Annotated in this window: 50 protein-coding genes and 1 riboswitch (1 of these 51 cut by a window edge); of the genes, 22 read left to right on the top strand and 28 right to left on the bottom strand. The window is 72.6% G+C overall.

The window, feature by feature from the left end; genetic code table 11:
* From HOO61_RS00260 to HOO61_RS00235, 6 genes are all read left to right on the top strand, one after another.
* Positions 1-533: the 3' portion of a NeuD/PglB/VioB family sugar acetyltransferase gene (locus HOO61_RS00260; RefSeq protein WP_172255838.1), read on the top strand. It extends 112 nt beyond the left edge of the window; 533 of the gene's 645 nt are visible here — the last part of the coding sequence; its start codon lies off the left edge, out of view; the stop codon is at positions 531-533.
* Positions 530-1,660, top strand: a complete 1,131-nt coding sequence (locus HOO61_RS00255; RefSeq protein ID WP_172255836.1) for a DegT/DnrJ/EryC1/StrS aminotransferase family protein — start codon at positions 530-532, stop codon at positions 1,658-1,660. The genes HOO61_RS00260 and HOO61_RS00255 overlap by 4 nt, the downstream gene beginning before the upstream one ends.
* A complete protein-coding gene (locus HOO61_RS24705) occupies positions 1,657-2,667 on the top strand; it encodes a glycosyltransferase (protein WP_172255834.1) in 1,011 nt (336 codons plus the stop codon). Before HOO61_RS00255 ends, HOO61_RS24705 begins: the two co-directional genes overlap by 4 nt.
* Before the next feature lie 111 nt (positions 2,668-2,778).
* Positions 2,779-7,545, top strand: coding sequence for a DUF4082 domain-containing protein (locus HOO61_RS00245; RefSeq protein ID WP_172255831.1), 4,767 nt, complete (start codon positions 2,779-2,781; stop codon positions 7,543-7,545).
* Positions 7,546-7,611: 66 nt separating this feature from the next.
* Positions 7,612-9,126 (top strand): oligosaccharide flippase family protein, encoded by a 1,515-nt coding sequence (locus tag HOO61_RS00240; RefSeq protein ID WP_172255829.1) that lies wholly within the window; start codon positions 7,612-7,614, stop codon positions 9,124-9,126.
* Entirely contained in the window at positions 9,123-10,709 is a 1,587-nt protein-coding gene (locus HOO61_RS00235; RefSeq protein ID WP_172255827.1) for a hypothetical protein, read from the top strand. The genes HOO61_RS00240 and HOO61_RS00235 overlap by 4 nt, the downstream gene beginning before the upstream one ends.
* On the opposite strand, the gene HOO61_RS24700 is transcribed toward HOO61_RS00235, so the two are convergent.
* The 11 genes from HOO61_RS24700 to HOO61_RS00180 all read right to left on the bottom strand — a co-directional run bounded on the left by HOO61_RS24700 (position 10,706) and on the right by HOO61_RS00180 (position 21,977).
* The gene (locus HOO61_RS24700) at positions 10,706-12,070 is read right to left on the bottom strand and encodes an O-antigen ligase family protein (RefSeq protein WP_172255825.1); all 1,365 of its coding nucleotides are present in this window, start codon (positions 12,068-12,070) and stop codon (positions 10,706-10,708) included. The genes HOO61_RS00235 and HOO61_RS24700 overlap by 4 nt on opposite strands.
* Positions 12,067-12,882 (bottom strand): hypothetical protein, encoded by an 816-nt coding sequence (locus tag HOO61_RS00225; RefSeq protein WP_172255822.1) that lies wholly within the window; start codon positions 12,880-12,882, stop codon positions 12,067-12,069. The genes HOO61_RS24700 and HOO61_RS00225 overlap by 4 nt, the downstream gene beginning before the upstream one ends.
* Before the next feature lie 31 nt (positions 12,883-12,913).
* On the bottom strand, positions 12,914-13,204 hold the full coding sequence (locus HOO61_RS00220) for an acyl carrier protein (protein WP_172255819.1): 291 nt from the start codon (positions 13,202-13,204) through the stop codon (positions 12,914-12,916).
* On the bottom strand, positions 13,201-14,427 hold the full coding sequence (locus HOO61_RS00215; RefSeq protein ID WP_172255816.1) for a pyridoxal-dependent decarboxylase, exosortase A system-associated: 1,227 nt from the start codon (positions 14,425-14,427) through the stop codon (positions 13,201-13,203). The genes HOO61_RS00220 and HOO61_RS00215 overlap by 4 nt, the downstream gene beginning before the upstream one ends.
* A complete protein-coding gene (locus HOO61_RS00210) occupies positions 14,424-16,001 on the bottom strand; it encodes an acyl-CoA ligase (AMP-forming), exosortase A system-associated (RefSeq protein WP_216658494.1) in 1,578 nt (525 codons plus the stop codon). The genes HOO61_RS00215 and HOO61_RS00210 overlap by 4 nt, the downstream gene beginning before the upstream one ends.
* Before the next feature lie 84 nt (positions 16,002-16,085).
* Entirely contained in the window at positions 16,086-17,060 is a 975-nt protein-coding gene (locus HOO61_RS00205; protein ID WP_172255813.1) for a glycosyltransferase, read from the bottom strand.
* Positions 17,057-17,779 carry a hypothetical protein gene (locus tag HOO61_RS00200; RefSeq protein ID WP_172255810.1) on the bottom strand — a complete coding sequence of 241 codons (723 nt, stop codon included), beginning with the start codon at positions 17,777-17,779 and terminating at the stop codon, positions 17,057-17,059. Before HOO61_RS00200 ends, HOO61_RS00205 begins: the two co-directional genes overlap by 4 nt.
* Entirely contained in the window at positions 17,776-18,774 is a 999-nt protein-coding gene (gene nadE / locus HOO61_RS00195; protein WP_172255807.1) for an NAD(+) synthase, read from the bottom strand. Before nadE ends, HOO61_RS00200 begins: the two co-directional genes overlap by 4 nt.
* Complete coding sequence (gene asnB, locus HOO61_RS00190; protein WP_172255804.1) at positions 18,771-20,762, bottom strand: asparagine synthase (glutamine-hydrolyzing); 1,992 nt, start codon at positions 20,760-20,762, stop codon at positions 18,771-18,773. Before asnB ends, nadE begins: the two co-directional genes overlap by 4 nt.
* On the bottom strand, positions 20,762-21,682 hold the full coding sequence (locus HOO61_RS24395; protein ID WP_301538936.1) for a serine O-acetyltransferase: 921 nt from the start codon (positions 21,680-21,682) through the stop codon (positions 20,762-20,764). The genes asnB and HOO61_RS24395 overlap by 1 nt, the downstream gene beginning before the upstream one ends.
* 25 nt (positions 21,683-21,707) lie before the next feature.
* Positions 21,708-21,977, bottom strand: a complete 270-nt coding sequence (locus tag HOO61_RS00180) for an acyl carrier protein (protein ID WP_172255801.1) — start codon at positions 21,975-21,977, stop codon at positions 21,708-21,710.
* Positions 21,978-22,180: 203 nt separating this feature from the next.
* Here HOO61_RS00180 and acpS point away from each other — a divergent pair, with 203 nt between their 5' ends.
* Complete coding sequence (acpS, locus tag HOO61_RS00175; RefSeq protein WP_172255798.1) at positions 22,181-22,591, top strand: holo-ACP synthase; 411 nt, start codon at positions 22,181-22,183, stop codon at positions 22,589-22,591.
* 31 nt (positions 22,592-22,622) lie between these two features.
* Here acpS and HOO61_RS00170 read toward each other — a convergent pair whose 3' ends face one another.
* Entirely contained in the window at positions 22,623-23,762 is a 1,140-nt protein-coding gene (locus HOO61_RS00170) for a glycosyltransferase (protein ID WP_172255795.1), read from the bottom strand.
* 164 nt (positions 23,763-23,926) lie between these two features.
* On the opposite strand from HOO61_RS00170, the gene HOO61_RS00165 reads away from it, so the two are divergent.
* Positions 23,927-24,895, top strand: coding sequence for a hypothetical protein (locus tag HOO61_RS00165; protein WP_172255792.1), 969 nt, complete (start codon positions 23,927-23,929; stop codon positions 24,893-24,895).
* A gap of 274 nt (positions 24,896-25,169) precedes the next feature.
* The gene (locus HOO61_RS00160; RefSeq protein ID WP_172255789.1) at positions 25,170-26,570 is read left to right on the top strand and encodes an HNH endonuclease signature motif containing protein; all 1,401 of its coding nucleotides are present in this window, start codon (positions 25,170-25,172) and stop codon (positions 26,568-26,570) included.
* A 283-nt stretch (positions 26,571-26,853) separates the two neighbouring features.
* On the opposite strand, the gene HOO61_RS00155 is transcribed toward HOO61_RS00160, so the two are convergent.
* The gene (locus tag HOO61_RS00155) at positions 26,854-28,059 is read right to left on the bottom strand and encodes a hypothetical protein (protein WP_172255786.1); all 1,206 of its coding nucleotides are present in this window, start codon (positions 28,057-28,059) and stop codon (positions 26,854-26,856) included.
* A gap of 209 nt (positions 28,060-28,268) precedes the next feature.
* Entirely contained in the window at positions 28,269-28,928 is a 660-nt protein-coding gene (locus HOO61_RS00150; protein ID WP_172255782.1) for a polysaccharide deacetylase family protein, read from the bottom strand.
* A 121-nt stretch (positions 28,929-29,049) separates the two neighbouring features.
* On the opposite strand from HOO61_RS00150, the gene HOO61_RS00145 reads away from it, so the two are divergent.
* Together HOO61_RS00145 and HOO61_RS00140 are read left to right on the top strand one after the other, a co-directional pair.
* Positions 29,050-29,919, top strand: a complete 870-nt coding sequence (locus tag HOO61_RS00145) for a hypothetical protein (protein WP_216658493.1) — start codon at positions 29,050-29,052, stop codon at positions 29,917-29,919.
* A 104-nt stretch (positions 29,920-30,023) separates the two neighbouring features.
* Entirely contained in the window at positions 30,024-30,641 is a 618-nt protein-coding gene (locus HOO61_RS00140; RefSeq protein WP_216658492.1) for a hypothetical protein, read from the top strand.
* Here the strand turns inward: HOO61_RS00140 and HOO61_RS24390 are convergent.
* The 7 genes from HOO61_RS24390 to HOO61_RS24695 form a co-directional block, all read right to left on the bottom strand.
* A complete protein-coding gene (locus tag HOO61_RS24390; protein WP_301538935.1) occupies positions 30,638-32,125 on the bottom strand; it encodes a DUF4082 domain-containing protein in 1,488 nt (495 codons plus the stop codon). The two genes, HOO61_RS00140 and HOO61_RS24390, sit on opposite strands and share 4 nt — an antisense overlap.
* A gap of 144 nt (positions 32,126-32,269) precedes the next feature.
* Positions 32,270-33,286: a hypothetical protein gene (locus tag HOO61_RS00120; protein ID WP_172255773.1), complete on the bottom strand. Its 1,017-nt coding sequence runs from the start codon at positions 33,284-33,286 to the stop codon at positions 32,270-32,272.
* Positions 33,283-34,545, bottom strand: a complete 1,263-nt coding sequence (locus HOO61_RS00115) for an MFS transporter (protein ID WP_172255770.1) — start codon at positions 34,543-34,545, stop codon at positions 33,283-33,285. The genes HOO61_RS00120 and HOO61_RS00115 overlap by 4 nt, the downstream gene beginning before the upstream one ends.
* 5 nt (positions 34,546-34,550) lie before the next feature.
* Complete coding sequence (locus HOO61_RS00110; RefSeq protein ID WP_172255767.1) at positions 34,551-35,093, bottom strand: hypothetical protein; 543 nt, start codon at positions 35,091-35,093, stop codon at positions 34,551-34,553.
* Between the two features lie 311 nt (positions 35,094-35,404).
* Entirely contained in the window at positions 35,405-36,982 is a 1,578-nt protein-coding gene (locus HOO61_RS00105; protein ID WP_172255763.1) for an exopolysaccharide biosynthesis polyprenyl glycosylphosphotransferase, read from the bottom strand.
* A 392-nt stretch (positions 36,983-37,374) separates the two neighbouring features.
* The gene (locus HOO61_RS00100) at positions 37,375-38,058 is read right to left on the bottom strand and encodes a response regulator transcription factor (protein WP_172255760.1); all 684 of its coding nucleotides are present in this window, start codon (positions 38,056-38,058) and stop codon (positions 37,375-37,377) included.
* Positions 38,036-39,409, bottom strand: coding sequence for a HAMP domain-containing sensor histidine kinase (locus tag HOO61_RS24695; protein ID WP_172255757.1), 1,374 nt, complete (start codon positions 39,407-39,409; stop codon positions 38,036-38,038). Before HOO61_RS24695 ends, HOO61_RS00100 begins: the two co-directional genes overlap by 23 nt.
* A gap of 616 nt (positions 39,410-40,025) precedes the next feature.
* Here HOO61_RS24695 and HOO61_RS00090 point away from each other — a divergent pair.
* Together HOO61_RS00090 and HOO61_RS00085 are read left to right on the top strand one after the other, a co-directional pair.
* The gene (locus HOO61_RS00090) at positions 40,026-40,802 is read left to right on the top strand and encodes a LuxR C-terminal-related transcriptional regulator (RefSeq protein WP_172255754.1); all 777 of its coding nucleotides are present in this window, start codon (positions 40,026-40,028) and stop codon (positions 40,800-40,802) included.
* A gap of 9 nt (positions 40,803-40,811) precedes the next feature.
* Positions 40,812-41,582, top strand: coding sequence for a 3'(2'),5'-bisphosphate nucleotidase CysQ (locus HOO61_RS00085; protein WP_216658491.1), 771 nt, complete (start codon positions 40,812-40,814; stop codon positions 41,580-41,582).
* Positions 41,583-41,594: 12 nt separating this feature from the next.
* On the opposite strand, the gene HOO61_RS00080 is transcribed toward HOO61_RS00085, so the two are convergent.
* Positions 41,595-41,909 (bottom strand): multidrug efflux SMR transporter, encoded by a 315-nt coding sequence (locus tag HOO61_RS00080; protein WP_172255752.1) that lies wholly within the window; start codon positions 41,907-41,909, stop codon positions 41,595-41,597.
* Positions 41,910-41,921: 12 nt separating this feature from the next.
* A riboswitch (guanidine-III (ykkC-III) riboswitch) is annotated at positions 41,922-41,988 on the bottom strand.
* Between the two features lie 52 nt (positions 41,989-42,040).
* Between HOO61_RS00080 and HOO61_RS00075 the strand changes: the two genes are divergently transcribed.
* Positions 42,041-42,454 carry a VOC family protein gene (locus tag HOO61_RS00075; protein WP_172255749.1) on the top strand — a complete coding sequence of 138 codons (414 nt, stop codon included), beginning with the start codon at positions 42,041-42,043 and terminating at the stop codon, positions 42,452-42,454.
* Between the two features lie 8 nt (positions 42,455-42,462).
* Here the strand turns inward: HOO61_RS00075 and HOO61_RS00070 are convergent, their stop codons facing one another.
* The 3 genes from HOO61_RS00070 to HOO61_RS00060 form a co-directional block, all read right to left on the bottom strand.
* The gene (locus tag HOO61_RS00070) at positions 42,463-43,935 is read right to left on the bottom strand and encodes a M20/M25/M40 family metallo-hydrolase (RefSeq protein WP_172255746.1); all 1,473 of its coding nucleotides are present in this window, start codon (positions 43,933-43,935) and stop codon (positions 42,463-42,465) included.
* An 80-nt stretch (positions 43,936-44,015) separates the two neighbouring features.
* The gene (locus tag HOO61_RS00065; protein ID WP_172255743.1) at positions 44,016-44,690 is read right to left on the bottom strand and encodes a hypothetical protein; all 675 of its coding nucleotides are present in this window, start codon (positions 44,688-44,690) and stop codon (positions 44,016-44,018) included.
* A gap of 101 nt (positions 44,691-44,791) precedes the next feature.
* Positions 44,792-45,505: a hypothetical protein gene (locus HOO61_RS00060; protein ID WP_172255740.1), complete on the bottom strand. Its 714-nt coding sequence runs from the start codon at positions 45,503-45,505 to the stop codon at positions 44,792-44,794.
* Between the two features lie 157 nt (positions 45,506-45,662).
* Here HOO61_RS00060 and mfd point away from each other — a divergent pair, with 157 nt between their 5' ends.
* The 5 genes from mfd (at position 45,663) to HOO61_RS00035 (ending at position 51,088) form a co-directional block, all read left to right on the top strand.
* Positions 45,663-49,277, top strand: a complete 3,615-nt coding sequence (mfd, locus tag HOO61_RS00055) for a transcription-repair coupling factor (RefSeq protein ID WP_172255737.1) — start codon at positions 45,663-45,665, stop codon at positions 49,275-49,277.
* A 4-nt stretch (positions 49,278-49,281) separates the two neighbouring features.
* Complete coding sequence (locus HOO61_RS00050) at positions 49,282-49,962, top strand: hypothetical protein (RefSeq protein WP_172255734.1); 681 nt, start codon at positions 49,282-49,284, stop codon at positions 49,960-49,962.
* A 4-nt stretch (positions 49,963-49,966) separates the two neighbouring features.
* Positions 49,967-50,401: a MazG nucleotide pyrophosphohydrolase domain-containing protein gene (locus HOO61_RS00045; protein WP_367649959.1), complete on the top strand. Its 435-nt coding sequence runs from the start codon at positions 49,967-49,969 to the stop codon at positions 50,399-50,401.
* A gap of 20 nt (positions 50,402-50,421) precedes the next feature.
* Complete coding sequence (locus tag HOO61_RS00040; protein WP_172255731.1) at positions 50,422-50,709, top strand: hypothetical protein; 288 nt, start codon at positions 50,422-50,424, stop codon at positions 50,707-50,709.
* A 91-nt stretch (positions 50,710-50,800) separates the two neighbouring features.
* The gene (locus HOO61_RS00035) at positions 50,801-51,088 is read left to right on the top strand and encodes a hypothetical protein (RefSeq protein ID WP_172255728.1); all 288 of its coding nucleotides are present in this window, start codon (positions 50,801-50,803) and stop codon (positions 51,086-51,088) included.
* Positions 51,089-51,230: 142 nt separating this feature from the next.
* On the opposite strand, the gene HOO61_RS00030 is transcribed toward HOO61_RS00035, so the two are convergent.
* The 3 genes from HOO61_RS00030 to HOO61_RS00020 all read right to left on the bottom strand — a co-directional run bounded on the left by HOO61_RS00030 (position 51,231) and on the right by HOO61_RS00020 (position 55,030).
* On the bottom strand, positions 51,231-52,667 hold the full coding sequence (locus tag HOO61_RS00030; protein WP_172255724.1) for an HNH endonuclease signature motif containing protein: 1,437 nt from the start codon (positions 52,665-52,667) through the stop codon (positions 51,231-51,233).
* 318 nt (positions 52,668-52,985) lie between these two features.
* Positions 52,986-54,218 (bottom strand): APC family permease, encoded by a 1,233-nt coding sequence (locus HOO61_RS00025; protein ID WP_172255721.1) that lies wholly within the window; start codon positions 54,216-54,218, stop codon positions 52,986-52,988.
* Positions 54,215-55,030 carry a helix-turn-helix domain-containing protein gene (locus tag HOO61_RS00020; RefSeq protein ID WP_172255718.1) on the bottom strand — a complete coding sequence of 272 codons (816 nt, stop codon included), beginning with the start codon at positions 55,028-55,030 and terminating at the stop codon, positions 54,215-54,217. Before HOO61_RS00020 ends, HOO61_RS00025 begins: the two co-directional genes overlap by 4 nt.
* Positions 55,031-55,132: 102 nt before the next feature.
* Between HOO61_RS00020 and eno the strand changes: the two genes are divergently transcribed.
* The 3 genes from eno to HOO61_RS00005 form a co-directional block, all read left to right on the top strand.
* Positions 55,133-56,410, top strand: coding sequence for a phosphopyruvate hydratase (gene eno, locus HOO61_RS00015; protein ID WP_172255715.1), 1,278 nt, complete (start codon positions 55,133-55,135; stop codon positions 56,408-56,410).
* A gap of 19 nt (positions 56,411-56,429) precedes the next feature.
* Entirely contained in the window at positions 56,430-57,053 is a 624-nt protein-coding gene (locus HOO61_RS00010; RefSeq protein WP_172255712.1) for a septum formation initiator family protein, read from the top strand.
* 35 nt (positions 57,054-57,088) lie between these two features.
* The coding region (locus HOO61_RS00005) for a DUF501 domain-containing protein (protein WP_172258057.1) at positions 57,089-57,514 on the top strand (426 nt) is incomplete at its 3' end.

The raw sequence follows: 57,514 nt of genomic DNA, 5'->3' as shown, positions 1-57,514 counted from the left end.
GGTGGGGCACCCTGCACGGCCTCGCGCCGGTGCTCGGCGGCGTCGACCTGGTGACCGGGCTGGTCGACCACGAGGTCGTCCTCACCCTCGGCAAGGGCAGGCTCCGCCGCCGGGTCGCCACCCGGCTCGCCATGGTGGGCCTCGACCCGTCGCGCTACGCCTCGCTGCTCCACCCGCGCCTCGTGCTGCCCGGCAGCTGCCACGTCGGCCGCGGCTCGATCGCCCTCGACGGCGTGGTGCTGACCGCCGACGTGGAGGTCGGCGAGCACGTCGTGCTGATGCCGCACGTGACGCTCACGCACGGCTGCACCGTCGCCGACTACGCCACCCTCTGCGCCGGGGTGTCCCTCGGCGGCGACGTCGAGGTCGGCGAGGCCGCCTACCTCGGCATGAACGCCTCCGTGCGCGAGGGCGTGCGCATCGGGGCCGACGCCACCGTCGGGATGGGCTCGGTGGTCCTCGACGACGTACCCGCAGGAGAGACCTGGGTGGGAGTCCCCGCCCGACCGATCCGGACAGGAGTCCATGCATGAGCAGCAACAGCAGCACCGTCCCCTTCGTCGACCTCGCCTCGCAGCACGCGGAGATCGCGGCCGAGGTGGAGGCGGGGATCGGCGCGGTCTTCGCCGCGACCGCGTTCGTCGACGGGCCGCCCGTCGCCGACTTCGAGCACCAGTACGCCGCGTTCGTCGACGTCGGCCACTGCGTCGGCGTCGCCAACGGCACGGACGCGCTGGAGCTCGCGCTGCGGGCCGCGGGGGTCGGGCCGGAGGGCGAGGTCGTCATCCCGGCCAACACGTTCATCGCCACCGCCGAGGCAGTCTCGCGCATCGGCGCGGTGCCGGTGCTCGTGGACTGCGACGACGAGCGCCTGCTCATCGACCCCGACCAGGTCGAGGACGCGATCTCCGACCGCACGCAGGCCGTCGTGGCCGTGCACCTCTTCGGCCAGCTCGCGCCGATGGAGCGGCTCGCGCAGATCTGCGGCGACGCAGGCGTGCCGCTCGTGGAGGACGCCGCCCAGTCGCAGGGTGCCCGGCTCGCCGGGCGCGGCGCCGGCGCGCTCGGCACGGTCGCGGCGACCAGCTTCTACCCCGGCAAGAACCTCGGCGCCGCCGGCGACGCCGGCGCGGTCACCACCGACGACGCGACGATCGCGGCCGAGGTGCGGCGCCTGCGCAACCACGGCTCCTCGACGCGCTACGTGCACGACGTGATCGGCATGAACTCCCGGCTCGACACCGTGCAGGCGGTCTACCTGCGCGCCAAGCTCGATCGGCTCGAGAAGTGGAACGAGCTGCGCGTGCGCGCCGCCGCCCGCTACGACAGCCTCCTGGCCGACGTGGACGGCGTACGACGCCCGCTTCCCGGCGCGGAGGGGCAGCACGTGTGGCACCTCTACGTCGTCCGGGTCGCCGAGCGCGACCGGGTGCTGGCCGAGCTCGGCCGGGCCGGCGTCGGTGCGGGCATCCACTACCCCTACCCGGTGCACCGGACCGGTGCCTACGCCCACCTCGGTCTCGGACCGGGGACGGCTCCCGTCGCCGAGGCCGCCGCCGGGGAGATCCTGTCGCTGCCGATGCACCCGCACCTCACCGAGGCGCAGCAGGACCGGGTCGTCGAGGTGCTGGCCGACGCCGTGGCGGGTGGCCGGCCGTGACCACGCTCCTCGTCGCCAACGACGGCGGCCACCTGATGCAGCTGCACACCCTGCGGCCGCGGCTCGGCGTGGGCGACGACGTGGTGTGGGTGACGCCCCGCACCCCGCAGACCGAGTCCCTGCTGGCGGGGGAGAGGGTCCACTGGGCCCTGCCGTGCCCGCCCCGCGACACCCGCGCCCTGGCCCGCAACGCGATGGCCTGCCGGGCACTCTTCAACGACCACGACGTGTCGCTGGTCGTGAGCACCGGCGCGGCGCTGGCGCTCGCGGTGCTGCCCCAGGCGCGCCTGCGCGGCATCGAGACGGTCTACATCGAGAGTGCCACCCGGCTCGACGCGCCGTCCCTGTCCGGCCGCGCGCTCGCGATGGTGCCGGGCATCACCACCTTCAGCCAGTCCAGCGCGCTGGCGCGCGGGCACTGGCAGTTCCTCGCCTCGCCGTGGGAGCTCTACGAGACGGCCCCGGCCGCCGAGCGTCCGGTGCGGTCGATCGTGGTGAGCCTCGGCACGCAGGACGGCTACGGGTTCCGCCGGCTCCTCGACCGGCTGGTGCCCCTGGTCCCGGCCGACGCCGAGGTGCTGTGGCAGACCGGCGGCACCGACGTCACGGGCCTCGGCATCGACGGCCGGGAGCGGGTGCCGTCGGAGGAGATGGCGGCCGCGATCCGGGCCGCGGACGTCGTCGTCGCGCACGCCGGCACCGGCATCGCGCTGATGGCCCTGGAGAACGGCAAGTGCCCGATCCTGGTGCCCCGCCGCGCGATGCACGGCGAGCACGTCGACGACCACCAGCTCACGATCGCGCTCGAGCTCGCGCTCCGTGACCTGTGCATCTCCCGCGACGCCGACAGCCTCAAGGCGCGCGACCTCGTGGCCGCGGCCGGCCGCACGGTCACCAAGGTGAGCGACCCGCCACCCCTGCACATCAGCGGGCTGCGGATCCCGCGCCAGCGTTCGCGAGCAGCCGTGGCCTCCGTGGCTCCAGCGGCCTCGGTGGCCGAGCTCTGACGCCGTATTCCATATGGGGGATATCGGCCCCCTCGCTGCCCGCTCGGGATGCCGCGGCAACAGGATCAGGACGGTGGTGCGCAGTGGCGTGCCGTGAAGGGTGGGGTGGAGATGGCCAGCACTGCTGGGAATCGCAAGTGGGGTCTCGGGCGTGCTTGGACGTTGAAGGTCGTGGTGCTGGCGCTCGTCGCGGCACTCAACGCGCTGGTGGGACCGGCGCTGCTGGGCGGGCCGTCACCGGCCAACGCCGCGGACCCGTGCGGTCCGTCGGGCAACAAGGTGGCGTGCGAGAACTCCAAGCCCGGCACCGATCCGGAGATCTGGGACATCAACGCTGCGGGTGACTCCTCCATCCAGGGATTCGCCACCGACATCTCGGTCAACATCGGCCAGCGCGTCGACTTCAAGATCAAGACCGATGCCTCGGCCTACACGATCGACATCTACCGCACCGGGTGGTACCAGGGCCTCGGCGCCCGCAAGATCACGTCGGTGACGCCGAGTGCGTCGCTGCCGCAGAACCAGCCCAACTGCATCACCGACGCCACCACCGAGCTCTACGACTGCGGCAACTGGGGCGTCTCGGCGTCGTGGAACGTGCCGACGACCGCCGTGTCGGGCGTCTACGTCGCCCACCTCAAGCGCAGCAACGGCGACTCGAGCCACATCACCTTCATCGTCCGCGACGACGCCAGCACCTCCGACATCGTCTTCCAGACCGCCGACACCACGTGGCACGCCTACAACACCTACGGCGGCTCCAGCTTCTACCAGGGCGGTGCCCACGGGCGTGCCTACAAGCTGAGCTACAACCGTCCGTTCCTGACCCGCGGCACTGCGGCCGGGCGCGACTTCTACTTCGGTCCCGAGTACGCCGCCGTGCGCTTCCTCGAGCGCAACGGCTACGACGTCTCCTACATGGCCGGCGTCGACACCGACCGCCGGGGCAACCTCCTCACCAACCACAAGGTCTACCTCTCCGTCGGCCACGACGAGTACTGGAGCGGCCGTCAGCGCGCCAACGTCCAGGCGGCCCGGGACGCGGGGGTCAACCTCCAGTTCCTCGCCGGCAACGAGATGTACTGGCGCACCCGCTACGAGCCCTCCGCCGACTCCTCGCGCACCCCCTACCGCACGCTCGTGTCCTACAAGGAGACCTGGGGCAACGCGAAGATCGACCCCAGCAGCGAGTGGACCGGCACGTGGCGCGACCCGCGCTTCGCCTCGCCCGCCAACGGCGGCGGGTCGCCCGAGAACGGGCTGATCGGCACCGCCTACATGGTCAACTTCAGCGACCTCGCCATGACCGTGCGGCAGGACGAGGGCAAGCTGCGGCTCTGGCGCAACACGGGCCTCGCCAGCATGACCGGCTCGTCGACGACCCTCGCGCCGCACACGGTCGGGTACGAGTCCAACGAGCCGCTGGACAACGGCTTCGGTCCACCGGGCCTGGTCAAGCTCTCCACCACCACCGGTGCGGTGCCGGAGTACCTGCGCGACTTCGGCAACACGGTGAACCCCGGCTCGACCAAGCACCACCTGACGCTCTACAAGGCTCCGAGCGGGGCACTGGTCTTCAGCGCGGGCACCGTGCAGTGGAGCTACGGGCTCGACGCCGAGCACGACTCGGAGTACCCCGACAACGTCGCCGACTCCCGCATGCAGCAGGCCCAGGTCAACCTGCTCGCCGACATGGGTGTGCAGCCGACGACGCTGATGGCCGGGCTCGCCGCAGCCACGAAGTCGACGGACACCGCCGGTCCCACCGTCACGATCTCCACGCCGGCAGCCGACGCGGCGCAGAAGAACGGTGACGTCGTCACCGTCACGGGCACCGCCGCCGACGCAGCGGGCCGGGTGGCCGGGGTGGAGGTCTCCTCCGACGGCGGCGCCACCTGGAAGGCCGCGACCGGCACCACGTCCTGGACCGCGAGCTTCGTGCAGAAGGGACGCGGCAACAGCGCCGTGATGGTGCGCGCCATCGACGACAGCGCCAACATCGGCACCCCGGCCACCCGCAGCTTCTCGGTGACGTGCCCCTGCAGCATCCTGGGCAACGTCACGCCGCCCGTCCCCGACACCGACGACAACGTCGGCGTGGAGCTGGGCCTGCGCTTCACGCCGGTCGTCGACGGCTTCGCGACGGGCGTGCGGTTCTACAAGGGTGCGGGCAACACCGGCACGCACGTCGGCTCGCTGTGGGGTCCCAACGGGCAGCGCCTGGCCCAGGTGACCTTCGCCAACGAGACCGCGACCGGCTGGCAGACGGCCACCTTCGCGGAGGCCGTCCCGCTGACCGCCGGCGCCAACTACACGGTCTCCTACACCGCTCCGCGGGGTCACTACGCCTCGGAGTCGTGGGCGTTCGTCTACCGCGGCATCGACACCGGCGCCATGCAGGTCGCGGGTGGGTGGGGCGCCCAGCCCCCCGGGGTGTTCGGCGGTGCCGGGACGATGCCGTCCTCGAGCTACCAGTGGGCCAACTACTTCGTCGACGTGACCTTCTCGGCCACCGACGACTCACCGCTCATCGGCATGAGCCACTCGCCCGCGCCCGGGTCGAGCGCCATCCCGGCCACGACGACGGTCTCGGCCCGCTTCTCCAAGCCGATGGCGGCCGGCACGCCCGGCATCACCCTGGTCGACTCCAACGGCGCCACCATCGCCGGCACGCGGTCCTACGACGCGACCACGCGCACGATCACCTTCACGCCGAGCGCGCCGCTGGCGTCGTACGTCCGCCACACCGCGACGCTGTCGGGCACGGACACGCTGGGCAACCCGATCGCCTCAGGTGCTACCTGGTCGTTCACGACCGCGAAGCCGCCGAACCCGCCCGGGGTCTGCCCCTGCTCGCTGTTCAGCGACGAGACCACGCCCACGATCCTCGAGATCAACGACGGCGTGCCATTGACGCTGGGCACGAGGTTCAGCTCCGACGTGAAGGGCGTCGTCACCGGCGTCCGCTTCTACAAGTCGCCGGGCAACACCGGTGCCCACGTGGGGTCGCTGTGGAACCAGAACGGCGTCGAGCTGGCGTCCGGGACGTTCACCAACGAGTCGGCCAGCGGATGGCAGCAGCTGAACTTCTCCACCCCGGTCCCGATCGCGAAGAACACGCCCTACACGGTGGCCTACCGCTCCACGACGGGGCGCTACTCGGCGACGCTCAACGCGTTCTCCGAGCGTGACCTGTCCTGGGCCCCGCTGCGGGTGGGCTCGACGGCGGGCGCCTACACCTATGCCCCCGGCTTCCCTGCCGGCCAGTCCAGCACCAACTACATGGTCGACGTGGTCTTCGAGAAGACGCCGCCGAGCATCGCGATCACGTCGCAGTCGCCCGCCCCGGGCGCCCTCGACGTCCCGCGGGGCAGCAAGGTCGTCGTCGACCTGTCCGACCAGGTCGAGCCCGGCTGGTCGCTGGCGGTCGACGCGGGCGGCGCCGTCGCGGGCAACGCGGTCCTGTCCGCCGACCGGCAGCGGATCACCTGGACGCCGTCGGCGCTGATGCCGGCCGGGGCGGACGTCACCGTCACCCTCGCCGGGGTGACCACGGCGGACGGCGCCGTCCTCGGCACGCAGACCTGGACGTTCCGCACCAGGTCGGCCGAGACGCTGCAGAACCAGACGCTGCTCGGTGACGTCGTGCCCGACACGGCCGCCGCCGACGACGGCGCGCCGCTGGAGCTCGGCATGGCCTTCACCCCGTCGCGCAACGGCACGATCAAGGCGATCCGGTTCTTCAAGGGCGTCGGCAACAACGGCACCCACACCGGCTCGATCTGGTCGGCCGGCGGATCCCGCCTGGCGACCGTCACCTTCACCAACGAGACGGCCACCGGCTGGCAGTCCGCGACGCTCGCGCAACCGCTCGAGGTCACGGCTGGCACGACCTACGTCGTCTCCTACTTCGCGCCGCAGGGCCACTACTCGGTGACGTCGGGCTTCTTCAGCAGCCCGCTGACCCGGGGTGACCTGACGGCGCCGGCGACCAACAACGGCCGCTACGGCTACTCCTCCACGGGTGGCTTCCCGGCCTACACCTTCGGTGCGGCCAACTACTTCGTCGACGTGCTGTTCGAGCGTGCTGCTCCCTCCCTCACGGTCGAGGGCAGGACACCGCAGTCCGGAGCCGGCCAGGTCTCGGTCACGGCCAAGCCGTCGCTGACCGTGTCCGCCCCGCTCGCCACGGGCTGGTCGATGAGCCTCTCCCACGGCAGCACGCCGGTCGCCGGCACGGCCGCGCTGTCGGGCGACGGACGCACTGTCACCTTCACGCCCGCCTCGCCGCTGGCGGCCGACACCGGCTACACCGTGGAGGTCTCGGGGCTGGCCTCCACCGAGGGGGCGAGCCTGGCGACGCAGACGTGGTCGTTCACCACGGGCTTCGACGACGCGGGCACCACGTCGCTCTTCGCGGACGTCACCCCAAACACCGCGGCGGCGGACGACACGTCCCCGATCGAGCTCGGGACCCGGTTCACGCCCTCGCAGGACGGCACCGTCACGGCGGTCCGGTTCTACAAAGGGGCCGGCAACACCGGCACGCACGTCGGATCGCTGTGGACCGCGGGCGGCAGCCGGCTCGGTCAGGTCACCTTCTCCAACGAGACGGCGACCGGCTGGCAGACCGCGACGTTCGCGACGCCGATCGCGGTGACGGCAGGAACGACGTACGTCGTCTCCTACTACGCACCCGTCGGTCGCTACGCGGCCTCGCCCGGCTACTTCGCGACGCCCCGGACCGTCGGTCCGCTCACGGCTCCGTCCGGGAGCAACGGCGTCTACCGCTACGGCGCCGGGGGCGGCTTCCCGGCCGGTTCCTACAACTCGACCAACTACTTCGTCGACGTGGTCTTCCGCTCGGCCTCGCCGTGATCCGGGCCCGGGGCGGCTGACGGGTTGGACAAGGGGGCAGACATCGACGCAGCAGGGGGTGCGGGCGTGGGGACGCAGCACGGAGACGAGACCGACCACGGAGGACTGGCGCGCACCGCGGCCGGGGCCTTCGGCTGGAGCTTCCTCAACGCGGCGCTGTCCCGGCTGGGCACGCTCCTCGTCGGTGTGCTCATGGCCCGGATCCTGGGGCCGGGAGAGTTCGGCACCTTCGCCGTGGCGATGGTGGCACTGCTCGCCGTCCTGAGCTTCAACGAGCTCGGCGTCAGCCTCGCCGTCGTGCGCTGGGAGCGCGACCCGGAGTCGGTGCTGGGCACGGTCAACGCGATCTCGACCGCCGGCAGCGTCCTGCTCTTCTGCGCGATGTACGCCACCGCCGAGCCCGTGGCCAGCCTGCTCGGGGCCCCCGACGCGGCCGGGATCATCCGGCTGATGTCGGTGTCGGTGGTGTTCAGCGGCATGGTCGCGGGTCCGGCCGCGCTCCTGCAGCGCCGCTTCCAGCAGCGGCGGCGCCTGGTGATCGACCAGGCCGTCACCTGGTCGGGCACCGCGTTGTCCCTGGGTCTGGCCCTCGGCGGGTTCGGGGCCTGGAGCCTGGCGTGGGGTCGGGTCGCGGCGACGCTGATCGGGGTCGCCCTCTTCGTCCACGCCACCCGGCCCTACCGACTGCACGTCGACCGGGCGCTGGTGGTGCCGCTGCTGCGCTTCGGACTCCCGCTGGCGGGCGCCAGCATCGTCGTCTTCGCGGTCGCCTACGTCGAGCAGGTCGCGGTCGGTGCCACCCTCGGCGCCACCGCGCTCGGCTACTTCGTGCTGGCCTTCAACCTCGCCTCGTGGCCGCTCAACATGTTCTCCCAGCCGCTGCGCAGCGTCGCCCCGGCCGTGTTCTCACGGCTGCAGGGTGACCCCCGGCGCCTCGGCGACTCGTTCACGACCCTGCTCCGGGTCGTCGCCGTGGTGACCCTGCCGGTCTGCCTGGTCGGCGCCGCGGTGGCCGACGACGTCATCCGCTTCGTCTACGGCGCGGAGTGGGCACCGGCGGCGGACGTCTTCGCCGTCCTGGTGCTGGTCACGGCCGCGCGCATCTTCGTCGAGCTGTCCTACGACCTCCTGGTCGTGCTGAGGCGCACGGGCCGCCTGCTCGCGGTGCAGCTGCTCTGGCTCGCGGTCCTGGCCCCGACGGTCCTGCTCGCCGCCCGCGAGCGCGGCGTGGTCGGCGTCGCCGTCGCGGAGCTCGTCGTCGTGGCCGTCGTGGTCGTGCCGTGCTACCTCGTCATGCTCCGCGGCTGCGGGCTGCGCATCGCACCCCTGGGTGCCGCGGTCGTGGTCCCGCTCCTCGTCGCCGCGGTCGGCGCGGGCGCAGCGGCGCTCGTCGCGCGGGAGCTGTCCTCGCCCCTGCTGGCGACCCTCGCCGGTGGCCTCATCTGCCTGGCAGCCATCGGGTGCATCCTGGCGCTGCGCCCCCACCAGCTGCGCCAGCTGCGAGACCTGCGGTCGGGGGCCGCGGTCGCCGACGCACCGTCGTCCCCGCAGGACCCCGTCATCGAGGCGGCCCAGGCATGAACGAGATGAACGACCCGAGCGACGTCCAGCGCCTCGACGACAACTGGGCGGTCCTCGACCGGCTCGTCAAGCGCGCGGAGGCCCTCGCCCGCCGCGGCCGCAGCGAGCGGGCGGCCGTGGCCGCGACGACGGCCGCGACCTTCGCGTGGTGCAACCCGAGCGGGGTCTTCGCGAGCGGCCCTCTCGAGGACGTGCTCGGGCGGCTCGGCTCCTCCCTGCCCGGCCCGGGCGGTCCCGCGCCGGCGCGTCCCGCGGCTGCCCGTCCCCGGGTGCTCCATGTGGCGAGCCAGCTCTACGGCACCGGGGGCCACACGCAGATGCTGGCCAGCTGGCTGCGGCTCGACGGGGCCCGCGAGCACCACGTCTGCGTCACCGGGCAGGAGGGACGCGACGTCCCCGACAAGATCAGCCGGGTGCTCGACGGCCCCGGCGGCCTGACCCTCCTCGACGACGGCCGCCCGCACCTTCTCGACCGGGCCGCCCGGCTGCGCGAGCTGGCCCTCGAGCACGACCAGGTGGTGCTCCACGTCCACCCCAACGACGTCGTCCCGGCCATCGCGCTAGCGCTGCCGCCGGGGGAGCGCCCCGAGGTGGTGCTGGTCAACCACGCCGACCACGTGTTCTGGCTCGGCGTCCACGTCGCCGACCGCGTGGTCAACCTGCGCAGCAGCGGGGCCAGGCTCAACGTCGAGCGCCGCGGCATCCCCGAGGCGCGCAACACCCTGCTCGTGCGGCCCCTCGTGATGCGGGACCGCCGGCTGACCCGGGCCGCGGCCCGCGCCGAGCTCGGCATGCCGGCGGACGCCCTCGTGGTGGCCAGCGCGGCCGACACCTACAAGTACGGCGCCGCCACCGGCGAGTCGCTCCTCGACGTGCTGCTCCCGGTCGTGCGCGAGCACCCCGAGGCGCGGCTGCACGTCGCCGGGCCGGCCCCCGACGGCGACTGGTCGGTCCTGGCCGAGGAGGACCTGGGGCGCGCCTGGGGCCTGCTGCCGGACGTCCACACGCTGCTCGAGGCCGCCGACGTCTACGTCGACTCCTACCCCTTCTCGTCCCTCACCTCCATGCTCGAGGCGGCGTGGCTGGACACGCCCGTGCTGACCCTGCGGTCCCCGGACGAGCGCCTGGGGGTGCTGGGTGCGGACACCCCCGAGCTCGACGACGACCTGGTGGTCGCCGGATCGGGACCGGAGCTGGCGGCCGAGGTGGGTCGGCTCCTGGCCGACGACGACGCGCGGCACCGGCTTGGTGCCAGCACCGGCGCGGCCGTGCGTCGCTTCCACGCCGACGGGGCGTGGGCCGAGCAGGTCGGCAAGGTGCTCGACGCACCGCCGGCCTCCGGTCCGGCGTCGGACCCCAACACTGCCGTGCGCGCGACCGGGCCGCTCGACCAGCGGCTGCTGCAGGTGATGGGCAACGGCGTCGGGCAGGGCCTCGCCGGCACGTTGGACGTCGTGTCGCCGCTCCTGTCGTGGCCGCGGCGGGTCGAGACCGCGGCGCGGCTGCTGCGCGCGGGACGGGTGCGTCCGGCCCTGCTGCTGCCCGGAGGCGTCGTACGCCGGCTCCGGCGGTCGCGCGCCTAGCCCCGCCCGCTCGACGGCACCGCGGCGCTCGCACGGGTGAGGCGACGCATCGCGCCGGCGATGCCGATGAAGAGGAAGAAGCACCCGGCCGTCTGCGGGAAGGCGAACGCGTCGAAGAACGCCAGGCCGCACGCCCCGGCCGCGACCGACGCGAGCACCGCCTGGGTGTACTGCACGTGCTCCTCCCGCCCGGCGTCGTGCCCGGCGGCCCGGCCGGCGTCCTGCTCGGCCTGGAGGACCCCGCGCGCACCACGGGCGCTGACCAGGCCCGCGACAATCAGGGTGAGCAGCGCCAGGAGGCCCAGGAGGCCGGACTCGATCGTCATGCCGAGATAGGCGTTGTCGAGGATCCAGTACTTCGGGAGGAACGTGCCGAAGCCCTTGCCGACCCAGGGCGAGCTGGAGATGAAGGCGCCGGCGATGTCGTAGCTGCCGGTGCGCGAGGCGATGCTGGGGTCCTCGCCGGCGTTGGAGAACAGCCCCTGGATCGAGCCGAGCAGGCCCGGCACCATCACGTACATCACCGCGCTGACGACGCTGAGGAAGGCGAGCGCCCGCAGGCGCCGGCGCAGGTCCCACGACATGGCGAGCACGATCATGCCGGCCAGCGCGCAGAGGTAGGCCGAGCGGGACATGGAGAAGAAGATCGAGGCGATCATCGCGACGAGCATCGCGCGGAAGAGCCACCGGTAGCGCGACTGCACCGACGCGCACACGGTGACGAGCGGGAGGGTCATGCCGAGCACGACGCCGTACTCGATCGGGCTCATCGACGTCCCGCTCGGTCTGATGCGCCCGGACCGGGTGCCGAGGGTCCACCCCTCGGTGCCCGCGGTGAGCCCGGGGATACGGATCCGGTCGACGAAGAGCTCGCCGGTGACGTACTGCGCCAGGCCGAGCAGCGCGACGAGTCCCGCCGCGAAGGCGAGGCGCCGCAGGACGACCACGAGCCGGTCGTAGCCGCTGATGCCGTCGCAGGCGAGCAGCACGACCCCGGCGAGGCTCAGCAGGCGCAGCAGGCCCGAGTCGGCGGTGCTGATCTCGTCACCGGGCAGGGGGCCTGCCATGGCGTGCGCGTAGACGACCAGCATGGCCACGACCAGCCCGAGCATCGCCGCCCGCACCGGGTGGGATCGGCCGTCGGAGCGCTCGGACCGTCGCACGGTGTGCCACGCCCAGTAGAGGAAGATCCCGATGCCGAACAGGGTGGCCGGGCTGCCGGCGCTGCCCAGGGCGCTGACGACCATCGGGGAGGGGATGAACCACAGCAGGCACACGTAGGCGGTCAGGAGCGCCGCGGCGTCGACCCCGCCGCTGCGGGCGATGCCGGTCCCGGCCTCCTCCTGGACCGCGAGGGTCACGACGCCTCGCCGCGCTGGTCCCGTCGCCCGCGGCGCTTCAGCAGTCGTGCCGTCACCTCGACCGGCGCACCCCGGTCGGGGTCAGGGTCGGGGTCGCGTCCGCCGGGGGCCGGGTCGTCGGCGTGCACCGGGTGCAGGGACACCGGGGCGGGCGGCCCGGCGGCGTCCTCGACGACGAGGTCCTCCGGGTCGGGGTCGCGGCGGCCGGCGAGCCACCCGTCGACCAGGGCGATCAGGAGCAGGCCCATGCCGCCGAGCGCGGCCATCGTCATCAGTGCCGCCCGGATCATCGCCTTCGTCGTCGCGGCCGGGGCCTCGTCGCGGGTCAGCACGACGGACGTGACGCGCTGCGCTGCCGGCAGGTCCAGTCCGGACTGCAGCTTCTCGAGCTCGACCGGGACCCGGTCGATCAGCGAGGACAGCGCCTCGGTGGCCACGTCGGGCGCGGCGGCCTCGACGGTGAACAGGATGATCGGCGCGCTGTTGGTGTAGTCCGGGACGATCTCGAACGTCGTGCCGGCCGGGTAGGCCTCACCGAACTCGTCGCCCACCTTCTTCGACGTCAGGGCTCGTACGACGACGTCGCGGGCCTGTCCGACCCCACCGAGCGAGAGGTAGGGGTTCTCCTCCGACATCTCGCCGGTGGGTCCCTCGACCTGCGAGGGCGGGAAGACCAGGACGGTGCCCGTCGCCTCGTAGGTCTCGCCGGTGCGTTGCGCGACCAGGAACGTCGCGCCGACGGTCAGCACCGCCAGCGCGAGCACGAGGTACCAGCGGCGGCGCAGCGACCGCCACATGACCCGCATCTCCACGACAGCTCTCCTTCCGGTGCTCGGGGCGTTCTCAACCGCCGGTGCGGCGGGAGTCGATGAAGTCGGTGAGCGTGCCCACGCTCTCGAACACCTCGCCGGTGAAGTCCTCGTCCTCGATGACGATGTCGAAGCGGTCCTCGAGGGCGGCCGCGAGCTCCACGACGCCCAGCGAGTCGAGCTCGGGCAGCTCGCCGAAGAGCCGGGTTTCGCGGGTGATCGCTCCCGCCCGGTCCTCGATGCCGAGGGTGCGGGTGAGCACCTCGACCACTCCGGGGAGGGAGTCGGCGTGCGTGCCGGTGAGGATCTCTGCGGGCTGGGTCATACGAGGACCTCCGATGGTGAGGGGTGGCCGAGGAATGCGGTGGGACTGGCGGTGAGGCCGTAGGCGCCCGCCTGGAAGACGACGACGAGGTCCCCGACCTCGGTGTCGGGCAGGGCGACCTCGTCGCCGAGCAGGTCGAGCGGCGTGCACAGGCAGCCGACGACGGTGACCGGCCCGGTGGGCTCGTCCAGGGCCCGGGTGGCGAGGGCCAGCGGGTAGTTGCGCCGGATGACCTGGCCGAAGTTGCCCGAGGCGGCCAGCTGGTGGTGCATGCCACCGTCGACCACGGCGTAGCTGCGCCCGCGCGACTCCTTCACGTCGACGACGCGGGTGACGTAGACACCCGCCTCGCCCACCAGGAACCGCCCGAGCTCCACGACGACGGTCGCGTCCGGCAGCGCCGGGGAGAGCCGACCGTCGACGAGCTCGGTGAGCCGCCGGCCGACGGCGTCGAGGTCGAGGCGCTCGTCCTTCTCGAAGTAGGGGATGCCGAAGCCGCCGCCCAGGTTGACGTACTCCACGGTGCCGGGCACGTGCTCGGCCAGCTCGAGGACGAGGTCGACGGTGCGCTCCTGCGCCTCGCCGAGGATCGCCGCGCTGAGGTTCTGTGACCCCGCGAAGACGTGGAAGCCGACGACGTCGACGTCGTGCTCGCTCACCTCGCCGAGCAGTGACGGGACGGCCTCGGCATCGATGCCGAACTGCTGCGGCCCACCGCCCATCCGCATGCCCGAGCCCTTGACCGCGAACGGCGGGTTCACGCGTACGGCGGCGCGCGGCCGCAGGGCGAGCTCCTTGCCGGTGCGCACGAGGCGTTGCAGCTCGGTGCGCGACTCGACCTCGACCGTCACGCCCGCGGCCACCGCCCGACGCAGCTCGGCGTCGGTCTTGCCGGGTCCGGCGAAGCTGATCGCGGCCGGGTCCTGCCCCGTGTCGAGCGCGACGGCGAGCTCGCCGGCGGAGGCGACGTCGAGGTGGTCCACGAGTCCTGCGAGGTGCTGGACGACGGCGGGCATCGGGTTGGCCTTCACGGCGTAGCCGAGCTTCATCCGATCCGGCAGCGCGGCCTTCACCGCTGCCACCCGTGCGGAGATCATCGCGCGGTCGTAGGCGAAGAACGGCGTCGCCCCGACGCGCTCGGCGAGGCGGTCGACCGGTACGCCACCCACCAGGAGCGTCCCGCCGGCCGTGCCGTGGGCGTCCACGTGATCACTGGTCCTCATGCGGTCAGCTCCTCGCGCAGCAGGACGCGGTCGAACTTTCCGTTGGGGGAGCGGGGCAGCTCGGAGCGGACCACGATCTCCGCCGGCACCATGTAGCGGGGCAGCTGCCGGCGGAAGACCGCGAGCAGCGCCTCGGGCTCGAAGTCGTCCGCGGCAGGGCTGACCACGACCACGACGCGGTGACCGAGGGCCTCGTCGGGCAGACCGAGGGCCGCGGCGTCGCGGACCAGGCCGCTGTCGTAGGCGACCTCCTCGATCTCGGTCGGGCTCACCCGGTAGCCCGACGTCTTGATCATGTCGTCGGTGCGGCCGACGAAGTAGAGGAATCCCTCCTCGTCGGCGACGACCCGGTCGCCCGACCACACGGCCAGCTCGGGTGCCCGCCAGTCGTGGCCACCCGGGATCGGGCGGAACCGCTCGGCGGTGCGCTCGGCATCGCCCCAGTAGCCCTGGGCGACGAGCGCTCCTCGGTGGACGAGCTCGCCCTCCTCACCGGGCGCGCACGGCGTGCCGTCGGGCTGCAGGACCAGGATCTCGGCGTTGGGGATGGCCTTGCCGATCGAGTCGGGCCGCCGGTCGACCTGTGCCGGGTCGAGGTAGGTCGAGCGGAACGCCTCGGTCAGGCCGTACATCAGGAACGGGCTCGCCTGCGGGAAGATCTCGCGCAGCCGGGTGAGGGTCGAGCGGGGCATCCGGCCGCCGGTGTTGGCGAAGTAGCGCAATGACGCCGTGGCCTCGGGCGGCCAGTCGGCGGCGGCGAGCTGGATCCAGAGCGGCGGCACGCAGGTGAGCCCGGTGACGCCGTGGCGCGCGCACAGACGTACGACGTCGCGGGCCAGGAGGTAGTTCACGAGCACGACGTGGGCCCCCGAGGCGAACGCGGTCGTCACCTGGCTCAGCCCGGCGTCGAAGCTGAGCGGCAGCGCGGCCAGGATGACGTCGTCCCCGTCGTTGGCGAGGTAGCTCGAGACGCTCTCGGCGCCGACGAGCAGGTTGCGGTGGGACAGCACGACGCCCTTCGGGCGGCCGGTGCTGCCGGAGGTGTAGAGGATCGCAGCGGTGTCGACGTCGACCGCCCGGCTCGGGGGCGGTGGCTCGGTGACGTCGCCCAGGAGGGTCGGCAGGTCGTGGACGCGCACCTCGTCCTCGTCGGGCACCTCGTCCGGGTCGGCGTCGACGAGCAGCACGTGCGCTAGCTCGCGACAGCCCTTGGCGTCGTCGCGGACCGACTCCCAGCGCTGGCGGGTCGTGATGAGCACCCGCACGTCGCAGTCGCCGAGGATGTAGGCCACCTGGGACCCCTTGAGCGCGGGGTTGACCGGCACGAACACGGCGGCGGCCACCGAGGCGCCGAAGATCCCGCCGACGGTCTCGGGTCGCTTGTCGAGGTAGACCGCCACGCGGTCCCCGCGCCCGACGCCCAGGCCGGCCAGCACGGCGCCCGTGCGCCAGGCCTGGTCCCAGGCCGAGGCGTAGTCGAGCGTCGTCTCCTGGTGGCTCAGGGCCGGGCGGTCGCCGAAGCGGACGGCGCCCTCCTCGAGCAGGTGGTGCAGGTGCGTCCGCATCGTCGTCATTGCCCCCTCGTTCCGGTGCCGGAGCCGCCCCCCGGCGACCGGCTGGGGCGACGTCCTACCCACGCGTCGTCCCCGGGCACCACGCTACGGACGGGCCGCCCCGGCTTGGGCCGCGTCGGGGCGGAGTACCGGATTTGGGGTAGCGAGGTCGAGCCACGCCGGTCCGCGGGGGGCACGCAGCAGGTCGGGACGCACCAGCACGCGCACGGCGGCGCGCGCGATCGCGTCCCCCCGGACCGCCCGGCTCGACTCGCGCAGGACGAGGGCCACCCAGTAGGCAGCGGTCCGCGGCCGCGAGGACAACCGTGAGAAGAGCCGCAAGCGGTTGGCCGTGAGCAGCGCCCACAGGCGCGGCGAGGTGCCCGAGTCGCCCTCGAGGTGGACGGCGCCCGCGTCCGCGACGTAGCGGACGCCGAAGCCGAGCGCCCCGGCTCGCAGGTGGAACTCCGTCTCCTCGGAGTAGAGGAAGTAGGACTCGTCCCACGGCCCGCAGGCGTCCAGGCAGGCGCGGCTGACCAGCTGCGTCGAGCCCTCGGCCCAGTCCGGGGACGCGTCGCCCGCGTAGGGCGCGGGGTCGCTCACGACCTCCCCCGTCAGGGACCAGCGGCCGGCCAGGGTGGCACCGACGAGCGCGTCGGCGAAGGCCCGCAGGAGGGTCGGCCGGCGCCGCATCGAGTGGATGAGCGCACCGTCGCCGTCGGTGAGCCGCGGCACCGCGATCCCGGTACCCGGCTGGTCCAGCGCGGCCAGCAGCGTGGGCAGGCAGCCCGGGCTCAGCCGTACGTCGGGGTTGAGCACCAGCACCGCCGGCGCGTCCGGGGTGGCCGCCAGGGCGGCGTTGACCCCGGCCGCGTAGCCCGCGTTGCGGCCGGTCTGCACGACCATGGCGTCGGGGCACAGGCGCCGCGCCACGGCGACCGTGTCGTCGCTCGAGTCGTTGTCCACCACGACGAGGTGCCAGGGCACGTCACCGGCGCCGGCGGGCAGCGACTCCACCAGTCCGGGGAGCACGTCGGCGCTGTTCCAGGTCACCACCGCGACCGTCACCGGGGTGGTCATGCGAGCACCTCCGTGCGCGTACGACGGCGCACGAGGGCCCGCCTGCCAGCCGCGGCAACCGGAGCGGCGCCGGGGGCCGGGGCCGGACGGCGCCGCGGACGCCAGCGCTCGAGCCAGAAGACGAGGGCCGCGGTGAGCATGACACCCGTGAGCCCGGTGGCCGCGAGGGCCCGGGACCGGCTGCCGGCCATGGGGTAGACGATGGGGTCCTCCGACGACGGGACGGCGAGGGCACGCAGGTTGGTCGGCACGCCCAGCTCGTCCTGTCGCTGCTCGAGCAGCTCCGCGACGCGGGCCGACGTCTCCGTCGCCAGCGCCTGCACCTCCTCGGGCGTCGCTGCCGCCACCTGCACGTCGAGGTAGTTGGCCGAGAACAGGGGTCGCCACTGCGTGCCCAGGTTGGGCACCCGGACCTGGACGCCTGCCCGTTCGCCCATGCCGACCATCGTGGCGTCCACGTCGCCGGTCAGCAGCGGCGGATGACCCTCGTTGAGGTCGGTGGAGATGACCCCGACGAGGGGCTGCAGCCCGTAGCGCGGGTGCTCGAGCACGTTGCTGTGCTCCTCGCCCGACGGCCCGACGATCACGATGTTGTACTGCGTGAAGAACACCGGGGCCTGCCGCTGCACGACGGCGAACGCCCCGACCGTGAGCGCGGCGCCGAGCACCACGACGTACCAGCGGCGCAGTGCGGCAGCGAGGAGGTCCCGGGCGGTCAACCGATCTCCTGGACCGGCTCGACCAGCTGCGGCGGCAGGTGGAGGTAGGCCGTGGTCTTGCGCTTCTGGTCGATGTCGCCGTAGACCCGCTCGACCTGGGCCGTCGTCAGGCCGGTGGCCTCCGCGACCTGCTCGATCGGGGCGCCGGTGTTCTTGCCGTGCAGGCACAGGTCCATCAGGTTCCAGGGCAGCGAGAAGTAGAACTCCTCCTGCGACTGCGGCAGTGAGTAGGTGTCGGTCGTCGACGGACGGGTCCGGATCTCCTCGGGTACGCCGAGGAACTCCGCCAGGGCGTAGACCTGGGTCTTGTAGAGGTGGGCGATCGGCTTCACGTCGGCCGCCCCGTCACCGAGCTTCACGAAGAACCCCTGGTCGTACTCCAGGCGGTTGGGCGTGCCCGTGACGACGTAGTTGAGCCGGTCGGCGTGGTAGTACTCCATCATCCGGCGGGCCCGCTGCTTGAAGTTCGTCGCCGCCACGATGCCGAGGTAGGACTCGGTCGTCAGCCGGTGGCGGGTCGTGGTCCCGTCGGGCGCCTGCACGACGACGGAGTAGAGCCGCAGGCTCTCCGACTCCACGACGCTCGGCAGCACGATCTTGGACTTGTGGTCGGGACCGTAGTCGGGGCACACCATGCGGATCGCGTCGTCGCGGCGCTCGTAGCAGCGGGCGGCCTCGAGCACCGGGGTGATGTCCTCCACGACCGAGTCGATGCCCAGCGAGTCGGAGACGAGCGTGCTGAACGCCAGCGTGTCCTCGGCGGAGTCCCGCTCGGGCATGTGGAGGCCGAAGACCCGGTCCTTGCCGATCGCGGCGACGCACAGCGCGGCGACCACGCTGGAGTCGATCCCACCCGACAGCGCGACGGTCGCTCCCTTGCGGCGGGCACGGGTCAGGTAGCCGCGGAGCGAGGCGCTGATCCGGGCGACCTCCGCCTCCACGTCGATCGCGAGCACGTCGGTGTGGCTCGGGCTGGCGCTCTGGACGGTGGTCATGCCGTGCTCCTCACGTGCTGGACCCGGTCGATGACGGTCATCGGCGCGGGTGGTGCGGCGTCGCTCGCGGTGCCCCCGTCGACGACCAGCTGCTGGTGCAGCAGCTGGGTCGAGAGGACCGCGAGCAGGCGCATGTTGTCGGTGTTGCCGGCCCGTACGCCGCCGGTGCGGGCTGCCTTCGCGAGCAGTCCGGCCACCGGGCGTGGGGCGAAGACGCCGGCGTCGGCGAGGGCCGCGGGCGAGGTGACGTCGGTGAGCCACTCCGGCGGCGGGCCGCTGAAGAAGCTGGCGGTGTCGGGGGAGCGGTAGGGCTGCTTGGGCCTGGCGCGGATCTGCTCGGGGACCAGGTCCGCGAAGGCGATCTTGAGCAGGTGCTTCTCGTCGAGGCCGCACAGCTTGTGGCGTGCGGGCAGGCGGTTGGCGAGCTCGATGACGTCCTTGTCGAGGAACGGGAACCGTCCCTCCACCGAGCTGGCCATCAGCATCCGGTCGCCCTGGCTGGACAGGATGTAGCCCGGCAGCAGGGTGGTCATCTCGAGCCACTGGGCGCGCGACAGCGGGTCCCAGGCGTCGCTGCCGGCCGGCATCCGGGTGACCACGTCCGGGCCGCGGTCGAGCTCGGCCCTCACGTCGGGGGACAGCAGCGCCTTGACGGCGCTCGTGGAGGCCCACCGCGGGCGGTGCGAGATCGCAGGGTCCCCGGCGTCGAGGTCCTGGCCGAAGAAGCTGCGTGCGAACGCCGGGGCGGTGCCGGGGTTGCGCTCCATCCACGGGTAGAGCAGCTCGACGGCGCGGTCGCGGGTGGCCGAGCCCGGGTCGCGGGCCCAGAACGCGCGGACCCGGCCCTCGCGGAAGATGTCGTAGCCACCGAGCACCTCGTCCGCGCCCTCGCCCGTCACGACGACCTTGTAGCCGTTGTCGCGCACGAGCCGCGACAGGAGGAGGAGCGGCGCCGGCGCGGTCCGCAGCACCGGCGTCTCGGTGTGCCGCACCACCTCGGGGAAGACCTCGGCGACGTCGGCGGGGGAGACCATCACCTCCTCGTGCCGGGCGCCGAGCTCGGCCACCATCTTGTGCTGGTGGACGCCCTCGTCGTACTCGGCGTCGGTGAACCGCAGCGAGAAGGTGTGCAGTGGTGCGTCGGTGTACCTCGCGATCACGGCCGCGGTGATCGAGGAGTCGATGCCACCGGAGAGGTAGGCGCCGACGGGCACGTCGCTGCGCACGAAGCGCAGCCGGGCCGCCTCGACGAGGCGCTCGCGCAGCTCGGCGGCGTTGGCCTCGATGTCCTGCTCCGGCTCGGCGCCCCGGTCGGGGAAGTCGACGCTGAAGTAGGGGTGGCGTCGGAAGCCGTCGCGGTCCAGCACGGCGACGTACCCCGGCTCGAGCTGCTCGATGCCGCGGAAGATCGTGCGCGGCGCCACCGTCGACCAGTAGGTCAGCACCTCGTCGAGCCCGGTGGGGTCGAGGGCGCGCGGGACCGCGGGGTCGGCCATCAGTGCCTTGACCTCGGAGGCGAAGGCGAGCCGTCGGCTGTCACGGGTGTAGAAGAGCGGACGCACGCCCATCCGGTCGCGCGACAGCACGAGCCGCCGCTCGCGGGAGTCCCACAGGGCCACCGCCCACTGCCCGTTGAATCGGGTGAAGCACTGCTCGCCCCACTCCTCCCAGGCGTGCACGATGACCTCGGTGTCGCTGGCGGTGCGGAAGCGGTGCCCGCAGCGGCGCAGCTCCTCCCCGAGCTCGACGTAGTTGAAGATCTCGCCGTTGAAGGAGATCCACACCGTCTCGTCCTCGTTGCACAGCGGCTGGGCGCCGCCCTCGGTGTCGATGATGGCCAGCCGGGTGTGCCCGAGCGCGGCGTGGTTGTCGCGGTAGAGGCCGCTGCCGTCCGGACCGCGGTGGCGCAGCCTCCCGATCATCCGGGTCACGAGCTCCCGGTCCGGCGGCGGGCCGTCGATGACCACGACGCCGCAGATGCCGCACATCAGGCGGTCCCGCCGGCCTGGGCGAGGACCGCACGCATGCCCTCGGCGGTGCCGAGCAGGTCGGGATCGATCTGCTCCTCGCGCAGCACGACGTGGAAGACGTCCTCGAGGAAGATCGCGGCCTTGACCGCCTCCAGGTGCCGGTCGCCGTGCGGGTCGCGCAGGCGCGCGTACTCCGCGAGGGCGCGGTCCACGTGGGCGTCGTCGGCCCGCGCGGGCGTGTCGTCGGGTTCTGGTCCTGGCTCGGGGACTGGCTCGGGGACTGGCTCGGGCGCGACCGCCTCGGGCGTCCGCGCCGGGCGCCGTACGCGGTAGTTGAGCATCGAGGAGTTGTCGTAGTCGGAGGCGATCACGCGGCCCGGGTTGCCGGCCACGAGGGAACGAGGGGGGACGTCGCGCGAGACGACGCTGCCTGCGGAGATGGTCGCACCGTCCCCGATCGTCACGTCGCCGGTGATCGTCGCCCCGGGCCCGATCCACACGTCGTCGCCGAGCCGGGGCACGCCGTGGTCGCCCGAGGCGACCCGCTGCCCGATCGTGACGTTGTGGTGCAGCACGCAGTTGTCACCGATGGTGACCGGCCCGATGAACACCCCCGTGTGGTGCATCAGGAACAGCCCCGGGCCGATCTCCGCGCGGTGGTCGATGTCGGCGTGGTGGACGTTCATCACGCGCCTGCGCCAGACGGCGGCGAAGACGCGGGCCGGCAGGCCGGCCACCCGGTGCTCCGCCTGGTAGCGCCGCGCGGCGCGGTCGAAGCGGTAGCAGGCGACGACCCGGAAGTCGGCGTTCCAGAACCACAGGCGCAGGCGCTGCGCCGGCCCTCGCCGGCCCTCGGCCGCGATCGTGTAGTACTTGTCGACGTCCGTCCGGAATGGACGGAGGTCCGGGTCCTCGACCCGGTCGCGCATGTCCCCCATGAATGGTCCCCCGAAGCGCAGGGCCTCAGCCCACGGGCTGGCCGGCCAGGGTCTTGCCGGCGACGAACCGGGTGAGGCCTCCGATGCTCCCGAGGTTGTCGAAGACCGTCTCGGACTCGCCGACGACGATCCCGAAGTGGTCCTCGAGGAACTCGATGAGCTCGAGGACGCCCGTGGAGTCCACGATGCCCTCCTCGAGCAGTGACGCCTCGTCCCCGGGCAACCGGTCGTGGTCGCCGAAGAGGTAGTTGTCGCCGATGAACTCGCGCAGCTCGTTCCTGATCTGGTCGTGCATGTGTGCCTCCCCTGGCCGATTCGCGGGCCGCACACCCCCGTCGACCCACCCCTGAGTGTGAGAGAGGCCCGGGCCCTCGGAGACGCGCGGCGGGCACGCTCCCCAATAGTGGTGACGGGCCCGGCCAGGCAGCCTCGGAGCGTGCGCGGTCCCTAGTGTCGGAGCCTGGCCGTGGGGACGGCCCTGACGGAGGAGTCGTGAGGATGGGCGGCAGCGCGTACGTGTCGGGCACGGTCGGCACGGGCACCGACATCGTGTCGGTGTCCCGGATCGCCGCCCTGGTGCGGACCGCCGGCGACCGGTTCCTCCAGCGCTGGTTCACCGAGGACGAGATCGCCTACTGCACCTCGCGCGCCCGCCCGGAGCTGCACCTCGCCGCGCGCATGGCCGCCAAGGAGGCGGTGCTCAAGGCCCTGCGCCCCACGGGCGACGCCCCGCTGGCGTGGCGCTCGATCGAGATCGGCCGTGACGCCGACGGGGCACCCAGCGTGCGGCTCGACGGCGGCGTGCGTGCCCTGGCCCAGCGGCGCGGCGCTGGGCCGATCCACGTGTCGCTGTCCCACTGCGACGAGTACGCGGTGGCGGTGGCGGTCGCCGACGCCCTACGTAGCTGAGCGCAGGGACGCCTCGCCCCGTCGCCTCGGTTCAGCCGCGGGACAGGCTCGCGCCCAGCGGGACCGCCTGCGGGCGCGTCCACTCCGCGGGCCGCTGCCGGGCGGACTGCCCGCGCACGAGCCAGACCTCGTCCCACTGCACGCCGGCGAGCCAGTCGCGACCGCTGACCTCCGGGCCGAGGTCGGCGAGGTCACCCACTGCCAGCCCGGTGACCAGGACGTGCGGGGCCCGATCGAGCGAGCGCAACGCCTCGCGCAGGTGCTGCGGCGCGACGGCGGACATCACCACCGGGCGGCCGTCGCGCTCGATCGTGACGGAGGCGCCCGCCTCGGCTGCGAAGCCGCCGCGGCGGTCGGCGTTGAGGAGGTAGAGCGGTTCCGCTGGCGAGTAGCCGAGGAGGTCCACCTCGTGGGCGATGTCGGCGAGCACGACCTGGACGCCGATCTCCGACCGCACGCGGGCCGCGATCCGCGACTGCTGCAGCCACCGGCGCCGCCAGCCGTGGTCGCGGATGAGCGGGAGGTTGCCCCAGTCCCGGGCGCCGGGGTCGACCGTTCCGCACGTGGTGTGGATCGGGACCAGTGCCGGGTAGAGGTCGCCGACGTGGCGATGCGCCTCGTCGAGGCGCGCCAGGTTGGTCGTCATGCTGTTGTGGGTGATGGCGGTGTCGACGGCACCCGCGAGGCGCCCCGCCGCCCGGACCCGCAACGAGTACTCCACGGCGTACGCGTGCCAGGCGAGCTCAGGGTCCTCGCTGAGGGGCTCGCGGAGCAGGTCGTCGCGGCGGGCGATGAGCAGCACCTCGTCGAGGGTGTCGACGGCCGCAGGCTCGGGCGCGGACTCCCCGATGAGGATGACGCGATCGCGCAGCCGGCCCACGGACCTGCCGTCGGCGTCGACGCCGTTGGCGCCGAGGATGCCCCACCGCTCGTCCTCGAGCGCAGCGGCGCAGGCGGCCAGCCGGTCCAGGTCGTGCAGGTAGACGTCCTGGTGCACGAGGACCACGACGTCGTGGCTGGCCTGCCTGACCGCGTGGTTGAGCGCCGCACCCGCGGACGTGTGGGCGTGCTCGGTGTTGTCCACCGGCAGGTACTCCACCTCCACCGGGCCGTCGTACGCCGCGATCGAGCGGTCGAGGCAGTGCCGCCTGACGGCAGGGTCGTTGTACACGCATGCGATCGTCATCCCCACGGCGCGAGTCGACCACGCGTCTGCTGCCCGCGCCGGACCGTGCGCCGCGACATCCCCCGGTTGGGGTACGCGCCTGCTCGGCACGCGGCGCGATGATGGGGGTCGCCGAGAGTCGACGGTGGTCGACGGGGGAAGGGGCGCCGATGGCACGCACGTGGTCGCGCACGGCACTGGTTGCTGCCGTCGTCCTGCTCGTGGGCGTCCTCGCCGTGGTCGCCGTACGGCTGCTCGACGAGGAACCCTCCGCCGCGGACGCGGGCGACGACGCCACGACGAGCGACGCGCCGGAACCGGTCGGCAAGAACCGCTCCACGCCCGACGCCCATCCCGACGCGGACAGCACCGGCGTCCCGTCCGGCACCGAGCTCGTCCCCTACGCAGGGCCCTGCACGCTCGTCGAGACCGCAGTGCTGTCGGGGGTCGACGCGACCGGGGTGTGCCCGGCGATCGTGGTGCAGGCACCGGGGGTGCGGATCGAGGCGTCGCGCGTGCCGCGGGTGGAGTCCACGGCCACCCAGGTCGACCCTACGTACTCGGTCGAGGTGGTCGACTCAGAGGTCGTCGCCGGGAAGTGGATCGGCGGCGCGGTGTGGGGCAGCAACCTCACGGTCCGGCGCAGCGAGGTCACCGGCGGGCAGCACAGCGTGCACTGCGGCAGCCGCTGCCTGGTCGAGGACTCGTGGCTGCACGACCAGTTCAACCCGAAGGGCGAAGCCGCCCACAACAACGCCTTCATCTCCAACGGCGGCACCGACATGGTCGTGCGGCACAACACGCTGCACTGCACCGCCGAGCTCAACGCCACGGGCGGTGGCTGCACCGCCGACCTCTCGCTCTTCGGCGACTTCGAGCCGATCCGCGACGTGCGGGTCGAGGACAACCTCCTCAAGGCCAACGACTCCTCGGCCTCCTACTGCGCCTACGGCGGCCACGCCCCGGGCAAGCCGTTCCCCGACGCCACGGGCGTCGTCTTCAACGGCAACGTGTTCGAGCGCGGTGCCAACGGGACGTGCGGCGTCTACGGCCCGATCACCTCCTTCGACGCGACGGCCTCGGGCAACGCCTGGCGTGACAACACCTGGGACGACGGCAGCGAGCTCGTGCCCGAGTGAGGGCGGCTCGCCCGTCGCCCACCAGTGGTCGAGGTTCGATGAAGTCGCGTCACGGCGTCCATCGACACATCGCTTCGACGGTCGGGTTCACCTCGCTCGTGCCAGGTACGAGCGAGGTCCAACCTAGGCGCAGGCGGCTGCTGGTCGGGGAGGGACGGTGTCCCGTCACGAGACCCCGTCCGGGAGTGTCGCTTCGAGCACCGTCCCTTCGAGGTCCGTCCACAGCCGCTGGGAACGGGTGCCGTTGTCGGCGACCAGCAGTATAATCGAACACATGAGCGAAGCGCTGGTTGACCGGGTAGCAGGTGAGGTGGACGACCTCACCGCCGCCGGCCTGCTCGCGCTCGCGCGAAACCGCAAGGCGGCCGAGGAGCGGGCTGCCGCAGACCTGCTGGAGGTCGCGGCCCGGTGGGCTGACCTGCACCCGCCGGAGTCGATCCACGACGCCGCGTCGTTCAGTGCGGCGGGGTGGGAGCACGAGGAGCCCATCGCGGGTGAGGGATGCCCGTTGGTGGCGGAGTTCTGTGTTGCGGAGCTCGGCGGCGTCCTCGGGATGTCGTCGACCGGGGCGAAGAGGCTCATCGGTCACGCGTTGGAGCTGCGTCACCGCCTGCCCCGGCTGTGGGCCCAGGTCCAGGCCGGGCGGGTTCCGGCGTGGAAGGCGCGGGCGGTGGCCGAGACCACGATCCACTCCTCACCCGCCCTGACGCGCGAGGCCGCTGGCTTTGTGGACGCGCAGGTCGCCGCGGTCGCCGGTCGGGTCGGGCCGGCGCAGCTCGACCGGCTGGTCGCGGAGGCGATCAAGCGCTACGACCTCGCCACCGTGGACCCGGCTGCGGATCCGGAGGACGGCTACCTCCACGTCGACCCCCGTCACGTCACGATCGACACCCAGGACGTGCACTTCGCCGGCACGATGCGCATCGAGGCCGATGTCGACATCGCTGACGCCCTCGACCTCGACCGTGCGGTGGCGCGCGGCGCCGAGATGCAGAAGGTCCTCGGGTCCGCACTGCCCCTTGATGCTCGACGGGCCAAGGCCCTCGGCGACCTCGCCAGGACGCAGACCGCCCTCGACCTCGCCGGAACCGGAACCGACCCCCAGCGGCTGCCCGCGGCGCGGGAGGTCGTGCTCCACGCGCACTTCGATGCCGGCTTCTCCGGCGACACCACCGTCTTCGGGCCCACCGGCCGGTTGGAGGAGGGCCAGCGGCTCGTCCTGCTCGAGCAGGTGCAGGAATGGTGCGGCGACTCCGGCACCAAGGTCACGATCAAGCCGGTCATTGACCTCAACACCCAGCTGGCCACCGATGCCTATGCCGTGCCGGACCGGATCCGCGAGCAGGTCGTCCTCCGCGATCGCACCTGCGTGTTCCCGTGGTGCACCCGCCCCGCCCGACGCTGCGACATCGACCACGTCATCCCGTACGACCCCGACGCCGCAGCCGAGGGCAGAACCCAGCCCGGGCCCACCCGGAGCGACAACCTCGCCTGCCTGTGCAGGTTCCACCACCGGCTCAAGACGCACTCGCCCTGGCGCTACGAGATGGTCGCGCCCGGGGCGTTCGAGTGGACCAGTCCCCACGGGCACCGCTACCGCCGCGACCACACCGGCACCAGCGCGATCGACCCACCAGATGACCCGCCCGGCATCCCGCGTCCACGCCGACGATGACCCCGCCCCGCACCCCGCCCCCACCAGGTGGCGGGGCCACACGCGCGTTCTGGCTGGGTGTGGCCGGCGACGACCCGAGGCTCGAGGGGAGCCGGGTACGGCGCGCACTCAGCGGATCGGTAACTCAGACCGCCCGCGAACGGGCAGCTGGCAAGACGCGGCCGCAGGAGGGGTAGTCGACGCACCCAGGCCCCCTGCCGTCGTCGCTGGCCGAAGGTCCTGCACGCAACGAGGGCCCCGACCGCTGCCGGTCGGGGCCCTTCATTGCGCGGATGGGGCTACGTCAGAGGCGACGCTCGCACCGCACACGGCGCTCGCCCTGGCAGGCGTCGCGCCCGGCGCGGCCGTCTGTGGCGTCGCGGCCACGGTTGCCCAGCAGGCGGTCGTTCCCCGGGGAGCCCTTGATCGTGTCGTGGCCCCGGCCGCCGTTCACGACCGCGCGGTACTTGCCACACTTCGGGGTGCCCAGCTCGTCGCCGTCGCCGTACTCGACGTTGGCAATGATGAGGTCCTTGCCGGGTCCGGCGTTCACCCACGCCTTGCACGTCACGACCGTGATCCGCTCGCCGCGGTTGGTCCCGCGGATCCTCGCCGTCTTGGCGGACACCACGTAGTCCTCGAAGTTGCGGATGCGGGTCGCGGCCCCGCTGTTCTTGTCATCCACCCGGCGGTCCAGGTCGGCCTTGAGCCGCAGGGTCGGAACGTCGAGCATCAGGCGGTCCTCGCCCTTGTTGCCCTTCACCATCGATGACCTCCCGCCGAGGCCGTTGGTCCGGTAGATGTCGTCCCCACTGCCGAGCTGCACGTTGCGGTTGAATGTCGCCGGGGCGTCGACCGTGAGGTGCTCGACTGCGTCGGTGCCGCGGAAGTCGAGGAGCCCGCGCTCGGTCTCTGTGGCGAACGAGAACTCGTCAAAGTGACCGGTCCACGTCAGCGACGTGTCGGCCCCGGTGACTGACCCGTTGGCCTCCACACGCATGTTGTAGGCGGACCGAAGGAACAGGCCACCGCCCTTCCCGACGGTGACCGCGCCCGGGGCGGTCTGGACGCCGTTCCAGTGGAGGTAGCCGGTCTCGACGAGGTCGATGGTGTCGGCGTTCGGCGTGCCTGCCATGCCGGAGGTGACGCGCCCAGATGTGGCGAGGCGGATGACGTCGGCCTCGGTGTCGGTGCCGTCGAGGGTGCCCGCGAGGACCTGGTGCGAGCCTCCGTTCTCGTCGGTGAACGTGTCGGCCCCTGCGCCGAGGATGGCGACGACGCCGCCCTCGCCCGTGGCGCACACGCGGTCATCGCCGCCGACCGCGTCGACTCTCGTGGCGCCGTTGGTGACGATGACGTCCGCGCCTTCCGTCCCGGCGATCTGGCCCCCCGGTGTGCCGACGATGGTCGCCGGTTGTCCCTGACACGTCTCGGCCGCTGCGGTTGCCGTGCCCATGGGCACGAGCAGGGCCGAGCCCAGGAGCGCGGCGGCGGTGAGTGAGAGTCGCATGATTCCCCCTGCGGTTGCGGATGATGCCGAATCTGTGTGACGAGGCCGCGACCCAGAATGTTGCGACCTGTCCGTGCGCCGCCCGCGCGGTGCTCAGATCCTCGAGTGCCGCGACGCCCGCGTGGATGTCGCGTGCCCAGCCGATCGACACGAGCACGCCGTCCGGCGCGCCGGGAGCGACGTCGTTCCGGTCGACGGCCCAGCACCTCTCAGCGCAGGCGCTTGACCGTGCCGACGAGTGCGCCGCGTGCGCGGGAGGCGACCGGGGGAAGGCGGAGCACGTCCCGCTCCACCGAGTCGACCGTGTCGCCGCTGCGGATGCTGTAGCGGGGCTGGAGCCAGCGGTCGGAGTGGGCCCAGCGGCGGTCGCTGGTCTGCACGGTGCGGTAGCCGAGGGGGCGCAGCTCGTGCAGGACGGCGCGGTCGTAGCGACCCAGCGGCAGGGCGGCGTCGTGCACGCGGCTGCCGGTGACGTCCTGCAGCACCGTGCGGGCGGTCACGAGCTCCTCGCGTCGGCGGGCCGGGTCGAGCCCCCGCCAGGGCCGGTGCGACATGCCGTGGTTGCCGATCGTCATGCCGGACGCGTGCAGCAGGCGTACGTCGTCGCGGCTGAGGCTGCCCGGTAGGTCCAGCCGCCCGGCCACGACGAAGAAGCTCGCACGCAGGCCGCGCTCGAGGAGTGCCGGGAGCGCGATCTCCACGTCCGAGGAGTTCCCGTCGTCGAAGCTCAGGCGCACGTCGTGCCGTCCGACCACCCGGTCCAGCACACCGAGGAAGACGTCCTTGCTGATCCAGTAGACGTCCTCGCCGGGCTCGAGTCGGCGCTGCGGCGCGCCGATGCCATGGAAGCAGACATTCACCACGCGCATGCGTCGAACCGTAGGGTCGCTTCCTGCCACGCCTCCGGGCGTCCGGCGGAGGCTCACAAAATATGGGTATGTGCCTCGGTGCCGCCCGCTCGGCGCCGACCCGTCTTCCTACGGTGGGGGCATGTCAGGGGAGTCCGTGGGGGTGGACCTGGCACCGATCACCGACGACGACATCGGTGCGGTCGCCGCGTTCCTGCACCAGCACCTCAACGCCAGGTTGAGTGCCGACGAGTGGGCGCGGTGTGCCGTGCCGCCGTGGAGCGTGGACGCCCCCAACCACGGCTTCCTGCTGCGCCAGGGCGACGAGGTGGTCGGGGCCTACCTCGCCTTCTACTCCGAGCGCGTGGTCGACGGCGAGCCCCGCCGGCGCTGCAACCTGGCCGCCTGGTGCGTGCTGGAGGAGCACCGCGCGCACGGCGTACGCCTGGCGCGGGCGATGCTGCGCCAGCGCGACTACGACTTCGTCGACCTCTCGCCCAGCGGCAACGTAGTTAGCCTCAACGAGCGCCTGGGGTTCACCAGCCTCGACACCGCCACCGCGCTGGTGCCGAACCTTCCGCTGCCGTCGCGCCGCGGCGTGCGGGTGCTCACCGCGCCACATGACATCGAGGCGGCGCTGACGGGGGACGACCTGCGCGTCTACCGCGACCACCGCGCGGCCGCGGCCGCGCTGCACTTCGTGGTGCGCGTCGGCCCGGACAGCTGCTACGTGATCGCCCGCCGCGACCGGCGCAAGGGCCTGCCGCTCTTCGCCTCGCTGGTCCACGTCTCGGACCCGGCGGTCCTGGCGCGGGCGGGGCACGCGCCCTACCGTCACCTGCTGCTGCGCCACCGCGCGCTCGTCACGCTCGCCGAGCGGCGCGTGGCGGGCCGACCGCCGCGGCTGTCCCGGATGCAGTCCTCGCCTCGCCCGCGGATGTTCCGCAGCACCGCGCTCGAGCCGCGCTCGGTCGACTACCTCTACAGCGAGCTGACGTGCGTGCCGTGGTGAGCGGCACGCCGACGACGAAGGGATCCCTCATGGCGGCGAACGGCGGAGTCGCAGGACGACTCCGGCACACCCTGGTCGACGCACCCGGGTCGGCGGGTGCGCGCATGCGGGCCCGCCGCTGGGAGCTCGTCGAGCAGGCCTTCCCGGACCTGGCGACGATGTCGGTCCTCGACCTCGGCGGCACCGTCGAGTGGTGGCGCCGGGCGCCCGTGCGACCCAAGGACGTGACGGTGCTCAACCTCTTCGAGCCCGGCGAGTCCGACGACGCGGCGATGCTCCCGGTCACGGGCGACGCGTGCCGGGCGCGTGAGGTGCTGGCTGCGGCCGGCGCGTCGACGTCGTACGACGTCGTGTTCAGCAACTCGCTGCTCGAGCACGTCGGCGGGCACGCCCAGCGGGCGGCGCTCGCGCGCGAGGTCCGCGCCCTCGCGCCGCGCCACTGGGTGCAGACGCCCTACCGCTACTTCCCGCTCGAGCCGCACTGGCTCTTCCCGGGACTGCAGTTCATGCCGATGGCCGCCCGCGCGCGGCTCGCCGCGGCCTGGCCCCTCGCGCACAGCAGCCCCGAGTCGACCGAGGAGGCCATGTCGGAGGTGCAGTGGACCGAGCTGGTCGGGGTCGCCGAGCTGCGCTCGTACTTCCCCGACTCGCACATCCACCACGAGCGCTTCGCCGGCCTGACGAAGTCGCTCGTGGCGATCGCGGGCGGCGCGAGCAGCTAGCCCAGCTCGGGGTTCACCGCCTCGCCGGAGTCCCACACGTTGCCGGTCCACACGTTGCCGGCCGCGTTGCGGTCGAACGAAGTCACCGGTCCGTAGACGCCACACTTGCGGTTGGCGCCGCGCTCGAAGACGTTGTTGGTGACCTTGACGTTCGTCGCCTGGTAGGGCTTGGAGCGCGATGCACCGCCGTAGAGGCAGTACGAGATCGAGGAGTTGTTGGCCCTCAGGTAGTTGTTGTCGATGGTGACGTTGTCGATCGGGTCGAAGTCCCCGAACAGCGACAGGTCGCCGCTGCAACCACCGTCGGTGCTGTTGAGGATCGCCGTGCAGTGCAGCGTGTTGTGGCGGATCACCATGTTGCTGCCGCCGTTCGAGATGAAGGCGTTGTTGTGGTAGCTCCCGCCGTCGGGGTTGTGCTGGTCGTGCAACCAGGAGTCGGTGACCTCGCAGTTGTTGTTGCACTGGAAGCTGTGCTGCCCGCCGGTGACGTCGACGCGCCGGGCGGTGATGTTGTAGCCCCAGAGCCCCGCGGTGGAGACGGAGCCGGCACGCACGTCGGAGTCGGTGATGGTCACCGAGCTGTCGCCGTCGCCGTAGATCGACCACACGCCCGGAACGAGGGACTTGTCGATGACGACACCGGTGGTCTGGATCACCAGCGCGTCGCTGCACTTGGAGAGGACGTCCGCGCCCGAGATGGTGCGCGCCGAGGTGATGGTGCACGGGCCGGTGTACGGCGTGAGCGCGGTGCCGGCCGGTACGCCGGTGTTGTCGGGGCCGGGCCAGCCGCCGGGAGGCGGCGTGGTGGGCGTCGGCGTCGGGGTCGGGGTCGGGGTCGGGGCGGTCTCGGAGCCTGACGGGACGAAGCGCACGTCGACCCAGTAGTTGGTGTTGCGCGGAGCCTCGTTGCGCGGGAACCGCGCCGTGCTGCCGGACCGCGTCATGCCGTTGCGGTCACCCGGGGCACGCAGGTGGGCGTTGCTCCTGGACTTGCTGAAGCCGCCCGGCGTGGCCGCGTGGATCCCCTTGGCGCCGGTGTGCACCGAGACGACGTAGGCCTTGCCGGCGGCGAGCGCCACGCCGGAGTCGAAGCCGACCTTCTTCCAGCCCTTGCCCTTGACCGGACGCAGCGTCGTCCGGGCCAGGACCTTTCCGCGCTTCGACCACAAGGTGGCGGACGCGGGGGTGGATCCCTTGGACTTGCGCGGCTTGTAGTAGCGCACGCCGACCGCCGTCCCGGCGACCTTGGCCTTGAAGCGCATGCCGACCTCGCGCTCGGGCCCGCGGCGCACGTCCGCGTCGGGGGCGCGGCGGGGGAGCAGACCGACCTCGGCGGCACGCGCCCGGTCCGCGGTGTTGCCGTGGGCTGACGGGGTGGGGCGCTCGACGAGGGCGAGGGCGGTGAGGACGACTGCGAGGACGAAGACGGGGACGAGGCGCCGACGGCCTCGGGACATGACGGGGCCGGACACAGGGGACGACATGGAGAAACCTCGATGACACGGGGGCAGGGGACACAGACCGCGCAGGTGGGGGGTGGGGGTGTGCGCGGTCCCCCGGCATCCTCCACACGCGCCCGCCGGTCGACAAGGCCACGGAGCAACATCCCCAAAATGTGCCGTAACACCTCAGCGCACGACGGTCGCCGACCACGCCTGCTCGATGAGCAGGCTCGGTGTCGCGTTCGCGGCGGTGTCGACCGCCCAGGTGTCGGTCACGCCGGGCTCGTCGGCACGCGGCATCCCGTAGATCACCGTGTCGTCGTCGAGCCACTCGACCTGGTCGTCGAGCCCGCGCGGGCCGGCCTCGAGCAGCGTGCGCTCGCCCGTCGCGAGGTCCTGGACGGCGACCTGCCACACGACGCGGCGCCCCGGGTCGACGTCGACCTTGAAGGCGACCCGGGTTCCGTCGGGCGACAGGGCGGGACACTCGGCGTCGGGGGACACCGAGGTGAGCGTGCGCTCGGCGAGGTCGCCCTCGACCAGCCACGTTCGGTCGCCGGTGGCGACCGTGGCGTAGAAGGTCCGGTCGTCCGCGAAGGTCACGCCCCAGACGTTGCGGTCGACCGGGTTGACCTCCTCGCCCTCGATCACCAGCTGGAAGTCCTCGAGGTTGCCCCACCGCTCACCGCCGCCGAACTCGTGGACCTCGGTCGCGGTCGAGAAGCCCGTGGTCATGTAGGAGTGGCCGGCCACGAAGACGGTCGTCGCCACGAGGGTCCCGTCCGGGCTCAGCCGCGTGCGGCTCGGGATCCCTGGCAGGTCGTTGCTCGCCACTTCCTGCCAGTCGGCGTCGAGCTCGAACCCCTCGAACGACGCCGCCACGCTGGTGTCGTTCAGCAGGCACGACGCACCCTCGGCCCGGGCCGCGACCCGGTCGCAGGTGACGCCGGTGAACGCGCGTGCTCCGCCCGGGTCGTCCAGGGGCACCACGGCCACCACGCCGTACTTGCTGTCGAGGCCGGTGTGCCGGAACACGATCCGCGGGCCGTCGGTCAGCTCGGCGATGGGCGTCTGCTCGGCCTCGGGCTCGGCCGCCCGCTCGGCGCGCACCTCGCGACGCTCGACGACGACGTAGGAGGTCGCCGCGACGGCGATCGCCACGACCACCGTGACGAAGGCCAGCACCCGGGCGCGGGTGCTCACGACGTGACCGCGGCGCCGTCGAGGCGCCCGATCCGGGTCGTGGCCGCGAGGACGGCGAGCACCAGGAGGGTGGCGACGGTCGCCATCGCCACCGTGGGGCCGAGCAGCAGCCACAGCACGCCGAACCCGGCCGAGGCGAGCATCCGCGCGAGCGCGACCACGGTCTGCGCGGCGGCGATGCCGCTGGACCGGGCCTGCACCGGCACGAGGCGGCCCGCGATGGCAGCGATCACGCCGTCGGTCGCGGCGTAGAAGGTGCCCAGCAGGAGCAGCGTCCCGACAGTGGCGGCGGCGGTCGAGGTGGGGAGCACGGCGCACAGGTAGGCACCGACGAGGGCGAGGTGGCCCACGACGAGCGTGCGAGCCCGCCCGACCCGGTCGGCGAGCCGACCGACCGGCACGGCCAGCACCAGGTAGGCCACGTTGGTCCCGACGTAGAAGAGGGGGAACCAGGCCACGTTGACGCCGCCGTGGTCGAGCAGGGCGAGGTAGATGAACCCGTCGCCGATGGTCAGCAGGCCGAGCACGCCGGCGACCACGAGGAGCGGCCGCAGCCGGGCGTCGGTCAGGTCACGCCAGCGGAACGGGGGCGGCGTGGGTCCGCTCCGGGCCGCCGCGTCGCGCCGGGTCCGCACGTCCGGTCCGAGCAGGCCGAGCAGGGCCACCCCGGCGATCGCGAAGGCGAGCGAGACCACGAGCACCACGGAGTAGCCGCCGGGCACGAGCCACAGCAGGCCGAAGGCGATCAGCGGGCCGACGGCGGCACCGATCGTGTCCAGCATCCGGTGCACGCCGAAGGCGCGGCCGAGGTGCTCGGTCGGCGTCGCGGTGCTGATCATCGCGTCGCGCGGTGCCGTCCGGATCCCCTTGCCGATGCGGTCCGCCGTGACCACGGCGGCGATCCCGGCGGCGCCCGAGGCGAACAGCAGGAAGACGCGTGCGACGGCGGAGAGCCCGTAGCCGAGGAACGCCACCCACTTGGGCCGGTCCGAGGCGTCCGCCAGCCACCCGCCGCCGAGGCGGACGAGGGCGCTGACCCCCTGGTAGAGGCCGTCGATCAGGCCGTACGCCACCGGCGTGAGGCCGACGACCGCGGTGAGGTAGAGCGGGAGGATCGCCGACACCGACTCCGACGAGACGTCGGTGAGCATCGACACGATGCCGAGCGTGATGACGACGCGGCCGACGGGCGGTCGGGTCGAGGCCGGGCCGCGCGGGGCGGTGCGGCCGGCGGGCCGGTCGCGGACGGAGATGTACATCCCGCTCACCCGCGCTCGGCGCGCAGCGAGGCGTGGACGGCGTACGTCGTCCCGGAGCCTCGCGGGGTGACCGTGACGGTCACGACGCTGTCACCTCGCCGGAAGGCGGCCGCGGTGGAGCCGGCGACGCTCGGCGGGGTCGCCGTCTCCGCCATGCCACGGCGGGCCAGGCGGGTCCGGTAGGCGAGCAGGACCTGCCCCGGCGAGAGGGACGACGTCGCCACCAGCCCGACCTGCAGCCGGTCACCCGAGGGCGACACGCTGCTGCTCTGCACCCGGGCGGCCCGGGTGGGGCGCAGCGCGTCGGGGAACCGGCGCAGGAGCCGACCCTGTGCAGTCGCGGCGCGGGGGAGGGGGGTCGTGACGAGCGGACCGGGGTCGGACGGCGGGAGGAGCTCGGAGAGGCTGTCGACCGTCGGCTCGGGCGCCTCCGGCATCTCCAGGGCCGGGGCCGAGCCGTCGGCAGTGCCCTCGGCATCCGCGTCGCTGCCCGGCGCGGTGCCCGGCGTCGTGCTCGGGCTGGTGCTCGGGCTGGGTGTGGTGTCCACGGTCCCGTCGGCCTGGTCGCCCGACTGCTCACCGGACCGGGCCCTGCGGTCCTCGCCCCCGTCCTTCGCGCGCTTCCCAGGGGACGGCGCGGTCGCAGCATCCGGGGAAGCAGTGCCCGGGGTAGCAGTGCCCGGGGAAGCAGTGCCCGGAGACGCAGCGCCGGGGGACGCGGCGTCCGGTGACGCCCCACCGGCGCCGCAGCCGCCGAGGAGAAGGCTGGCCACGACGCCGACCACGGCGACCGTCACAGGTCTGGTGTTCATCAGGTGCTCGACCCCCACGGTCGTCGACGAGACTTCTGCCCGCGCGCTCAGTATGCGCCGCGGTGCCCGAGCACGGCACGCACCGTGCGGACGAGGATCGAGAGGTCGAGGCGCAGCGACCAGTTCTCGACGTACTTGAGGTCCAGGCGTACCGACTCCGCCCAGGTGAGGTCGGAGCGGCCCGACACCTGCCACAGCCCGGTCACGCCCGGCTTGACCACGAGCCGCCGGCGCGGGTCGACGTCGTAGCGGGCGACCTCGCAGGGCAGGGCCGGCCGGGGTCCGACGAGGGACATGTCGCCCCGGACCACGTTCCACAGCTGCGGGAGCTCGTCGAGGGAGTAGCGGCGCAGCTTGCTTCCCAGCGGCGTGATGCGCGGGTCCTGAGCGATCTTGAACAGGACGCCGTCCTTCTCGTTCTCCTCGGCCAGCCCCAGCCGTGCCGTCTCGGCGTCGACCCCCATCGAGCGGAGCTTGAGCATCGTGAACGGCACGCCGTCACGACCGATGCGCTCCTGGCGGAAGAACGCGGGGCCGGGGGTCTCCATCCGGATGGCCACGGCGAGGGCGGCCAGCACGGGCAGGGCCATGACCAGCGCGGCGAGGGCGAGAGCGCGCTCGACGAGGTCCTTCAGCAGCCGCCGCGGCCCGCGGAGGGCGGGCTTGCCGACGTGCAGCACGCCGAGGCCGGCGGTCGACATCACCCGGGTGCGTTGGGGCTCCACGTCCAGCAGACCCGTGCCGAGGAACAGCTCGGTGCCCAGACCGGCCAGCGACCAGTGCAGCCGCCGCACCTCGACGGGCGAGAGCCTGGCACCCGGCAGCACGACGAGCGCGTCGGCGCCGTGGTCGTGCGCCGCGGTCGAGGACGCCTCCAGACCGACGTAGACCGGGACGTCGCCCTCGACCGGGGTCTTGGAGGCGCGCGTGAGGCAGGCGGCCACGACCTCGTGGGTGCCGCTGGCCCGCAGCTGTGCGACGGCCTCCCGGACGTCGCGCGGCCGGCCGGCGAGCACCACCCGCGGGAGCGGACGGCGTACGCCGGCGACGAACGGCACGGCGCTCGTGACGGTCAGGGCAGCCACGAACGCGGCGAGCGCCAGCGGGTCGGCGTGCCACAGCAGCGGTGAGACCGCCAGGGTGAGCACCGCCGTGCGGGCGCCCGCGGCGAGCACCACCGCGGCGCGGGCACCCCGGGACTGGCCGAGGGCCTGGCGCCGGTAGCGACCGGACACCGCGAGCAGGGACGGCCAGGCGAGGGCGGTCGCGAGGGCGGCGGGGAGCTCCAGCCAGCCCTGCGACACCGCACCGACGGCGAGCGCCAGCGCGAGGGCCAGGTCGAGGGCGGGCGCCGGCCACGTCGGGGCCGTGCGCCTGGCCGTCCGGGCCGGGAGCAGGTCGGCCGGGGCCGGTTCGAGGAGCGGCTCGGGGGCCGGCTCGAGGAGCGGCTTGGGCGAGAGGGCGCCGGGTGCGACGAGCGGCAGGGTGGTGACCCCCCGTGGACGGGGGACCTGCCTGTCGAGCAGGAGGCCGTCCGCGGTCACCACCTCGGCGACGACGTCGGGCACGAACCCGGACGCCACCTCGGAGACCACCTCGGCGACCCTGTCGCTGACCTGCGTCATCTCATCAACCCCCCTCCGGGACACCGCCCAAGGCACCCCGTTGCTGACCTTGCAGCGAGCCTAGGAACGCCCGTCGTGGCGGGCATGCCGCAAATGAGCGAAAGCCGTGCACGCCCGGGAGATACCCATTCGAAGGGATGGGCAGGTCACGCCGGGCGGACCTACTCTCGAAGAGGTGCACCAGCCACTGGTTCGCTCTTCTCGGGCCAGCCCCGCACTGGCCGCCTCCTGGTGGCCGCTGGCGTGACGCGGAACCCCACGCTTCGTCACCCGGAACCGATGTGAACCAGTGGGCGGCGGTCGAGGTCCCCCTCCTCGACCGCCGCGTTCCATGTGCACGCACCGACGGGAGCGCACGGCGGAGCCGCACGCGGGACATCGAGCCGATGGGCTCAGGCGCCCACCTTCCAGCCGACCTGGTTGGCCATGCCGACCGCGGCCAGCTGCGAGGAGACCTCGAGCTTGCCCAGGATCGACTTCACCTGCGTCCGGACCGTGGCCTCCGACACCACGCTGTCCTGCGCGATCGCCCGCACCGTGCGGCCCTCGATGAGCGCGCCGAGGACCTGGCGCTCGCGCGGGGTCAGCAGGTCCAGCCGGCGGCGTACGTCGTCGTGGGCCTGGCGGTCGCGCGCCCACGCCTCGAGCAACGACTCCAGCTCCTCGCGGGTGACCACCGGCAACCCCTGGTGCAGCCGCCGCACGGTGGCGAGCGCCTGCTGCAGGGCGCCGGTCTTGGACAGCACCTTGCGCGCCCCCAGCCGCATGCAGGCCCCCCATCGCCCGATGTCCTCTGACGCGGTCAGCACGACCACGTTGGCGTTGGCCCGGGCGAGCGGGGCGACGAGGTTCATCCCGTCGCCGAAGCGGCCGAGGTCGAGGTCGAGCAGCACCGTGCGGGGGTTGGCCCGCAGGGCCAGCGACCTCAGCGTGGCCATCGACCCGCCCTCGTCGGGCGGCTCCAGACGTCGTACGTCGTAGCCCTCCAGGGACAGGGCGAGCTCGAGCGACTCCGCGAACAGCACGTGGTCGTCGATGATCAGGACCCGGTGCTCACCCCGTGACGCGCCAGGCACGGCCGTCCTCCATCGTCAGGTCGGAGCCGGCCGGGCCGGGGGTGGCCACGCGGGGCGCGACCAGCCGGATCGGCTCGGGGCCGTTCTCCGGCGAGCGGCGGGCCGCGGGCAGGGAGATCACGAACGACGACCCGGCGCCGTCGCGGTCGGCGAGCCGCAGCGACCCACCGGCCTCGGTCACCAGGCGCCGGGCGACGTTGAGCCCGATGCCCTCGCCCCGGGACTCGGCGCCGCGCTTGCCCCAGTCGAAGATCTGCGGTCGCTGCTCGCGGGGGATGCCGCGGCCGAAGTCGGTGACCGTGATGTCGACGGTCTCCTCGTCGCGCCGGCTCACCTCCACCAGGCTCTCGTCAGTTCCGCCGTGCTTGGCGGCGTTGTCGACGAGGATGTTGAGCACCTCGGCCAGGGCGTCGAACGGAGCCCGGACGACGTCCCCGGTGGAGTGGAGCTCGACGTGACGGCCCTTGAGCCGCTGCAGGTCGAGGATCTGGCCCAGCGCGTCGTCGAGGCGCAGGTCGGCGACCTGCGGGCCGGTGCCGGCGAGCATCCGCTCCATCCGGTCGAGCTCGCGGCGCAACGAGGACCACAGCCGTTCGCGTGCCTCGCTCGAGAGGTCCTCGCGGTCGAGGAGCGCCGACCCGCTGACCAGACCGGCGATCGTGCTGCGCAGCTCGTGGAGCCGCTCGCGCTGCTCGCGGGTGGCGTCGACGAGCACGTGCTCGAAGGAGTCGATGCGCTGGCGCTCCTCCTCGAGGGTGCGGCGCAGTGCTGCCCAGGCGATGCCCAGCCACGCTGCTCCGACGGCCGTGCGGGCGAGCCACAGGCCGGCGTCGATGCTGCCGCCGGCGAGTCCGGTCGGCGGGACGAGCTGGCCCAGGACCACCACGCCCACCGTGGCGAGGAGCAGGGCGGTGATCGCTCGCGGTGCCGCGCGGTGCTGAAGCACGAGCACCGCGGACAGCAGGTGGGTCGCGAGGAGCACCCCGATGAGCAGCTGCATGGCCGGCGACGGCGGGTGCACCCGCGGGAACTGCAGCAGCAGGTGGCCTGCCGCCACGAGCCCGAGCCCGAGCCCGATCACGAACGTCTCGTCGACGACGCGCCGAACGCGCTCCGGTGCGAGCAGCGGGAGCATCACGCCGATCATCCCGAGCATCGCCACGGTGAGCAGGAGCACCTGGGTGAGCGCTCCCCGAGGCGGCTCGGTGTGCAGCGCGACGAGCGTGACCACGAGCGCCTGGGCGGCCACGAGCGCGCCCGTGGCGACCGTCCACCCCGCCACGGCGCCGGCGTGCTTGCGCCACATGACCAGCGCGGTGCACCCGGCGGCCGCGACGAAGACCCCGCTCACGAGGCCCTCCCCGAGCGTGGGGACCGTCGACGCCGTCGGTGGCGACCACCACGCCCCTGCCCCCGATCCGGTCCCCGAACCGACCCAGACCAGGACCAGGAACGAGGCGAGCCCCGTGACCCCCGTCCGGCACCTGTGGCGCAGATCCCCCCTGCAGAACCCCAGCATCGTTGCTACCCCCCTGCGGTACAGCCCTCGTGTTGTCGAGACGCCTCGGCTGCCTCCCAGAGCTGCCGAACCCGTCGTGCCGGTCGCGTGTGCCGTGACCTGCATGCCCGTCGTACGTGCCTGTGCTTCTGTGCCAGTGCGCCTCTCGGCTGAGACTGCAACTCGCGGTGCGGGGGGTCCACTGATTCTGTGGTCGTACCGCAAATAGGGCAAAGGCGGTCTGGTCCGCCGTTCGCAGGACTCTTGGAGGCTTCGTCAAGGAGTCCATCAGCGCGGTGGCAGCGGGCTGCGATTTCCCCTCAAGGGGGTAGTGGGAGCGTCCCCCGGGCGGTTCGGGGTAGGCGAGGTCCGGTCGCGTCCCCAATTAGGTGCACGTTCGCCAAAGGGTCGACGTGTGGAGGCGTGCGGCGGACAGGCTTGGTCACGCCAGCAGGCGGAGGGAGGGCTCATGAGCGTGGCAGGTCCGGTGTGGGTGCTGTCCCCGCACCTCTTGGTCGCGCAGGCCGTCACGGCCGCGCTGCGCTCGGTCGGGGTCCCGGCCGAGACCCGGAGGTGGGAGTCGGTGGTCGACGAGGACGTCTCGGGGGTGGCCGCGCCGATGCGACCTGCGGTGGTCGTCGCCATTGTGGACGGGGTTGACAACTCGACCGTCGTCGGTCATGTCGAGGCGCTCGCCCAGCCCGGCGACGTACGCGTCGTCGTGGTCAGCTCCGCCGACGCCTCCACCCGGTGGGGAGGGCTCCTGGCCAACGACGCCGTCGACGTCGTGACCGTGACCACGTCGGTCTCGCAGCTCGCCGACGTCGTGCAGCGCCTGACGTCCGGTGCCTCGTCGATGGATCCGGAGGAGAGACTGGCGTTGCGCGCCTCCTGGGCGCTGGACCGGGACCGCCGCCGTCACGTGCGCGAGCAGCTGGACTCCCTGTCCCCGCAGCAACGACGGGTGCTCGAGCTCCTGGCGTCCGGGCACCGGGTCGCGGAGGTCGGGGTCGAGATGGGGGTGGCGGAGGGCACGGTCCGCAGCCACGTCAAGGCGCTGCGCGCCAAGCTGGGTGCCTCGACGCAGCTCAAGGCCGTGGCGATGTTCCACCAGGCCTACGACGTGACGGGGGGCGCCGACCTGGTGCCGAGACCCCGGGGGGCGGGTGAGGACCCGGGCGACGACCCGGGTGACCCCCGCACGCGCGACCGGCGCGGCGACAAGGTGGGCGCCGGCCGTCGATAGGCTGCGCGCATGATGGATCCCACCACGCTCGACGACCACTCCTTCGCCGTCTGGGCGGCCGAACGTGCCGGTTCGGTGCTCCTCGACGTACGCGCCGGGGCGGAGGCCGACGGCCTGGAGGGGAAGGCGCTCAAGGACGCCGGCGACGCCGCCGCGCAGGCCGAGCTCGACAGGATCCTCACCCAGCACCGCCCGGACGACGCCGTGCTCTCCGAGGAGGCCGCCGACGACAAGTCGCGACTGACCGCCCGGCGGGTGTGGATCATCGACCCTCTCGACGGCACGCGCGAGTTCTCCGAGCCGCCCCGCGACGACTGGGCGGTGCACGTGGCGCTGTGGGAGGACGGTGACCTCGTCGCCGGCGCGGTGGCCCAGCCGGCCCTGGGGGAGACCTTCAGCACCGGCCGTCCCAGCGCGGTGCCGCCGCGGACCTCGCAGCGTCCCCGCATCGCGGTCTCGCGCAGCCGGCCGCCGGCCTTCGTCGAGGCGCTCGCCGCCGAGCTCGACGCCGAGCTCGTGCCGATGGGGAGCGCGGGCGTGAAGGTGATGAGCGTGGTGCGCGACCTCGCCGACGCCTACGTCCACGCCGGCGGGCAGTACCAGTGGGACAATGCCGCACCGGTGGCGGTCGCCCGCGCCGCCGGCCTGCACTGCAGCCGTGTCGACGGCTCGCCGCTCGTCTACAACGAGGACGACACCTCGCTGCCCGACCTGATCGTGTGCCGTCCCGAGCTCGCCGAGCAGATCGTCGACTTCGTCAGGCGCCACGGGACCGCGTGAGGCCCCGGCTCGTCAGTGGACGAGCTTGAGCCCGATGATGCAGCCGACGAGGCCGGTCAGCAGCAGGGCCTTGACGACGGAGAACGCCTCGGTGCCGGTCACCATCGCGACGACCACCGTCAGCACGGCGCCGATGCCGACCCACACGGCGTACGACGTGCCCACCGGCAGCGTGCGCATCGCGTAGCCGAGCCCGGCCATGCTGAGCACGAGCGCGACGACGAAGGTCGCGGTCGGCACCGGGCGGGTGAGGCCGTCGGAGCGGCCGAGGGCGGTGGCCCACACGGCCTCCAGCACTCCGGACAGGACGAGCACGAACCACGACATGGCCATCTCCTCGACGGCCGTCTTGTCGCGTCCCCGGGTACGGCTCCCTCGTCCGGTCGCCCACGGTTCGGGGCTCCGGCGAGCATATATCGGCTTGCGTCGCGGGGGCCCACCGCGCCAGCGTGGCCGTCATGACCTCCTTCGTCTCCCACACGACCGTGGACTGTCACGACGCCTACACGCTCTCGGAGTGGTGGAAGGCCATGCTCGGCTACGTCGACGTGGAGGGCGACCCCAACGAGCCGGGGCACGAGGAGTGCATGATCCTGGACCCGGAGACCGGTCACAGCATCCTGTTCATCGAGGTGCCCGACGCCGAGCTGCCCGCCAAGCGCATCCACTTCGACCTGCGCCCGCGTGAGGGCACCCGCGACGACGAGGTCGAGCGGGTCCGCGGCCTCGGCGCCACGGAGGTGGCCGACCAGCGCGGGCAGTACGGGCCCGGCACGGGGTGGGTCGTCTTCGCCGACCCGGAGGGCAACCAGTTCTGCATCCTGCGTTCGCAGGCGGAGGTGGACGCCGGTCCACCTCCGCCTGCGAGCTGACGCCGCGGTCAGTGCGCCAGGGCGTACGCCGCGCAGCCGATCATCTCCATGCTCACCGTCAGCCGGTCCATGCTGATGTTCTTCTCGATGGTGTCCTCGGGCGAGTGGTAGGGCGGCTCGAGCAGCGCGGGCGTCGCCTCGCCGCGCCACGAGAAGTTGGCCGACGCGATGCCGACCTCCTGGAAGGACTGGTGGTCGCTGGCCCCGCGCTGCGTCACGGGTGAGATCTGGGGGTCGTAGCCCAGTCGCTGCGCCGCAGCGGTGACCTGGTCGGTGGTCGCGTTGCCGGTGCCCGAGAAGGACAGGACCCAGTAGCGCGTCGCAGGGCTCCAGCTGGTGCCGACCATGTCGTTCTGGAAGACGCCGGCGATGCGGCCGCGCTCGGCCGACGAGAGCTGGGCGACGTGGTAGCGCGATCCGATCAGGCCCTGCTCCTCCGACCCCCACAGGGCGAGCCGGATCGTGGCCTCCGTCTTGGGGAGCTTGCGGAGGACCCGGGCGAGCTCGAGGGTCAGCACGGTGCCCGAGCCGTCGTCGTTGGCACCGGGGGCGCCGATGACCGAGTCGTAGTGCCCGGAGATGTAGACGACGGGGCCGGCGGCGCCCGCACGGCCGGGGATGTCGGCGAAGACGTTGTTGCTCGTGAGGCCGCGGTGCGAGGTGGTGGTGACGGAGAGGCGCAGCGGACGGACCGCGATCTCCTCGCGCAGCAGCCGCTTCTGCACCTGCGCGACGCCGAGCACCGGGATCGTCGCGACCGGCGTCCAGGGCGGCGCCGTCGTGCCGGTGGTGGGCACCAGGCGCAGGGATGCGGCCGACGCGCGGCGGGGGTACTCGAGGTCGGCCGGCAGCAGGATGACGGCCGCCGCCCCACGCCGCTGGGCCTCGAGCACGAAGGCCGCGCGCAGGTTCACCCGGGTGGCGGGGGTCGCGTCCTGGGCGTCGTCGGCCAGCACGATCGCGCCGGTGATCGCCGCAGCGTCGGCGGGCCAGGCGGGTGCGGTCGCCGCCTTCACGTCGACCACGTTGCCGGTGACGGTGGGGCCGTCGAGGCCCGCGTCGGGGGAGGCGCCCGCCTGCCAGCAGATGTCGTCGGGCAGCTGGCCGTCCGGGTCACCGATGTCGGCGAGGAACTTGTCCGCCACGGCGAAGGGTTCGAGACGGGGGTTGCTGCAGCCGGCGCTGCGCAGGGAGGTCAGCGCGAACTCGGCGGCCGCCTTCTCCGCGGCGGTGCCGCCGATGCGCGGGCCGATGCGCTCGGAGAGCACCTGCAGGTCGGCCAGGGCGCGCGAGGGACGGATGCCCTGCACGACCAGGCGGTCACGGACGGCGAGCGAGGGCCCCCGCACCGAGCCGGGGCGGGTGGCGTCGGCGGCCCAGGCGGGCTGGCCCGCCGCGACGACCGCGACACCACCGGCAGCGCCGGCGAGGAGAGTTCTGCGACTGAGGGTGGACTGGTCGGTTCCCGAGATGTCATTCATGACATGCGAACCTAGGTGTCCGGCAGTCGAACGGTAAAGGGTTCGAAAGTCGCACGTGTCGGTGCGTGTGGACCGTCGGGTCAGGAGACCCAGGTCTTCCACTGGAAGCTGGTGGGCAGGTAGCGCTCGTCGCCCTTGACCCGGAAGGACCAGAACCAGGTGCCCTTGCGGCGCGGCAGCGTGACGCTGTAGCGGCCTCGCCGATCCGTCCTGATGGCCTTGTACCTGACGTAGCCGGACTCCTGGGTCCGGGAGACCCGGATGACGATCTTCCTGTTGCCGTACCGCGGCTTGACCCGCCCCTCCACCTCGAAGCCGCCGCTGGGGTAGGTGATCGTGCGCCGGACCTGGACGGTGAACGGCTCGGACGAGCTGGTGTCGTAGCTGTCGTCCGCACCTGACGTGGCGGTGTGACCGTTGTAGACGACCTTGTACGACGTGGTCATCCACGGCCGTACCTCGAGGTAGTCGCTCGACGCGGAGTCCTGCGTGGTGACGGCCACCCAGGTCCTCGAGCCCGCCTCCATGGCGTAGAGCGTGGTGGTGCCGTCCGTGGGCGTGGAGCCGTCCTGGCTGTCCACGTCGACATCGATGTCGATCGTTTCCCGGAAGTCGACGACGGTGGCGTCGGGGAGCGCGACGGTCGTCGTCGTCACCGTGTCGGCGGCCGTGGTCGGCGACGCCACCAGGACGCTCGACGAGCCCGTGAGCGCACCAGCGACCAGGACCCGGACGGCGAAGCGGTGGGAGGGCACGTGTCTGGTCCTCGAGGGATGGGAAGAGCCGGTCAGAAAATGGCTGTGAGCCAGCGCCACCTTCTCACGGGTGGCGCTGGCTCACGAGGTGGAGCGTCAGATCAGGAGCGCTCGGCAGCGGTGCGCGCGAGCGGAGCCTTGTAGCTGGAGGTGTACCAGACCTCGCTGTAGGCGAGGAACTTCTCGTTGCCCGGGACGGTGATCTTGAAGTAGAGCTTGTTGCCGCGGCGCGGGGCGGGCAGGCGGACCTGGAACTTGCTCTTCTTGTTGGTCTTGACCGTCTTGAACTTCTTGTACTTCTTGCCCTTCTTGATCTGGACCTTGACCTTGCTCCGCTTGTAGTCGGGCTTGACCTTGCCCTTGATCGTGAGCCGGGCCTTGGCCCGGTCGATCGTCACGTCGCGGGCGACGCCGACGGTGAACGGGGCCGACTCGCTCGGCTGGTAGGTGTCCTCGTAGGCCGTGGTCGCGGTGTAGCCGCTGTAGACCACCTTGTAGGTGGTGTTCATGCTCGGCTCGACGGGGTAGAAGTCGGAGCCCGCGTACGTGCCGGTCGCGACCGGGACCCAGGCGGACGAGCCCGCCTCCATCGCGTAGAGCGTGGGCGTGCCGTCCGTGGCGCTGAGGCCGTCGGAGGCCTGGACGTCGACGCTGATGTAGACGGCGTCGCCGTAGGCGACCGCGGTCTGGTCGGCCGTCGCGGTGGTCACGGTGGTCAGGTTGTCGGCCGCCTGGCTGGGCGCGGCGATGGCGATCGGCGTCAGGCCGAGCAGTCCGGCACTGACGGTGCCCGCGATGAGTCGAGTGGTGCGCATGTCCCCGTTTGTTCCTCTCAGGTGAAGTTGTGCCTGCCCGGCGACGCCGGGCGTTGAGGTGGTTGCTACCCCTGAGGCGCACGGGACAAACCCCCTGTCCCCACGAACCCTGTCCGGGCAGCCCCCGTAGACTTTCACCCTCCCCCGCCCTCTCCTCATGCGGGGGCGCTTCCGCGTGCTCTCGAAGGGATCCCCGGTGCCGTCCACGCCCCTCGCCGCCGTCGCCCGGCGCGTCGTCGCCGCCCCCACCCTGGGCGGCGCGCTCGCCGACGCCGCGGTGCAGTCCTCGCTCGACCTGACCGGGCCCGGCGCGGTCCGCCCCTTCGTGGTCCACGGACTCGTCGAGCGCGGGCGCACGGTCCTCGCGGTCACCGCCACCTCCCGCGAGGCCGAGGACCTCGTCGAGGAGCTCGCCGACCTCGTCGACCCCGACGCCGTCGCCTACTACCCGAGCTGGGAGACGCTGCCCCACGAGCGCCTGAGCCCGCGCAGCGACACGGTCGGTCGCCGTCTCGCCGTGCTGCGGCGCCTGCGCCACCCCGGCACCGACGCCGCCAACGGCCCGCTGAAGGTGGTCGTCGCCCCGATCCGCAGCCTCCTGCAGCCCCAGGTCACGGGGCTCGCCGACATCGAGCCGGTGGAGCTCGCCCCGGGCGACACGAGGCCGCTCGACGAGGTCGTGCGCGGCCTGGCCGAGGCGGCGTACTCCCGCGTCGACATGGTCGAGCGCCGCGGCGAGTTCGCGGTGCGCGGCGGCATCGTCGACGTCTTCCCGCCCACCGAGGAGCACCCGCTGCGCGTGGAGTTCTGCGGCGACGACGTCGAGGAGATCCGCGCCTTCTCCGTCGCCGACCAGCGCACCCTCGAGACCGTGGAGCGGCTCTGGGCGCCCCCGTGCCGCGAGCTGCTGCTCACCGACGACGTACGACGTCGCGCCGCCGAGCTCGGCCAGGCGCACCCGCAGCTGCTCGAGCTCACCGACAAGATGGCCGCCGGCATCGCCGTGGAGGGCATGGAGTCGCTCGCGCCCGCGCTGGTCGACTCGATGGAGCTGCTCGTCGACCTGATGCCGGCCGACACCACCGTGCTGGTCCTCGACCCCGAGCGCGCCCGCACCCGCGCGCACGACCTGGTCGCGACGAGCGAGGAGTTCCTCGGCGCCTCGTGGGCCGCGGCGGCCGGGGGCGGCACGGCGCCGATCGACCTGGGCGCTGCGTCCTACCGTGAGATCGCCGACGTGCGGCTCCACGCGCTCGGCCTCGGGCACGCGTGGTGGACCGTCAGCCCCTTCGGCATCGACACCAGCGACGTGCCCGTCGACGCCCAGACGGCCGGGGTGCCGAGCCGCGCCCTGCCCACGCACCCCGCCGAGGCCTACCGCGGCGACCTCCAGCAGGCGGTGGACGACATCCGCGGCTGGGTCACCGACGGCGTCGACGTCGTGGTCGTGCACGCCGGACACGGACCGGCCCAGCGCTTCGTCGAGCTGCTCGGCGAGAACGACGTCGCCGCCCGCCTCGTCGAGGAGGGCGAGACCGCCGGGCCCAACGTGGTGACCGTGACGTGCGGCCACCTCGTGCACGGCATCGTCGACGACGAGGCGAGGGTCGCGGTCGTCACGGGCGACGACCTCTCGTCATCAGTTGGCTCGACCCGGGACTTGCGCAACCGCATGCCGGCGCGGCGCAAGAAGCAGATCGACCCGCTCGAGCTCAAGGCCGGCGACTACGTGGTGCACGAGCAGCACGGCGTCGGCCGCTTCGTGGAGATGAAGCAGCGTGAGATCGGTGGCGCGGTGCGGGAGTACCTCGTCCTGGAGTACGGCCCCAGCAAGCGCGGCGGACCCAACGACATGCTCTACGTCCCGGCCGACACCCTCGACCAGGTCACCCGCTACGTCGGCGGCGAGAACCCCAGCCTCGACCGCCTCGGCGGCGGCGACTGGACCAAGCGCAAGAACAAGGCCCGGCGCGCGGTCCGGGAGATCGCCGCCGAGCTGATCAAGCTCTACGCCGCCCGGCAGGCGACGAAGGGCCACGCCTACGGCCCCGACACCCCGTGGCAGCGCGAGCTCGAGGACGCGTTCCCGTTCACCGAGACCGTCGACCAGCTCACGACGGTCGACGAGGTCAAGGCCGACATGCGCCAGGTCGTGCCGATGGACCGGCTGGTGTGCGGCGACGTCGGCTACGGCAAGACCGAGATCGCGGTCCGCGCCGCGTTCAAGGCGGTGCAGGACGGCAAGCAGGTGGCGGTGCTGGTGCCGACCACCCTGCTCGTCACGCAGCACCTGTCGACGTTCTCGGAGCGGATGAGCGGCTTCCCCGTCGTCATCAAGGGCCTCTCACGCTTCCAGACCGACAAGGAGGCCAAGGAGGTCGTCGCCGGCCTCGCCGACGGGTCGATCGACATCGTCGTGGGCACCCACCGCCTGCTCAACCCCGACATCAAGGTCAAGGACCTCGGCCTGATCATCGTCGACGAGGAGCAGCGCTTCGGCGTCGAGCACAAGGAGCAGATGAAGCGGATGCGCACGTCGGTCGACGTGCTGTCCATGAGCGCGACGCCGATCCCGCGCACGCTGGAGATGGCGGTGACCGGCATCCGCGAGATGTCGACGATCACCACCCCGCCGGAGGAACGGCACCCGGTGCTGACCTACGTCGGCGCCTACGAGGACCGCCAGGTCGTCGCCGCCGTGCGTCGCGAGCTGCTGCGCGAGGGCCAGGTCTTCTACATCCACAACCGCGTGCAGTCGATCGAGAAGGCCGCGGCCCGGATCAGGGAGCTCGTGCCGGAGGCACGGGTGGCGACCGCGCACGGCCAGATGAACGAGCGCCAGCTCGAGCAGGTGATGCTCGACTTCTGGGAGAAGCGCTTCGACGTGCTCGTCTGCACGACGCTGGTCGAGTCGGGCCTCGACGTCTCCAACGCCAACACGATGATCATCGAGCGCTCCGACACCCTCGGCCTCTCCCAGCTGCACCAGCTGCGTGGCCGCGTCGGCCGCTCCCGCGAGCGGGCCTACGCCTACTTCCTCTACCCGGCGGAGAAGCCGCTGACCGAGACCGCCCACGAGCGGCTCGCGACGCTCGCCCAGCACTCCGACCTCGGCGGCGGCATGGCCATCGCGATGAAGGACCTCGAGATCCGCGGCGCGGGCAACCTGCTCGGCGGCGAGCAGTCCGGCCACATCGCCGACGTCGGCTTCGACCTCTACGTCCGGCTCGTCGGCGAGGCGGTCGCCGACTTCAAGGGTGGCGCCGAGGAGGAGCTCGCGGAGGTGCGCATCGAGCTGCCGGTCGACGCCCACCTGCCCCACGACTACATCCCCAGCGAGCGGCTGCGGCTCGAGATCTACAAGCGGCTGGCCGAGGTGCGCACCGACGCCGACGTCGACGAGGTCCGCGCCGAGCTGCTCGACCGCTACGGCAACCCGCCCGAGGTCGTGGAGTCGCTGCTCGTCGTCGCGCGCTTCCGCGCGCGGTGCCGCCAGGTCGGGGTCGGCGAGGTGACGGTGGCCGGCAAGTACGTCCGGTTCGCACCCGTCGACCTCCCCGAGTCGCGCGTCGTACGCCTCCAGCGGCTGCACCCCAAGAGCGTCGTCAAGGCTCCCACCAGCACGATCCTGGTGCCGCGCCCGCAGGGGAGCGGCTTCCCCGTGCGCCCGGTGGCGGGCGTGGCCCTGCTTGAATGGGCCCGCGGTGTGATCGACGACATCATCGCCGCCCCGGCGCCCGTCGCCGCCTCGACCGCATCGACCAAGGAGTGACCCCGTGAGCAAGACCCGCCGGATGTCGGCCGCGCCCACCTCGGTGATGGTGGCCCTCGCAGGACTGCTGCTGACCGGCTGCGGCAGCGCGAGCCCCGGTGTCGCGGTCAAGGTCGGCGACGAGGAGATCAGCACCCGCCACGTCGATGCGGTCACGACCAACTACTGCACCGCGGTGGGGGAGCTCGAGTCGGCGGTGCCGATGGGCTTCGTGCGCCAGTACGTCGTCCAGCTGCTGACGCTGCGCTCGCAGGCCTCGCAGATCGCCGACGACTACGGCGTGGAGCCGGGCTCGACCTACTACAACGACGTCGCGCAGCGCGAGACCGCGGCGGAGGCCCAGCCCGAGGAGGTCCGCGACGACTACGTCGAGCTCGCGTCCACCTCGGCCTACGCCCAGGACATCCTCGACCAGGTCGGTCGCATCGTCCTGGAGGAGCAGGGCGTCACCGACGCGACCGCCGAGCAGACCACCCAGGCCGGCATCGACGTGTTCAACCAGTGGCCCAACACCCACGACCTCGAGATCGACCCGCGCTTCGGCCTGCGCACCGTCGACGGGGTGCTGTCCCCGGTCGACACCTCCACCTCGGTGGCGGTCAGCGACACGGCGAAGTCGGGCTCGGCGACCGAGCCCGACCCCGCCTTCGCGGAGACGCTGCCGGTCAGCCACCGGTGCGGCTGAGCCCGTGAGCGCCACGACCGGCAGCTCGGCCCTCGAGGACTTCGCGGAGCAGATGCGGGTGCTGCAGCGCGAGTGCGCGTGGAAGCGCGAGCAGACCCACACCTCGCTGATCCCCTACGTGCGGGAGGAGGCTGAGGAGGTCGTCGAGGCGATCGAGTCGGGTGACCCGGCCGCGTTGTGCGACGAGCTGGGCGACCTGCTGCTGCAGGTGTTCATCCACGCGGTGATCGCCGAGGAGGCGGGCGAGTTCACCCTCGACGACGTCGCCCGCGGGGTGATCGCCAAGATGGAACGGCGCAACCCCCATGTCTTCGGCGACGCGGTCGCCGCCGACGTGGCCGAGGTGATGGAGCTGTGGAACGCCGCCAAGGCCGCCGAGAAGGCCGAGAAGGTGCGGAACACACAGCAACCGGACGTCGCCGGGCCGGCTCAGACCTGACTGGTGACGGCGTCGACTGGATGGGCGACCCGGGGTACGCCTCGACCATGATGTGGAGCTCGGACGGCACCGGATCGGGGCTGTCCGTGCGGCTCGCAGCCCCCCTCGCCGAGCGCATCGCCGAGGTGGCGGACCAGGTCCAGGAATGGGCTATCGAGGACCAGCTCTGGCGTCCTGCGCGCACCAACTGGCCGCGGTGCCCGGCCCATCCCGAGAACCACCCGCTACGCGCGAGCGTCGACGGCTCGCACGGGATGTGGGTGTGCCCCCTCGATTGGTCCGTGGTGACGCCGATCGGCGGACGCTAGGGCAGACGACGGTTCGTCGGCAGCCTGGCTCGTGGGCTCATGGCCCGGTGAGGGGGTGGGGAAAGGCGCGGCGTAGTCAACCCCCGACAACGTGCGCAACCTCGACAGCGCGACGGCCGGTCCCGGCATCAACGACAACGGCTCCGGCTCGGCCGCCCCGTCGCCCGATGGTCACCTTCTACGAGCGGCCTGGGCGCAGGTGTTGCGCGAGACGCGAGCGCTCGAGGCCATGGACTCCCTCTCGGCGCACATGGCTGCCGGAGTCAGTGTCCTGGCGAGGTCGGTCCTCACCCGCATCGCTTCGTCGACATGCCTGCGCACGCTCGCTCCGGTCCGCACCGGGACACCGAATGACCAGGCCGCCGTGCAGGCCGCGTGAGGAACGCGGAGACGCCGCTCGGATCGCACGAAAGGCCGCGTGGTGACATCGGTGCCGGCAACAGCAGTGCCGACGATCGGCGTTGCCTCCCGGACAGGCCGTTCGCCCCGTCACCGGGTGGGTGGCGGGGTGTGGGGCGGGGTCATGGTCGTCGGGGTCGGGGGATGTGTACGACGTCGACCGGATCGGGTGGGCCGGGTGGTTCTGGGTCGTCGATCGGGGTGGTGCCGGTGTGGTCGCGGCGGTAGCGGTGCCCGTGGGGACTGGTCCACTCGAACACTCCGGGCGCGACCATCTCGTAGCGCCAGGGCGAGTGCGTCTTCAACCGGTGGTGGAAGCGGCACAGGCAGGCGAGGTTGTCGCTCCGGGTGGGGCCGGGCTGGGGTCTGCCCTCAGCTGCGGCGTCGGGGTCGTAGGGGATGACGTGGTCGATGTCGCAGCGCCGGGCGGACCGGGTGCACCACGGGAACACGCACGTTCTGTCTCTGAGGATGACCTGCTCACGGATCCGGTCCGGCACGGCGTAGGCGTCGGTGGCCAGCTGGGTGTTGAGGTCGATGACCGGCTTGATCGTGACCTTGGTCCGGGAGTCGGCGCACCATGACTTCACCTGCTCGAGCAGGACCAGCCGCTGCCCTTCCTCGAGCCGTCCGGTGGGCCCGAAGACGGTGGTGTCGCCGTCGAAGTGGGCGTCGAAGTGGGCGTCGAAGTGGGCGTGGAGGACGACCTCCCGTGCTGCCGGCAGCTGCTGCGGGTCGGTGCCGGCTTCGGCGAGGTCGAGGGCGGTCTGGGTGCGGGCGAGGTCGCCGAGGGCCTTGGCCCGTCGAGCATCAAGGGGCAGTGCGGACCCGAGGGCCTTCTGCGTCTCGGCGCCGCGCGCCACCGCACGGTCGAGGTCGAGGGCGTCAGCGATGTCGACGTCGGCCTCGATGCGCATCGTGCCCGCGAAGTGCACGTCCTGGGTGTCGATCGTGACGTGACGCGGGTCGACGTAGAGGTAGCCGTCCTCCGGATCCTGGGTCGGATCAGCCTCGGCGAGGTCGTGACGCTTGATCGCCTCCGCGACCAACCGGTCCAGCTGCGCCGGACCCACCCGACCCGCGACCGCAGCGACCTGCGCATCCACAAAGCCCGCGGCCACACGCGTCAACGAGGGCGCCGAGTGGATCGTGGCCTCGGCCACCGCCCGGGCCTTCCACGCCGCAACCCGGCCGGCCTGGACCTGCGCCCACAGCCGGGGCAGTCGGTGACGCAGCTCCAACGCATGGCCGATGAGCCTCTTCGCGGCGGTCGACGACATCCCGAGCACCCCGCCGAGCTCGGCTACGCAGAACTCCGCCACCAACGGGGCCCCTTCACCGGCGATGGGCTCCTCGTGCTCCCACCCCGCCGCGCTGAACGACGCGGCGTCATGGATCGACTCCGGCGGATGCAAGTCCGCCCACGCCGCGGCGAGGACGAGCTGGCGGGCGGCTTCGGCGTGCTCGATCTCGCGCGAGGAGCGGATCGCGCGCAGCAGGTCGGTGGCGGTGAGGTCCTCGACCCCACCTGCCTTCACCTCTGTCAGCGCTTCGCTCATGTGTTCGATTCTAAGGAAGCCCACCGACAGTCGCCCAGTGTGATGTCTCAAGACATCGGTGACAGTTCTGTGTCAGGACACCGGTGACACAGCGAGCGTGTTTGGTGGTGACACTTCTGGCTGTCTCGGGCGGCGCCGGCCCCCACTGAGGCCGCAGATCCTCGGCACGCCCGCCGAGGGCCAGCTCGCGTGCTTCCTGGTCGCAGCCGCGCCTCGCGGCATCTGCGCGTGACGGTTCCTGACCCCATGGAGTCTGCCTACGGTGCGATGGCGCGCAGCGCCTCGGGCGTCATGGGTGTGGACGTCAGGCGCGTCGGCTCAGCGCCGCGCCACCAATCGACCCACCACGCCGACCGCGAAGACCGCGAGCCCCGCGAGCACGGAGCCGAGCGGCAGCGCGCAGGCCATCGCCAGGCACCCGACCAGGCCCAGCACCTGCAGCCCGCGCGGCCACCGGCGCTGCTCGGGTGGTTGGCGCAGGGCGGAGAGGTTGGCGACGGCGTAGTAGACGAGCACCCCGAACGACGAGAAGCCGATCGCACCGCGCAGGTCGGCGAGCAGCACCAGCGCCACCACGGCGACGCCGATGACGACCTGGGCGGTGTCGGGGACCCGGTGCCGCTCGTCGACGGAGGCGAGGGGGCCGGGCAGGTCACGCTCGCGCGCCATCGCGAGCGTCGTACGCCCGACCCCGGCCAGCAGGGCCAGCAGGGCACCGAGGGCGGCCGCGGCCGCGCCGATCCGGACGAGCGGGACCGCCCAGTCGGCGCCGAGCGCTGCCGTCGCGTCGGCGACCGGGACCGTGGAGGTGGGGAGGGCGTCGCCGAGGACCTGCACCAGGGCCAGCGCAACGAGCAGGTAGAGCACGACCGCGGTGCCGAGGGCGAGCAGGATCGCGCGACCGAGGACCTCCGGGCGCCGGACCTCCTCGGCGAGGGTGGCGATCCGGGCGTAGCCGGCGAAGGCGAAGAAGAGCAGGCCGGCCGCCTGCAGGACGCCCCACGCGCCGCCGGTCGCGGCGAGCCGGTCGACCGGCTCGCCGTCGCCCGTCGCGACGAGGGCCAGGAAGCCGGTGAGGACGACGAGGGTGGCGACCAGGAGGACCTTGGCGGCGGTCGCGGTGCGGGTGACGCCACGCAGGTTGAGGACGGTGAACGCCACGACCGCGAGCGCGGCAAGGGCGCGCTGCCACGCGCCCGCGCCGGGGGCGGCGTACGCGGCGAAGGTCATGGCCATGGCGGCGCACGAGGCGGTCTTGCCGACGACGAACCCCCACCCCCCCAGGAAGCCCCACCAGGGGCCGAGGACCTCACGACCGAAGAGGTAGGTGCCGCCCGACGCGGGGTAGGACGAGGCGAGCTGGGCCGACGCGACGGCGTTGCAGAAAGCGATGACGGCCGCGACCGCGAGCCCCACGAGGAGCCCGCGCCCGGCGGCCTCCGCGGCCGGGGCGAAGGCGACGAAGACGCCCGCCCCGAGCATCGCGCTCAGCCCGACGACGACCGCGTCCGTGGTGCCGAGCCGACGGGCGAGCTCCGGCTGGGCGCTCATGCCGGCACCGGCCAGTCGACGCCGCACGCGCGGAGCCGGGTGCGGGCCAGCAGGAGCGTGCCGTCGGCGTCGGTGAGCGTCCGGGTGACCCTCGTGCCGTACGACGTCGCGGTCGGGGCGGGTCGGAACGCGTCGACGAACGCCTCGTCGAAGCGCCCGGTCGCGCCCAGCAGGGCGACGGAGTCGACGAAGTCGGGGCCCACCCGGGCCAGCCGGTCGCTCAGCTCCGTGAGGGACTCGTCGTCGGCAGGCGCGTGGACCTCGGTCTCGCGGACCAGCGCGATCAGGGCTGCCAGCTCCCCGACCGCCGACGTGAGGGCGGAGCGCAGGGTGCCGTCCTCGGCCGGCCGGTCGAGTTCGGGGCGGGGCACCTGACGGGCGGCCTCGACGAGGCCCGCCACCACGCGCACGTGGCGCTGAGCCATCTCGACGACCAGGTCCACGGAGTCGATCCTCCACCGCGCGGGCAGCCGGACGCCGTCCGGTGGGTGAACGTGGGCGTCACCCGGTGCGTCGATGAGGTGCGACGTCGGGTCGGCGCGCCACTGCGACGGCAGGGCGCCGAGCTCGCGCCGGAAGGCGCGCGCGAAGACGTCGTAGCCGTCGAAGCCGGACTCGGTCGCGATGTCGCGGAGGGTGTGGTCGGTCGTCGCCACCTGGTGCGCCGCCCGCTCGAGCACGAGGCGGCCGGTGAACCGCGCCGGCGACTCGCCGGCCATCGCCCGGCGCAGCCGCTCGCCGGTCTCGTCGTCCTCCTCGGCCCGCACGGCGCGGTCGACGAGGGCGCGCAGGTGGTCGGCGGGGGTGGGCACGCGCCGCACGCTAGCGGTGCGGACGGACACCCCGGCGACGTCGGCGTACGACGTGGCTAGGCTGGCTGCCGACCCAGGACGTCCCCCATCAGGAGCTCTGCCATGTCGATCATCGCTGCAGTCGGTGCCCGCGAAATCCTCGATTCGCGCGGCAACCCCACCGTCGAGGTGGAGGTGTTGCTCGAGGACGGAGCGTTCGGTCGAGCGGCCGTGCCCAGCGGCGCCTCGACCGGTGCGTTCGAGGCGGTGGAGCTCCGCGACGGCGGCAAGCGCTACCTCGGCAAGGGCGTGCAGAAGGCCGTCGACGGCGTCATCGACTCGATCGCCGGCGCCGTCGTCGGGCTCGACGCGGACGACCAGCGCCTCATCGACCAGACGATGCTCGACCTCGACGGCACCGCCAACAAGGCCAAGCTCGGCGCCAACGCGATCCTCGGCGTCTCGCTGGCCACCGCCAAGGCCGCCGCGGAGTCGGCCGGCCTGCCGCTGTTCCGCTACGTCGGCGGGCCCAACGCCCACCTGCTGCCCGTGCCGATGATGAACATCCTCAACGGCGGCTCCCACGCCGACTCCAACGTCGACGTGCAGGAGTTCATGATCGCCCCGATCGGCGCGGCGACCTTCCGCGAGGCACTCCAGCAGGGCGCCGAGGTCTACCACGCCCTCAAGGCGGTGCTGAAGAAGAAGGGCCTGTCGACCGGGCTCGGCGACGAGGGCGGCTTCGCCCCGAACCTCGAGAGCAACCGCGCCGCGCTGGACCTGATCGCCGAGGCGGTCAAGTCCGCCGGCTTCGCCCTCGGCAAGGACATCGCGCTCGCGATGGACGTCGCCGCGAGCGAGTTCTTCGACAAGAAGTCCTACACCTTCGAGGGGAAGAAGCAGGGCAGCGACGAGATGGTCACCTACTACGCCGACCTCGTCGCCAGCTACCCGATCGTCTCTCTCGAGGACCCGCTCGACGAGGAGGACTGGGACGGCTGGAGGGCCATCACGGAGAACCTCGGTGGCATGACCCAGATCGTCGGCGACGACCTGTTCGTCACCAACGTCGAACGGCTGCAGCGCGGCATCGACGGCGGCCAGGCCAACGCGATGCTGGTCAAGGTCAACCAGATCGGGTCGCTCACCGAGACCCTCGACGCGGTCGAGCTGGCCCACCGCGCCGGCTTCCGCAACATGATGAGCCACCGCTCCGGCGAGACCGAGGACACCACGATCGCCGACCTGGCCGTTGCCACCAACTGCGGCCAGATCAAGACCGGTGCGCCGGCCCGTTCGGACCGCGTCGCGAAGTACAACCAGCTGCTCCGCATCGAGGACGAGCTGGGTGACGCGGCTCGCTACGCCGGGCGGGGTGCCTTCCCGCGATTCGGCGGCTGAAGCAGGCAGACTGGCCTGCATGCCTTCCCAGCGCCGTACGCCTCGGGGCGGGCCCGGTGGGTCGCGCGGTCCGAGGCAGGGCTCCAGCACGCACCCCGGCGCCCGCGGCTCACGACCGCGGGCGGCCGGGACGCGTACGACGTCCGCGCGCACCGTGGAGCCGGTCGCCGGGTCGGTGCGACCTGCCGCCCCGCGCGGCACCGCGCGTCGACCGCGGTTCACGGGGCGCGCCGCGGTGCTGGTGCTCGTGCTCGCGGTGCTGACCGTGTCCTACGCGTCGTCGCTGCGGGCCTACCTCCAGCAGCGCTCCCACATCGGTGACCTCAAGGCGCAGATCGCCGAGCGCGAGGCCAGCATCAACGACCTCGAGCGGGAGAAGGCTCGCTGGGACGACCCGGCCTACGTCAAGGCCCAGGCCCGCGCGCGGTTCGGCTACCTGATGCCGGGCGAGGCCGGGTTCGAGGTCATCGGGGCCGACGGCAAGCCCCTCGAGGCCCAGGCGTCGCTCAACGACCCGGACGACGTGATCAAGACGGTGCCCAAGGCCTGGTGGACGTCGGCCTGGGAGTCGATGGAGCTGGCCGGCAACCCACCCCCGCCCGACGAGGAACCTGCCGAGATGATCGACGGAACGCAGCAGTGAGCAACCGCAAGGACGATCACACCGGTGATCACACGATCGACCCGGTCGACGAGGCCGCCATCCACGCCCAGCTCGGGCGCCGGCCCCGCGGCATCGACTCCGTCGGGCACCGGTGCCCCTGCGGCAACCCCGACGTGGTGACGACCGAGCCGCGGCTGCCCAACGGCACGCCCTTCCCGACGACCTTCTACCTGACCTGCCCCCGCGCGGCCTCGCGCATCGGCACGCTCGAGGGCTCCGGGCTGATGAAGGAGATGCAGGACCGCCTCGGCACCGACGAGGAGCTCGCTGCTGCCTACCGCAGCGCGCACGAGCGCTACCTCGAGGTCCGCGCCGAGGTGGGGGACCGGGCCGGGCTCGACGTCCCCGAGATCGACGGCATCTCCGCCGGTGGGATGCCCGACCGGGTCAAGTGCCTCCACGTCCTCGCCGGGCAGTCCCTCGCGATGGGGCGCGGGGTC

Origin of the sequence: Nocardioides sp. zg-1230 (assembly GCF_013155335.1) — a bacterium.
In the GTDB taxonomy this organism is placed as follows: domain Bacteria; phylum Actinomycetota; class Actinomycetes; order Propionibacteriales; family Nocardioidaceae; genus Nocardioides.
This window is presented reverse-complemented; position numbering and strand designations above follow the sequence as displayed.

Bases quoted from the DNA above. Each gene is read 5' to 3' on its own strand.
- HOO61_RS00255 (WP_172255836.1), top strand. From the start codon at position 530: ATGAGCAGCAACAGCAGCACCGTCCCCTTCGTCGACCTCGCCTCGCAG.
- HOO61_RS00245 (WP_172255831.1), top strand. From the start codon at position 2,779: ATGGCCAGCACTGCTGGGAATCGCAAGTGGGGTCTCGGGCGTGCTTGG.
- HOO61_RS00235 (WP_172255827.1), top strand. From the start codon at position 9,123: ATGAACGAGATGAACGACCCGAGCGACGTCCAGCGCCTCGACGACAAC.
- HOO61_RS00220 (WP_172255819.1), bottom strand. From the start codon at position 13,204: ATGACCCAGCCCGCAGAGATCCTCACCGGCACGCACGCCGACTCCCTC.
- HOO61_RS00215 (WP_172255816.1), bottom strand. From the start codon at position 14,427: ATGAGGACCAGTGATCACGTGGACGCCCACGGCACGGCCGGCGGGACG.
- HOO61_RS00210 (WP_216658494.1), bottom strand. From the start codon at position 16,001: ATGACGACGATGCGGACGCACCTGCACCACCTGCTCGAGGAGGGCGCC.
- HOO61_RS00205 (WP_172255813.1), bottom strand. From the start codon at position 17,060: ATGACCACCCCGGTGACGGTCGCGGTGGTGACCTGGAACAGCGCCGAC.
- nadE (WP_172255807.1), bottom strand. From the start codon at position 18,774: ATGACCACCGTCCAGAGCGCCAGCCCGAGCCACACCGACGTGCTCGCG.
- asnB (WP_172255804.1), bottom strand. From the start codon at position 20,762: ATGTGCGGCATCTGCGGCGTCGTGGTCATCGACGGCCCGCCGCCGGAC.
- HOO61_RS24395 (WP_301538936.1), bottom strand. From the start codon at position 21,682: ATGGGGGACATGCGCGACCGGGTCGAGGACCCGGACCTCCGTCCATTC.
- HOO61_RS00180 (WP_172255801.1), bottom strand. From the start codon at position 21,977: ATGCACGACCAGATCAGGAACGAGCTGCGCGAGTTCATCGGCGACAAC.
- acpS (WP_172255798.1), top strand. From the start codon at position 22,181: ATGGGCGGCAGCGCGTACGTGTCGGGCACGGTCGGCACGGGCACCGAC.
- HOO61_RS00165 (WP_172255792.1), top strand. From the start codon at position 23,927: ATGGCACGCACGTGGTCGCGCACGGCACTGGTTGCTGCCGTCGTCCTG.
- HOO61_RS00160 (WP_172255789.1), top strand. From the start codon at position 25,170: ATGAGCGAAGCGCTGGTTGACCGGGTAGCAGGTGAGGTGGACGACCTC.
- HOO61_RS00155 (WP_172255786.1), bottom strand. From the start codon at position 28,059: ATGCGACTCTCACTCACCGCCGCCGCGCTCCTGGGCTCGGCCCTGCTC.
- HOO61_RS00150 (WP_172255782.1), bottom strand. From the start codon at position 28,928: ATGCGCGTGGTGAATGTCTGCTTCCATGGCATCGGCGCGCCGCAGCGC.
- HOO61_RS00145 (WP_216658493.1), top strand. From the start codon at position 29,050: ATGTCAGGGGAGTCCGTGGGGGTGGACCTGGCACCGATCACCGACGAC.
- HOO61_RS00140 (WP_216658492.1), top strand. From the start codon at position 30,024: ATGCGGGCCCGCCGCTGGGAGCTCGTCGAGCAGGCCTTCCCGGACCTG.
- HOO61_RS24390 (WP_301538935.1), bottom strand. From the start codon at position 32,125: ATGTCGTCCCCTGTGTCCGGCCCCGTCATGTCCCGAGGCCGTCGGCGC.
- HOO61_RS00115 (WP_172255770.1), bottom strand. From the start codon at position 34,545: ATGTACATCTCCGTCCGCGACCGGCCCGCCGGCCGCACCGCCCCGCGC.
- HOO61_RS00105 (WP_172255763.1), bottom strand. From the start codon at position 36,982: ATGACGCAGGTCAGCGACAGGGTCGCCGAGGTGGTCTCCGAGGTGGCG.
- HOO61_RS00090 (WP_172255754.1), top strand. From the start codon at position 40,026: ATGAGCGTGGCAGGTCCGGTGTGGGTGCTGTCCCCGCACCTCTTGGTC.
- HOO61_RS00085 (WP_216658491.1), top strand. From the start codon at position 40,812: ATGATGGATCCCACCACGCTCGACGACCACTCCTTCGCCGTCTGGGCG.
- HOO61_RS00080 (WP_172255752.1), bottom strand. From the start codon at position 41,909: ATGTCGTGGTTCGTGCTCGTCCTGTCCGGAGTGCTGGAGGCCGTGTGG.
- HOO61_RS00075 (WP_172255749.1), top strand. From the start codon at position 42,041: ATGACCTCCTTCGTCTCCCACACGACCGTGGACTGTCACGACGCCTAC.
- HOO61_RS00070 (WP_172255746.1), bottom strand. From the start codon at position 43,935: ATGAATGACATCTCGGGAACCGACCAGTCCACCCTCAGTCGCAGAACT.
- HOO61_RS00060 (WP_172255740.1), bottom strand. From the start codon at position 45,505: ATGCGCACCACTCGACTCATCGCGGGCACCGTCAGTGCCGGACTGCTC.
- mfd (WP_172255737.1), top strand. From the start codon at position 45,663: ATGCGGGGGCGCTTCCGCGTGCTCTCGAAGGGATCCCCGGTGCCGTCC.
- HOO61_RS00040 (WP_172255731.1), top strand. From the start codon at position 50,422: ATGGGCGACCCGGGGTACGCCTCGACCATGATGTGGAGCTCGGACGGC.
- HOO61_RS00030 (WP_172255724.1), bottom strand. From the start codon at position 52,667: ATGAGCGAAGCGCTGACAGAGGTGAAGGCAGGTGGGGTCGAGGACCTC.
- HOO61_RS00025 (WP_172255721.1), bottom strand. From the start codon at position 54,218: ATGAGCGCCCAGCCGGAGCTCGCCCGTCGGCTCGGCACCACGGACGCG.
- eno (WP_172255715.1), top strand. From the start codon at position 55,133: ATGTCGATCATCGCTGCAGTCGGTGCCCGCGAAATCCTCGATTCGCGC.
- HOO61_RS00010 (WP_172255712.1), top strand. From the start codon at position 56,430: ATGCCTTCCCAGCGCCGTACGCCTCGGGGCGGGCCCGGTGGGTCGCGC.